The organism is Phenylobacterium sp. (genome assembly GCF_041919955.1).
GTDB lineage: Bacteria > Pseudomonadota > Alphaproteobacteria > Caulobacterales > Caulobacteraceae > Phenylobacterium.
The window spans coordinates 164,624-220,519 of record NZ_JAYRSU010000003.1; the positions used below are offsets into that span (position 1 = coordinate 164,624).

Here is a 55,896-nt window from a genome sequence, read left to right on the forward strand (position 1 = left end):
CTATGCAGCCCCGACATGCTTGAAAAGACCTTCGACCCCAAGTCCGCCGAACCGCGCCTCTACGCCGCCTGGGAATCCTCGGGCGCCTTCGCGCCGTCGTCCGACCCGGCCGCCGAGACGTTCTCGATCGTCATCCCGCCGCCGAACGTGACCGGTTCGCTGCATATCGGCCACGCCCTGAACAACACGCTTCAGGACGTGCTGACCCGCTTCGAGCGGATGCGCGGCAAGGCGGCCCTGTGGCTGCCCGGCACCGACCACGCCGGCATCGCAACCCAGATGGTGGTCGAGCGGCAGCTCGCCGCCGCCGGCAACATCGGCCGGCGCGACATGGGCCGCGACGAGTTCATCGCCAAGGTCTGGGAATGGAAGGCGCAGAGCGGCGGAACCATCACCAACCAGCTCCGCCGCCTCGGCGCCTCCTGCGACTGGAGCCGCGAGCGCTTCACCCTTGACGAGGGGCTGTCGGCGGCGGTCCGCAAAGTCTTTGTCACCCTGCACAAGCAGGGGCTGATCTATCGCGACAAGCGCCTGGTGAACTGGGACCCGCACTTCCAGACCGCGATCTCGGACATCGAGGTCGAGCAGAAGGAAGTCGATGGCGCCTTCTACCACTTCGCCTATCCGCTCGAGGACGGCTCCGGCGAGATCGTCGTCGCCACCACGCGGCCCGAGACCATGCTCGGCGACACCGCCGTTGCGGTCCATCCCAGCGACGAGCGCTACAAGCACCTGATCGGCAAGTGCGTGCGCCTGCCGATCGTGAACCGCCCGGTGCCGATCATCGCCGACGAATACGCTGACCCTGAAAAGGGCTCAGGTGCGGTGAAGATCACCCCGGCGCATGACTTCAACGACTATCAAGTCGGCAAGCGCAACAACCTGCCGATGATCAACATCTTCACCGAAGAGGCGAAGATCAACGAGAACGCTCCGGCCGAGTACCGCGGCCTGGACCGGTTCGAGGCCCGCAAGAAGGTGGTCGCCGCCTTCGAGGAACTGGGCCTGCTGCGCGAGATCGAGAAGACCCGCCACGCCGTCCCGCACGGCGACCGCTCGGGCTCGGTCATCGAGCCCTATCTGACCGACCAGTGGTACGTCGACGCCAAGGTCCTGGCCCAGCCGGCGATCAAGGCGGTCGAGGAAGGCCGCACGGTCTTCGAGCCGCGCCATTGGGAAAAGACCTATTTCGAGTGGATGCGGAACATCGAGCCCTGGTGCATCTCGCGCCAGCTCTGGTGGGGGCACCGCATCCCGGCCTGGTACGGGCCGGACGGCAAGATCTTCGTCGCCGAGAGCGAGGAGGGCGCCAAGGCCGCCGCGCTCGAACACTACGGCCACGAGGAACATCTGCGCCAGGACGAGGACGTCCTCGACACCTGGTTCTCTTCGGGCCTGTGGCCGTTCTCGACCCTCGGCTGGCCCGAGAAGACCGACGACCTGAAGCGCTTCTATCCGACCAGCACCCTGGTCACCGGCTTCGACATCATCTTCTTCTGGGTCGCCCGGATGATGATGATGGGCATCCATTTCATGGGCGAAGTCCCCTTCGACCGCGTCTTCATCAACGCCCTGGTCCGCGACGCCGAGGGCAAGAAGATGTCCAAGTCCAAGGGCAACGTCATGGACCCGCTGGAGCTGGTCGACGACTACGGCGCCGACGCTCTCCGTTTCACCCTGACCGCCATGTCGGGGCAGGCGCGCGACATCAAGCTCTCGCGCCAGCGGATCGAGGGCTACCGCAACTTCGGCACCAAGCTGTGGAACGCCGCCCGCTTCGCCCAGGTGAACGGCTGCGCCCGCGCCGAGGGCTTCGATCCGGCCGGGGTCAAGAACGTCCTCAACCGCTGGATCGTCGGCGAGACCGTCCGCACCGCCCATGCGGTGACCAAGGCGCTGGAAGACTGCGGTTTCGACGCCGCCACCACCGGCCTCTACCGGTTTATCTGGAACACGTTCTGCGACTGGTACGTCGAGCTTTCCAAGCCGATCCTCAACGGCGCCGACGAGGCGGCCAAGGCCGAGACCCAGGCCACCGCCGCCTGGGCCCTGGACGTGATCCTCAAGCTGCTGCACCCGGTCATGCCCTACCTGACCGAGGAACTGTGGGCCCAGACCGCCGACCTCGGCGCGCCGCGCGGGGAGGGGATGCTGATCACCGCCCGATGGCCGAAGCTCGCCGACAGCCTGATCGATCCGGACGCCGACGCCGAGATCGGCCTGATCGTCGCGGCGGTCAGCGAAGGGCGCTCGGTGAAGGCCGAACTGAACGTGCCGCACTCGGCCCGCCCGCCGCTGCTGGTGGTCGAGGCGAGTGCGGCTCAGCGGGAAGTCTTCAAGGCCAACGCCGCGGTCATCGCCCAGACCCTGCGCGTGGCGGACGTCCAGTTCGTCGACCAGGCGCCGCAGGGCGCGATCCCCTACGTGGTCAACGGCGCGACCCTGGCCCTGCCGGTGGCCGAGTTCATCGACCTGACCGCCGAGCGCGCGCGCCTGGCCAAGGAGATCGCCGGCCACGCCTCCGATATCGCGCACGTGATGAAGAAGCTCGGCAATCCGGCCTTCGTCGCCAACGCCAAGGAAGAGGTGGTCGAGGAGAACCGCGAGCGCCTGGCCGAGTCCGAAACCGCCAAGGCCAAGCTCGAGCACGCGCTTTCCCTGCTCGAAGCGGTAGTCTGAGATACGGACGACGCGGCGGATTCCATACCGCCGCGTCAAACGTCCGTTTGCCTCTGACGCTAGGTTATGCTTGTTCACCTATGACGATGCGGGCGCGTTAATGCCCGTGCGAGCATTAGGAGAACGCCCATGTCCGAGCCCGTGCTGCCCGCCGGTTGGCCTGCCATGTCCATCGCCCAGGCCCACGCGCTGATCACGCAGCCTGGCTCCCCCGCAGAAGTCGAAACCGTCGACATTCGCGGCGTTCCCACCAAGGTGTGGAAGAACCTGCCGCCGTCGCTGCGCGCCGTGGTCGAGGCGTCTCGCGCCCATGGCCAGCGCGACTTCCTGGTCTACGAGGACGAGCGCGTCACCTTCGAGGCCTTCTATCGCGCCGTCTCGGCCTTCGCCCGCCGCCTGCAGGAGGACGGGGTCGGCAAGGGTGATCGCGTGGCGGTCATCATGCGCAACCTGCCCGAATGGGTGGTGTCCTTCTATGCGGCCTCGTCGTTGGGCGCGATCGTCACCCCGCTGAACGCCTGGTGGACCGGGCCGGAGCTGGAATACGGCCTGACCGATTCCGGGACCAAGGTCGCGATCATGGACGCCGAGCGCTACCAGCGCATGGTCGAGCACTTCCCCAACTGCCCGGACCTGTCGCGCGTCTATGTCAGCCGCGAGGCCGACGAGATCGCCCATCCGTGGGTGACCAAGCTCGAGGACGTTCTCGGCGTGGCCGCCGACTGGGCGAGCCTGCCGGACCAGCCGCTGCCGTCCGCCGACATCGGCCCAGAAGACGATGCGACGATCTTCTACACCTCGGGCACGACCGGAAAGCCCAAGGGGGCGCTGGCGACCCAGCGCGCGGTCAACTCCAACATCATCACTGCGGCCGCGGCCGGCGCGCGCATCTTCCTGCGCCGCGGCGAGGCCCCGCCCGCGCCCGATCCGACCGCGCCCCAGCGTTCGTCGCTGATCTCGATCCCGTTCTTCCACGTCACCGGCTGTATGGCGGTGCTGAACCCCAGCCTGTTCGCCGGCGCGAAGCTGGTGATGATGCACAAGTGGGACGTGATCCGCGCCTTCGAGCTGATCCAGCGCGAGAAAATCCAGTCGGCCGGCGGCGTGCCGACCATCGCCTGGCAGTTGATCGAGCATCCGCTGCGCGAGAAGTACGACCTCTCGTCGCTGGAGAGCGTCTCCTACGGCGGCGCTCCCTCGGCGCCCGAACTGGTCCGCCGCCTGCGCGAGGTGTTTCCGAAGTCGCAGCCCGGCCAGGGCTGGGGCATGACCGAGACCTGCGCGACGGTCACCTCCAACGGCGGCGAGGACTATGTGAACCGCCCCGACAGCTGCGGCCCGGCCGCCGCCGTCTGCGAGCTGCAGATCCGCGATCCCGGCGACGGCGTCACCGTGCTGCCGGCCGGCGAGGTGGGCGAGCTCTGGTCCTTCGGGCCGATGAACTGCAAGCTCTACTGGAACAAGCCCGAGGCCACCGCCCAGACCTTCGTGAACGGCTGGGTGCGGACAGGCGACCTCGCCAAGCTCGATGAGGACGGCTTCTGCTTCATCATCGACCGGGCCAAGGACATGCTGATCCGCGGCGGCGAGAACATCTACTGCGTCGAGGTCGAGAACGTTCTTTACGACCACCCCGCCGTCATGGACGCTGCCATCGTCGGCATTCCCCACCGCACCCTCGGCGAGGAGCCGGCTGCGGTCGTCACCCTGAAGCCGGGGGCCGAGGCTTCCGAGGAAGAGCTGCGCGCCCACGTCGCCGAGCACCTGGCCGCCTTCAAGGTGCCGGTGACGGTGAAGTTCTGGCACGAGACCTTGCCTCGAAACCCGAACGGCAAGATTCTCAAGAACGAGCTGAAGAAGCTCTTTGTCGAGGAGCAGGCCTAACCCGCCTGAGGCAGGCTTGGGCAAGAAACGCGCGGATGTCGTCCTGGTCGAACAGGGCCTGTTCGACAGCCGCGCCAAGGCCCGCGCCGCCATCGAGGCGGGCGGGGTGAGCGTCGACGGGCGCACCCTCTCCAAGCCCTCCGACATGATCGACGGGGGTGCGTCCATCGAGGCGGTCGCCGCCCATCCCTATGTCGGCCGCGGGGCCCTGAAGCTGGTCCGCGCCCTCGACCTGTGGCCGGTGGCGCTGGAGGGGCGCACGGTGCTGGACGTCGGCGCCTCGACCGGCGGGTTCACCCAGGTCTGCCTGGAGCGCGGCGCGGCCCGGGTCTACGCCGTCGACGTCGGCCGCGGCCAGCTGCATCCCAGCCTGGCCGGCGATCCACGGGTGGTCTCGTTGGAGGGCGTCGACGCCCGCAGTCTGACCTCCGCCCTGATACCCGATGCGCCGGACCTGATCGTCACCGACGTCAGCTTCATCGGCCTGGCCAAGGCGCTGCCGGCTGCTCTCGGCCTGGCCCGCGGAGGGGCCGAGCTGGTCGCCCTGGTCAAGCCGCAGTTCGAGGTCGGGCCCGAGGCGGTCGGGAAGGGCGGTCTGGTCAAGGACGACGCCGCGCGGGCCAGGGCCCTGGACGAGGTCTCGGCGTTCCTGCGCGCGTCGGGGTGGATCGTCCAGGCCAACGCCGACAGTCCGATCGCGGGCGGGGACGGCAATCGCGAATACCTGCTCTGGGCCCGAAAGGCCTGAGACGGCGCACGAAAAAGGCCGCCTCGCGTCTCCGCGAAGCGGCCTTCCTCATTCCCAGCGGACTAGAGAGACGTCGTTTAGTCGACGACTTGATAGTTGCCGTTGGCGTCCGGGCAGACGCGCACGAAGCGCTTCTGGGTCCGGCCGTCGGGCAGGTAGATCGGGCTTTCGGCCAGGGTGCAGCCGTCGGTGGCGGCCGGGCGCTCGACCACGCGATAGGGCTCGCTGCGGTCGTAGTAATGGCGATCGTCGTACGAGCGCGAGTAGTAGCCGTCGCTGTACTGCGGCTGGCCGTAGCTGTTGTCGTAGTAGCTGGTCCGCGGCTGGCGATAGGTGGAGCCGCAGGCGGCCGAGTTCTTGCCGACCGCCGCGCCGCCCAGGGCGCCCAGGGCGCCGCCCAGCAGCGCGCCTTCGGTGCGCGCGTTGCGGGCCGCCGCGTTCGAGCCGATGGCCGCGCCCAGCGCCCCGCCCAGCAGGGCGCCCATGGTGCCGCGGTTGGTCGATTCGCGACGGCACGGGTCGTAATAGCTGTCGCCGTAGTAGCCGGCGCTCTGCGCGGCGGCGAAGGTCGGGACGCTCATCGCGCCGCCGAGGGCCATGACGCCGGCCACGCTGGCCAGGGCGCTCTTGGCGATGGTCGAACGGAAGTTCATCGGAATTCCCCTCTGGGACTTGAACCAGTGACTTGAGATTTGGAGTTAGCCGCGCGGACGCCAGACGCCGTCGCGATCACGGCACACCTGGAAGCTCTGGGTGCGGCCGTTGTAGCTGTCCTTCACCCAGCGGCAGTTGCTCGAGCCCGAGTAGCTGCTGCGCTGGTAGTTGTTGTCGCGATAGGCCGCGCGCGGCGCCGGACGATACCGGTCGCACTTGGCGTTGCGCTTGCCGATCTCGTGACCGGCCACCGCGCCGACCGCGCCGCCAAGCAGGGCGCCTTCGGTCTTCGCGCCCTTGGCCGCAACGCCGCCGCCCGCCAGGGCGCCGACCAGGCCGCCGACGATGGTGCCCTTGTTGGCTTGCTGGCGGACCTGTTCGCGGCAGGGATCGTAAGACTGGGCCGACGCCACGCCCGGCAGCGCGACCGTAGCGGGGACGGTCAGGGCCATCATCCCGGCGGCGGCGAAAGCAAGAGCACGTTGCATCGGTTGTCTCCTTCGTACATTGCGTAGGCGGCGCCGGAGCACCCCCTGCGCCATGAAACTTGGCTGAACGAACCTGAACGGTGCTTGAGCGGGTCGTTCATCTTCGTTCATCTTCCTTGACGCCTTGTCCCGTTAGGAAAGGCGGTGTCCCCAAGACGAGCCTGACCATGCGACGCCACCGGCCTCAACGGGCCCGCCCCACCGATGTTCCCGCCGGCCCGGCGGTCGAGACGCTGATCGAAGCCGTAGGGGGCGAAGGCGACGGGATTGCGGCGGGGCCGCTCTATGCGCCCTTCACCCTGCCGGGCGAGCGCGTGAGGCTTGCGGCTGGCCCGCAGCGGCGCGAGGTCGAGGCTATTCTGGAGCCGAGCTCCCAGCGTGTGACCCCGCCGTGCCCGCATTTCGGTGTCTGCGGCGGCTGCGCGCTGCAGCACTGGGAGCAGGGGGCCTATCTCGCCTGGAAGGTCGAGCGCCTAGTCCGCACCCTGGCGCGCGAGCGGATCGAGACCGAAATCCTGCCGGCCTTCGCCGCCGCGCCCGGGTCGCGCCGGCGCCTGGCCCTGCACGCGCGCCAGGGCCGCAAGGACGCCGCACGCCTGGGCTTCAAGACCCGCAAGTCCTGGGACGTGGTCGATATCACCGCCTGTCCGATCGCCGACCCGGCGCTGGAGGCGGCCCTGCCGGCTCTGCGCCGCCTGGCCGCGCCGCTGTTCGAGCACCCGAAGTCCGCCCCGACCCTGCATGTCACCCTGACCCCGACCGGGATCGACGTCGACATCAGCGGGGTGGAGCGCAAGAGCGGGGGGCTCTCTGCCGATGCGCGGATGCGCTTGGCCGAAACGGCCGCTGAGGCTGATTTCGCCCGCGTCACTCTGGACGGCGAGATCGCCTATCTGGCCCGGCAGCCGACCGTACGCTTCGGAACCGCCACCGTGGCCCTGCCGGCCGGCTCGTTCCTCCAGGCCGTGCCCGAGGCGGAGGCCGTGATGACCGCCATGGCCGCCGACGCCGCGGCCGGGGCCGAACGCATAGCCGACCTCTTCTGCGGCGCCGGCGCCTTCACCTTCCGCCTGGCCCAGGTCGCCCCGGTCCTCGCCGCCGACGGGGCCGCCGACGCCATCCGCGCCCTGCAGGCGGCGATCTCGACCGCGCCGGGCCTGCACGGGATCACTGCCGAGGCCCGCGACCTGGTGCGCCGCCCGGTCCTGGCCGAGGAGATGAAGCGCATCGACACCGTGGTCTTCGACCCGCCCCGCGCCGGAGCGGCCGAGCAGGCCGCCGAGATCGCCCGCTCGAACGTCGCGCGCGCCATCGGCGTCTCCTGCAACGCCGCGACCTTCGTGCGCGACGCCCGCACCCTGATCGACGCCGGCTTCCGCCTCGAGCGCGTCAAGCCGGTCGACCAGTTCCTCTGGTCGCCCCATGTCGAACTGGTGGGCGTGTTCAGCCGCTAGCGGGAGCGTTCGACGGCCCCCGCTGCGTCCTGCCGGCCCTAGCCGCTGAAAATCCAGCCGGCCGGCAGCGCCGCCTGCTGCACGCCGACCAGGATCATCTTGTCGCCGCTGCTCAGGCTGATCACAGTGTCAGCCCCGACCTGGCTGAGGGTGTAGGCGGTCGAATCTTCGATCCGCACCCGGTCGCCGGCGCCGAAGTCCTCGATCCGGTCCACGCCCGCGCCCGAGAAGATGACGAAGATGTCCGAGCCCGCGCCGCCATAGATCGTGTCGTCGCCACGGTCGCCGAAGATCATGTCGTCGCCGTCTTCGCCGCGCAGGATGTCGTTGTTCTGGCCGCCGCGCATGGTGTCGTTTCCGGCCCCGCCGTAGCAGGTGTCGTCGCCCATGTTGCCGAACACCAGGTCCGCGCCGCCATTGCCGTACAGGTGGTCGTTGTTCTGCCCGCCCGACAGCCAGTCGACGTCCGACCCGCCCTGCAGGGTGTCGCTGCCCTTGTTGCCGTTCACGTCGTGGAAGCCCGACGTCCAGCTGATCTGGTCGTCGCCGTCGCCGCCCCAGAGGCGGGCCGAACCGGTGGTGTCGATGATCACGTCGTTGCCCGCGCCGCCCTCGACGGTGTCGTTCCCGGCGCCGACTTCCAGCCGGTCACTGCCGTCGCCGCCATAGACCACGTCGTCGCCGTCGCCGGCATAGATCCGGTCGTCGCCCGCCGCGCCGTCGATGGTGTCGCTTCCGCTCAGGCCGTCCAGCCGGTCGCCCTGCGTCGAGCCCAAGATCGAGTCGGCGCCGCTGAGCAGGCTGTCCATCATCCGGCTCGCGCCGCCGACGCCGAGCCAGGTCAGGGCGGTACTGACCGGCACACGGAAATTCGTCACGTTGAACACCGTCTGCCCGAAATAGGTCTCCTGCAGCCCGGTGATCCAGCCGCCCGACAGCTGGCCGCCGCTGTACTGGAACTGCTCGCCCAGCAGCGTGTCGGTGGTCTCGCCGTCCGTTGTGGTGAACCGGGTCGAGGTGGCGGCGGTCACCGTGCCGGCCACCAGCGATTCAACGTCCAGGGTCGAGAAGTCCAGGCCGTAGCCAGCGCCGACGATCGTGGTCATGTCTTGCTCTCCGCTTATGGTCGAGCTCGTTAGGCCAGCTCGCATTGATTGTCTATCGGCCCAGATAACGACGATAGCGTGTATATCGTCAGCCGAGATCGAACAGATCGCCCTGGTCGCCGGCCTTCGGAGGGACCTTGAACTGCGACAGATCGAGACCGCTGAACCGCGCCTCCAGGCCGAACCGCTTCTTGGCCGCGGCGAACCGCTGGCTCAGCAACTGGGCGATCGGGCCCTCGCCGCGCATGCGCGTGCGCCATTCGAAGTCATAGTCCGCGCCGCCGCGCATCTGGCGCACCAGCGACATCACCCGCGCCGCGCGGTCGGGGTGATCGGTGGCCAGCCATTCTCGGAACAGGTCCTTGATCTCGCGCGGCAGGCGCAGAACCACATAGCCGGCGCCGCTGGCCCCGGCCTCTGCGGCCCGCTCCAGCACCGCCTCCAGCTCATGGTCGTTCAGCGCAGGAATGACGGGCGCGAACATCACGCTGACCGGCACGCCGGCCGAACTCAGGGCCTTGATGGCGCCGATCCGCCGTTCGGGCGTCGCGGCCCGGGGCTCCATGCTGCGCGCCAGCCTGCGGTCCAGGCTGGTCACCGAGATCGCCACCCGCACCAGGTTGCGCGCGCCCAGCCGCGCCAGCACGTCCAAATCGCGCAGGATCAGCGCCGACTTGGTGATGATCGAGCAGGGATGGCCGAACCGCTCCATCACCTCCAGCACGCTGCGCGTGATCCGCGTTTCACGCTCCACCGGCTGATAGGGGTCGGTGTTGCCGCCGATATGGATGAATTCGGGCCGGTAGCGCGGGGCCGAGAGCTCCTTCTCCAGCAGCTTGGCCGCCTCGGGCTTGAAGAACAGCTGGCTCTCGAAGTCGAGCCCCGGCGACAGGCCCATATAGGCGTGGGCCGGGCGCGCATAGCAGTAGATGCAGCCGTGTTCGCAGCCGCGATAGGGGTTGATGGAGCGCGAGAACCCGACATCGGGGCTGTCGTTCTTGGCGATGATGGTGCGGGCCTTTTCGGCCGTCAGGGTCGTGCGCAGCTGGGCGGGCTGCGGATCCTCCAGCGTCCAGCCGTCGTCGAACGCCTCGCGGGTCTGGCTTTCGAAGCGCCCGCTGGCGTTGGACCGCGCGCCGCGGCCCCTGACGGTGATCTGTTGGGTGAAGCTGCTCACCCGCCGAGCATACGGCGCCGATAGAACAAAACAAGAACTGATTGACGCGCGGCGGCAGGCGCGGCCTGTGGGGCGCATGATCTCGGTCGTCGTCCCGTCCGCCCAGTCCGCCCGCGACCTCGCAGGCCTGCTGCCCGTCCTGGTGCCGGCCGCCGTCGATGGTCTGGTGCGCGAGGTGATTGTCGCCGAGGCCCGGCCCGACGCGGCGATCCTGGCCATCTGCGAGGACGCCGGGGCCGATCTCGCAGCCGATCTCGCGGCGGCGGCGGGCCGGGCGAGGGGAGAGCTGATCCTGGCCCTGCCGGTCCATCTGCGCCTTCGTCCCGGCTGGGAAGAGAGCGTGCGCCGGCATCTGGAGCAGGGCGGCGGACCGGCCCTGGTCTGCACTGGCCCGCCCACCCTGGTCGAGCGCCTGGCCGGCCCGCGCCTGGCGGGCGTGCTGGTCCGGGCCGAGGCGGCGCGAAGCATCAATCCGAAGGATATCGCCGACCTGCGCCGTCGGCTCGGCCGCGCGGCGCTGCTGAACTAGCGGTCCAGCCGCGCGTCGACGAAGGCCGCGCCCTGGGCCACCGCGTCGAGCGTCTTGGTGTCGAGCCCGAACTTCTTGCGATAGGTCCAGTAGCCCGCCATCACCTTCTCGACGTAGTTGCGGGTCTCGGCGCTGGGCAGGCACTCGATCAGCATCAGGCTGTCGGCCTCTTCGCCCACCATCTTGGCGGTCTTCAGCAGCGTGCCTGGCCCGCCGTTATAGGCCGCAACCGTGCGCAGGATGTCGTAGCCGACCCCGCGCTCCATCAGCCAGGTGACGTAGTCCTGCCCGACCCGCAGGTTGAAGGCCGGGTCGAACATGGGGCTCATGTCAGCTTTCAGCTTGTCGTCGCCGGCCGCGCGGGCGGCGGCTTCCGGCATCACCTGCATCAGCCCCACCGCGCCTGCGGCCGAGACTGCGGCCGGGTTGAAGCGGCTCTCCTGGCGCACGATGGCGTAGACCAGGGCCCGGTCGATGGTGAAGCCGGACTTCGGCGCCAGTTCCGGGGTCGGATAGTCGATCTCGGTCGTGGCTCGGCCCTGGGGCAGGGCGCTGGTCACGTCGGCGTCCGAGGTCAGCGGGGCGTTCAGCGCCAGGATCAGCGACATCCACTGCGAACGCTCGGCTTCGGTCTTCGCCAGGGTCAGGCCCGCGCGCAGTTCCAGGCCGGCTTCGACCGGCAGGCCGATCTGGGCCAGGGCCGTGGCCCGGTGGGCGCGGGCGTCCTGGCGGATGAACGGCGTCAGGTGCGCGCTCGGCGCATTGGCCGAGGAGAAGGCGGCGGGTGTGAACTCGCCGGTCGGCGCGCCCTGCGCCTTGTCCAGAGCCTCGAGCCGAACGCGCCGCTCGGCGATCATGCCGTAGAAGGTGGCGGGGAAGCGCGCGGCCAGCTTCAGGAAGCCCTGGGCGCGGGTCGGATCGCCAGCCTGCTCCAGGGCGCGTGCGGCCCAGTAGGCCGCGCCGGCGCGCAGCCACTGGTCCTCGGTCTCGTCACGCGCCACCTGGCTGAAGAAACTCTGGGCGAGGTCGAAATTCTTGAGTCGATAGGCCGCCAGCCCGGCGATCCACCGCTCGCCGACCCCCGGGGCCAGGTCCAGCGCCCGCTTGGCGTCGCCGGAATAGAAGGCCTCGCGCGCCGCGCGGGTGCGGTCGGCGGGGGCCTTGCCGGAAATGCCCTGGGCGGTCACCTCCACTCGCCGCCAGTCCGCGCCGGCCAGCACGGGGACGGTCAATGTGGCGGTCGCGCTGGGCGGGCGGCGCTTCACCGCCAGGGTGTAGATGCGCTCGGCGCCGGGCAGGTCGCTATATTGGGACAGCCATTTGGCGAGGTCGTCGTACGAGGCTTGGCCACCCGGCCGCATCAGTTGGCGAAACGCCAGGTGCCCGGCCAGGGAACGATCCTTGATCTCGGACGTCTGCATCTCGGCGTCGATGAAGTCGCCGCGGTCCACCGCGTCGAAGGCGGCGGCGTAGCGTTGCGCGTCCCACGGGCTCAGCGCCATGGGAGCAGCTTTGGTCGTTCCGGCTACGGCCGCGCAGATCATGGTCAAGACCGCGATCCGCATGCCTTTGCGTCCCCGCATGCGATCCCCACGTCGGCCGCCTCTGCGCGCGGTCTGGACGTGGCCCTCAGTTCTCGTGACGCGGGAGTTTTATGCGCCCCGGTCCGGGCGATCAAGTCGCTCGGTCAGGGTCAGAAGGTCGCTCCACGCCTTCTTCTTCGCTCCGGGTTGCCGCAGAAGGAATGCGGGATGCAGGGTCGGCATGGCCGGCAGTTCGAGATTTCCCGCCTCGGAACGCCATTCGAACCAGCGGCCGCGCAGCGAGAGAATCCCTTCCTCGCGCTTCAGCATCGACTTGGCCGACGGCGCGCCCACCAGCAGCAGCATCTTGGGCGAAACCAGTTCGATGGCGCGCTCCAGGAACGGCAGGCAGGTCGCCTGTTCCTGCGGCGAGGGGGTTCTGTTCCCTGGCGGGCGCCAGAAAACCGTATTGGTGATGAACACCCGGTCCTTCAGGCCGGCCGCGCCCAGCATCTTGTCCAGCAGTTGGCCCGCCCGGCCGACAAAGGGCTCGCCGCGGGCGTCTTCCTCCGCGCCTGGGCCTTCGCCGATCACCATCAAGGGGGCGTCGGCCGCCCCGCGACAGAACACCGACTGGCGCGCGCCCTCGAATTTGAGCGGACAGCCGTCGAATCCGGCGATAGCCGCCTTCAGGGCTTCCAGGTCCTTGGCCTCTGCGGCCAGTCGCCGCGCCTCGATCACCGCCGCGGCGATGTCGCCGCCAGGGCCGGCGCGCACCTGGCCCGCGGGCGGCGGGGGCGGGGGCTTCTTGTCGACCGGCTTTGGCGCGACGAACTTCCCGGCCTCGATCCGATCCAGCGGCTCGTCCAGCAGCATGGCGTCGATCCCGGCCTCGGCCCAGAAGGCGAGCAGGCTCTCGGCGACGCGGTCGAAGGGGGCGGCAGGGGTCATTCGTACTCTTAAAGGAGGTCTATGGCGGAGTTCGCGCTTGACCGCCCTAATGCAAGCTTCGGATAAGTCGCCCAACGGATCAACGCCGCGAGTAACAAGGGGTGGGGGAAATCCCCGGCGCGGCATACTGGGAGTTAGGGGATCATGAGCGACGCCATCGAGACTGTCGAACGCGAGGCGATGGAATACGACGTCGTGATCGTCGGCGCCGGCCCGTCGGGCCTGGCCGCGGCCATCCGTCTGAAGCAGCTGGCCGAAGCGGCCGGGACGGAGATCTCGGTCGCTGTCCTGGAAAAGGGTTCGGAAGTCGGCGCCCACATCCTGTCGGGCGCGGTGATCGATCCCAAGGGCATCGACGAGCTGCTGCCCAACTGGAAGGAACTCGGCATTCCGCTCGAGACCAAGGTCACGCGCGACAAGTTCGTGATCCTGGGGCCGAACGGCGACCTGGACATCTCCTGGCTGCCCTTCCCGAAGTGGATGCTGAACCACGGCAACTACATCGCCTCGCTCGGCAACGTCTGCCGCTCGCTGGCCCAGCACGCCGAGGCGCTCGGCGTCGAGATCTATCCCGGCATGGCCGCCTCCGAGGTCGTCTACAACGCCGACGGCTCGGTGAAGGGCGTCGTCGCCGGGGTGTTCGGCATCGACAAGGACGGCAATCAGACCGCCGACTACCAGCCGGGCATCGAACTGCACGCCAAGTACACCTTCATCGGCGAGGGCGTGCGCGGCTCGCTGGCCAAGCAGCTCCAGGCCCGCTTCGGCCTGACCAATGACCGCGATCCGCAGAAGTTCGGCATCGGCATCAAGGAGCTGTGGCAGGTCCCGGACGAGAACTTCGAGCCCGGCCTCACCCAGCACACCTTCGGCTGGCCGCTGGACAACGCCACCGGCGGCGGCTCGTTCATGTACCACTTCGGCGACAACTACGTGGCCATCGGCTTCGTGGTGCACCTCAACTACAAGAACCCCTGGCTCTCGCCGTTCGACGAGTTCCAGCGCTTCAAGACCCATCCCTCGATCAGCTGCTACCTCGAAGGCGGCAAGCGCATCGCCTACGGCGCGCGCGCCATCACCGAAGGCGGCTCGCAGTCGCTGCCCCAGCTCTACTTCCCGGGCGGCGTGCTGCTGGGTTGCTCGGCAGGCATGGTCAACGTCCCGCGCATCAAGGGCAGCCACAACGCGGTGAAGAGCGGCATGATGGCCGCCGAGGCCGCTTTCGAGGCGATCTCCGCCGGCCGTTCCAGCGACGAGCTGGTCGCCTACGAAGCCGCCTACAAGAAGTCGTGGGTCCACAAGGAGCTGTGGGCCGTCCGCAACTTCAAGCCGCTGTGGTCGAAGTTCGGCACCATCCCCGGCATTGTGCTCGGCGGCGTCGACGCGATGATCGCCAACATCTTCGGCGGCTGGTCGCCCTGGGGCACGCTGAAGCACGGCAAGTCGGACGCGGAATCGACGGGCCTGGCCAAGGACTACAAGCCGATCGTCTATCCGAAGCCGGACAACGTCTTCTCGTTCGACAAGCTCAGCTCGGTCTTCCTGTCCTCGACCAACCACGACGAGAACCAGCCGGCCCACCTGAAGCTCAAGGACCCCAAGGTTCCGATCGAGGTGAACCTGCCGCGCTATGGCGAGCCGGCCCGCCTGTTCTGCCCGGCCGGGGTCTACGAGGTGCTCTACGACGCCGAGGGGAACAACCCGAAGTTCCAGATCAACTTCCAGAACTGCGTCCACTGCAAGACCTGCGACATCAAGGACCCGTCGCAGAACATCAACTGGACCACGCCCCAGGGCGGCGACGGCCCCAACTATCCGAACATGTGACGATCACGGCGCCTCCCTTCGGGGAGGCGTTTTTCGTTGGGCGCCCGGCTTGGGCCTTGGCCTTGGGAACCGCCCGACCGCCTCGTCGATTGCTGGCTCTCGAAGGAGAGCCACATGACCCAGCAAGGCCCGGAGGCGGGACGCGGCGATACGACCGCCCGCAAGCAGCGCGACATCCAGGAGCGGGCCGAACGGGCCGAGGAGCGCTCCTTCGCTCCGTCCGGGGACGGCGAAGGCGCGATGCAGGCCGGCGCGCGCGCCTACCCGGTCCCGCCGTTTCCCGCCCAGCACCAGGCCAAGCCGGGTGTCGAGGCGAAATTGGACCCCGCGCCGATGTACGATGCGCCCTTCTACAAGGGCTCCGGCAAGCTGCAGGACAAGGTGGCGCTGATCTCCGGGGCCGATTCCGGCATCGGCCGCGCCGTGGCTGTGCTGTTCGCGCGGGAGGGCGCGGACATCGTCGTCGCATACCTGTGCGAAGATGCGGACGCCGAAGAGACCCGAGCTGCGGTCGAGCGGGAAGGGCGCCGCGCGATCCTCGCGCCCGGCGACGTCTCCGACCCGAAAGCCGCCGCTGCGACGGTCGCGCGGGCGGTGGAGGCCTTCGGCCGCATCGATGTTCTGGTCAACAACGCCGCCTTCCAGGAGCACGTCGCCCGCTTCGAGGACCTGACCGAGGAGCAGTTCGACCACACCCTGAAGACCAACCTCTATGGCTATTTCCACCTGGCCAAGGCGGCCGTGCCGCATATGAAGCCCGGCTCGGCCATCGTCATGACCGGCTCGGTCACCGGCATCGACGGCAGCAAGGAGCTGCTGGACTATTCGATGACCAAGGGCGGCATCCACGCCTTCGCCCGCTCCCTGTCCGGCCATCTGATTCCGCGCGGCATCCGCGTCAACGCGGTCGCGCCTGGCCCGGTCTGGACGCCGCTCAACCCCGCCGACCGCCAGGCCCCGGACGTCAGCAAGTTCGGCGCTCAGACCAAGATGAAACGCCCGGCCCAGCCGGAGGAGATCGCGCCGGCCTATGTCTTCCTGGCCTCGCCCCAGTGCTCCAGCTTCATCACCGGCGAGATCCTGCCGATCGTCGGCGGCTATTGAGGCTGCGCTTTCGTCGTTGCCGCCTTGAACTCGCCGCGGAAAGCCGCGAGGGTCGGCCCATGCGTCGTCTGCTTGTCGCCATCGCCCCGCTCGTCATGCTCTCCGCCTGCGCCAGCGCGCCGCGACAGGAGCTCTCCGCCTGGACCCCGCCCCTGCAGGCGGGCATGGGCGGGTCGGCCTACGGCGCCTTCCTGGCCGGGCAGGGCGCGCTGAATGACGGCGCCGGGGCGGAGGCCGCCGCCTATTTCGCCCGCGCCGAGAGCGAGGGCGGGGCCAGCGACATGCTGCGCGACCGCGCCTTCACGGCCGCGGTCCTGGCCGGCGACATTCCCAAGGCCGCCGAACTCGCCCCCAACGGGCCCGAGGCGTCCGAGGCGACAAAGCGCCTGGGCCAGGTCGTCAAGGCGGTCGAGCTGATGTCCAGCGGCAAGGGCAAGGACGCCCAGGCCCTGCTGGCCGGCGACAGCATCGGCTTTCCGCATCGCGGGGTCGCGGCCCTGCTGGCCCCCTGGGCCGCGGCCATGGCCGGCGACGCCGAGGGCGCGCTGGTGCGGCCCGAGATGCGCGGCGACCGCATCGTCGACTATTTCGGCCAGCTCGGTCAGGCCTATCTCTATGAGCGCGCCCGCCGCTACGACGAGGCCGAGACCGATTTCAAGGCCCTGACCGGCGGCGACACCCCCGGCGACATCGCGGTCCTGGCCTATGGCGGGTTCCTGGAGCGCCGCGGACGCCGCATCGACGCCGTCGCCCTCTACGACCGCGCCCTGCGCAGCCAGCCGGCCAACGAGGGCCTCGCCATCGCCAAGGCCCGCGCCGCCGCGGGCAAGGCGCCGCCCCCGGCTCCGAGCCTGCGCCAGGGGGCGGCGCAGGTGCTGGTCGCGCCGGCCGCGGCCATGCTGGCGGCCAAGCAGCAGCAGCTCGGCCTCGCCTATCTGCGCCTGGCCCTGCGGCTGGACCCCGGCCGCAACGAGGCTTGGCTGATGGTCGGCGACATCATGGAGGCGGCTGGCGACGTCGAGGGCGCGCGCGAGGCCTATCTGAAGCCCAAGCCCGGTTCCCCGGAATACAGCCCCGCCCACACCAAGCTGGCCTGGAGCTACCAGAACGCCAAGCAGCCGGAGATCGCCCTGAAGATGTCGCAGGAGGCTGCGGCCACCGGCGAGCGCGAGGCGCGCATCACCTACGCCGACCTGCTGCGGGCCAACGACCGCTACGCCGAGTCCGCCGAGGTCATGAGCGGTCTGATCGGAGAGACCGCCAATCCCGACTGGCGCCTGCTCTACATGCGCGGCATCGCCTACGAGCGGGCCGGCCGCTGGCCCGACGCCGAGGCCGACCTCCAGGCCGCGCTCAAGCTGCGTCCAGACGAGCCGGAACTGCTGAACTATCTCGGCTACACCTGGATCGACCGTGGCGAGCGCCTCGCCGAGGCGCTGGGCATGGTCGAGCGCGCCGTCGCGGCCAATCCGCAGTCCGGCGCCATGGTCGATTCCCTCGGCTGGGCCCACTACCGGCTCGGCGACTACAAGAAGGCGGTCCAGTTGCTCGAGCAGGCCGTCGAACTCGAGGCCGGCGACCCGGAGATCAACAACCACCTCGGCGACGCCTATTGGCGGGTCGGGCGGCGGATCGAGGCCGAGTATCAGTGGAAGCGCGTGCTGACGCTGGCTCCCGACGCCAAGATCAAGGCCGACGTCGACGCCAAGCTGGCCTTCGGTCAGGGGCCGAAGGGGCCGGCGGCCGCCCCCAAGGTGGCGGGGAACTAGCGCCCCCATGCGCCTGTCCGCCTTCGCGCCGGCGAAGATCAACCTATTCCTGCATGTCGGCGCGCCGGGCGCCGACGGCTACCACCCGCTGTGCAGCCTGATGGTCTTCGCCGACGTCGGCGATCGCCTGGCGTTGCAGGACGCCGACGTGCTGTCGGTGCGCGTCCATGGCGCCTTTGCCGACAAGCTGGCGGGGGAGGGCGACAACCTCGTCCTGCGCGCCGCTCGCGCGCTGCTGGCCCAGGCCCGAGGACCCCAGCCGCCGGTCGGGATCCTGCTCGACAAAGCCCTGCCGGTCGCCGCCGGCCTCGGCGGCGGGTCCAGCGACGCGGGCGCGGCCCTGCGCCTGGTGCGCGACGCCCTGCATCTGCCGCTGGACGAGGCGGCGCTGGAGGAGGTCGCCGCCTCGCTCGGCGCCGACGGCGCGGCCTGTTTCCGCGCCACGCCCGTCCTGGCCCAGGGCCGGGGCGAGAGGCTGTCGCCCGCGCCTGCCCTGCCGCCGATCGAGGCGGTGTTGGTCAATCCACGGGTGGAGGTCTCCACCCCGGCCGTCTACCGCGCCTTCGACGGCGCCGGGGCCTTCGGCGAGGTCGATCCGCCGCCCATGCCCGACGCCTTCGAGAGCATCGAGGAACTGGCCGCCTGGCTGGGCTTCACCCGCAACGACCTGGAGGCGCCCGCCGTCGGCCTTGCGCCTCAGATCGGCGACGTGCTCGAAACTCTGCGCGAGGAGCGCGAGACCCTGTTCGCCCGCATGTCCGGCTCGGGCGCGACCTGCTTCGCCCTCTGTCCCGGCGACCTGGAGGCCGACGCTCTGGCCGCGCGGATTTCGGCGCTGCGCCCCGACTGGTGGGTCGTCCGCTGCCGCCTCGGCGGGCCCTGGCCCGACGCCTGAGGGCGCCGGAGCACGACCGCCGTATTCACGTGCATTGCTGAGATCGAGTTCTTGGCGGGGAAAATAAGATTGCGGCTCCGCAAATAATTTCAAGCGCTACAACGAATCTCGGTCGACAGATGTTCGAATGAAGCGCACGGTAAATTATCGCGAATGAGGGGTTTCCCGGCGTTTCGCGACTGGAAGATTTGGGCCTTGGCCTTCGCGCTCCCGCCGAAATGGGAGCGAATTCATGGCGATTTACGCGCTTTATCCGACGCGCGCCGACGGCATCTCGACCACGCTCGCCGTCGATGAATTCGACAACGACACCGAAGCCCTGTTTGCGGCGGTCGCCTTGCTGGAACAGCACGACAGCGCCGCCTCGGTGGTCATATGGGAGGGCAAACGCAGGGTCCTCCAGTGTATCCGCGCCGAGCGCGACGAAGGCCCTCGAAGCGCGGTCCTCCGGGCGGCGCGATCCAGGACCCGGCCATAGCTCTATGAGGGGGGAAGCTCGGCCCTCTTCGGCGTCCCCCCTGAGGGGGGGAACGGCGGCGCCCTCGGATGTGGGGTCAAATCCGAGGGCGTTGTCGCCATATCTGTCCGTTCCACAACCACCGCTGGAACGCATTTGCGTCCTAACCGCTCTCTGATCATGCAGTTTCGGCCCACCGCCATAGAGCGCGCCTTCCAACTGGCCCGAGCGGGCGACCATCCGTCGGTCTCTGATATCCTCAAGCAGCTCAAGGCCGAGGGATTGAGCGTCGCCCAGATCGAGGGCGAAAGCCTCCGCCGCCAGCTCCGGGAGCTCTGCAAGGCTTCGGCGAAGGATCGACCGGCGCCCTGACGCTTGGCTTCAACGAAAGCGGGGGCCCCGAAGGACCCCCGCTTGGACGTTTCCTATTTTGGAAGCAGAGGGCGGAAGCCTTCCCCCGAAGGCCTCCGCCCGTCCCCCGACGCGCCTTACGAGTGGTAGGCGCGCTCCCCGTGCTCGGTGATGTCCAGGCCTTCTTCCTCGCTCTCGACCGGCGGACGCAGGCCGATGGTGAACTTGATGACGGTGAAGACGATGGTCGACATCACGGCCGACCAGCCGATGGCCACCAGCACCGCCTTCACCTGGGCCAGGACCTGGGTGCCCATCACGTAGGCGGCCGTGTCGCAGGTGGAGATGTCGCCGTCGAGCGCGCAGGTCGTGTAGTCGACCACGCCCGCGCCGCCCCAGGCCGGATTGACCAGCAGGCCGGTGGCGATGGCGCCGACGATGCCGCCGACCGCGTGGATGCCGAAGGCGTCCAGGCTGTCGTCGTACTTCAGCGCGTTCTTGATCTTCGAGCAGAAGAACACGCAGATCGGCGAGACCACGAAGCCCAGCATCATCGCGCCCACCGGACCGGCGAAGCCGGCGGCCGGGGTGACGGCGACCAGTCCGGCGACGATGCCGGAGGCCAGGCCCAGCATGCTGGCCTTCTTGTGGGTGATGTACTCGACCACGACCCACGAGACGCCCGCCGCGGCGGTGGCGACCAGGGTGTTGATCATGGCGAGCGCCGCGTAGCCGTTGGCTTCCAGGTTGGAGCCGGCGTTGAAGCCGAACCAGCCGACCCACAGCAGGCCCGCGCCCGTCAGGGTCAGTGTCAGGGAGTGCGGCGGCATGGCTTCGCTCCCGAAGCCCTTGCGCGGGCCGACGATCAGGGCGCCGACCAGGGCCGCGACACCGGCGTTGATGTGCACCACGGTGCCGCCGGCGAAGTCCAGGGCGCCGAAGCCCCACAGCAGGCCCGAACGGATCGCGTCCTTGGGGGCGTTGGCGATGGCGTCAGGGCCCGGCCACCACCAGACCATGTGGGCCATCGGATAGTAGGAGAGGATCGGCCACAGGACGGCGAAGGCGACCACCGCGGCGAACTTCATCCGCTCGGCCACCCCGCCGAGGACCAGGGCGGCGGTGATGCAGGCGAAGGTCATCTGGAAGCAGATGAACACCAGTTCGGGAATGGCGATGCCGGTCGAGAAGGTCGCCACCGTGCTGGCCGGCGTCACGTCCTTCAGGAATAGCCGCCCGAAGCCGCCGACGAAGCTGTCGAGCGCTCCGCCGTCGGTGAAGGCCAGGCTGTAGCCATAGAGCAGCCAGGCGACCATGCCGATGACGGTCACGGTCGAGACCTGCATCAGCATCGACAGCATGTTCTTCTGGCGCACCAGGCCGCCGTAGAACAGGGCCAGGCCCGGGATGATCATCAGCAGGACCAGGACGGTCGAGACCAGCATCCAGGTCGTATCGCCCTTGTCGACGGTCGGCGCGGCCGGCGCGGCGGCCGGGGCGGGAGCGGCCTCGGCGACGGGCGCCGGCGTCGCGGCCGGGGCGGTTGCAGCGGGTGCGGCGGCCTCAGCCGCGGCCGGCGCAGGCGGCGGCGCAGCATCCTGCGCGAAGGCCGCCGGGGCCAGCGCGCCGCCGGCGAGCGCGGCGGCGAGCGCAAGGCCCGTCAGCTCTTTGAATGGCGTTTTCATCTGTCGTAATCCCCTTGTCCCGCGGCGCGTCACAGCGCGGCCGAGCCGGACTCTCCGGTCCGAATTCGCACAGCGTCCTCGACGTTGAGGACGAAGATCTTGCCGTCGCCGATCTTGCCGGTGGCGGCGGCGCCCTTGATGGCCTCGACGGCTTTGCCGGCGGCGGCGTCGTCGACCACGGCTTCCAGCTTCACCTTCGGTACGAAGTTCACCTGGTATTCCGCGCCCCGGTAAATCTCGGTCTGGCCCTTCTGGCGGCCGTAGCCTTTGACTTCCGAGACCGTCAGCCCCTCGATGCCGGCCGCTACGAGCGCTTCGCGCACGTCGTCCAGCTTGAAGGGTTTGACGACCGCTATGATTAGTTTCATCGCCTGCTCCCGCGCGCCCCAGGCCAAGGCGCGCCCAACAATTGGTCCGCATCCGCCGGAAGATGCGGCTGACATCCCCCCTCCGACGGCAAGCTGACGCTATGGGGGCGGGGGCGCGCGGCGGGGCGTTCGGTAAGTTTTGATCAAGGAAAAGGCGCTGGCGGCGCAAAGCGTGGGCAGATCGGACCTCCGGCGCCCAAAAAACGGGCGTAACGGCGCTCCAGCACTCGGCTAGCGGGCGCCGGAGGTGGGGAACCAAGCGGGGCCTCGGGCGCTTGCAATGTCACGCAGCCTGGTTGCGGGGGATCCGGGCCGCCTCACGATTGAGACGAGGACGAAGATGATCAGGACCCTGCTCACCGCCGCCGCGGCGACCGCCTTGCTCGCCGGCGCGGCCTATGCCCAAGACACCACCGCTCAAGGCGCCGCCAAGGACCAGGCCCCAGCCACCGAACCGAAGGGCGACATGGCGACCCCGCCGGCCGCGCCGGACACCGCCGTCAACCCGCCGGCCGGCGACGCCGCGGCCATGCCGGCTCCGCCTGCGACCACCAGCTCGACCACGACCTCGGCCGCGGCCAGCCCCGATGCGACGGCGGCCGGCGTGCCCGCCTCGGCGACCGTGACCAGCAGCACCGTGACTAATGGTCCCGTCGCCGACACCCCTGAGAACCGGGCCAAGTACACGCCCCTGTCTCGCGCAGGGAAACGCACCAAGGCCGCCGGCAACTAGGGCAGGCCATTCCGCCTTGAAGCGAAGGTCGGCGGGCCCTATGGTCCGCCGACTTTTTTTGCGCCTGCGAAAACCAGCTCGATGCCAGCCGACAAGCCGCTTTCGTTTCAGGGTCTTATCCTGAAACTTCATGACTATTGGAGCCGCCAGGGCTGCGTGATTCTGCAGCCTCACGACGTCGAGGTGGGGGCCGGTACGCTTCATCCGGCCACGGTGCTTCGCGCGCTCGGTCCGAAGCCGTGGCGCGCGGCCTATGTGCAGCCCTCGCGCCGTCCGGGCGACGGCCGCTATGGCGAGAACCCCAACCGGCTGCAGCACTATTACCAGTATCAGGTGATCCTGAAGCCGAACCCGGAGAACCTGCAGGAGCTCTATCTGGGCAGCCTGGAGGCGATCGGCCTCGACACCCGCCTGCATGACATCCGGTTCGTGGAAGACGACTGGGAAAACCCGACGGTCGGGGCCTGGGGCCTCGGTTGGGAGGTCTGGTGCGATGGGATGGAAGTCACCCAGTACACCTACTTCCAGCAGGTGGGCGGCCTGGACGTCTCGCCGGTGGCCGGCGAGCTGACCTACGGGCTCGAGCGTCTGGCCATGTACATCCAGAACGTGGACCACTTCACGCAGCTGGCCTTCAACGACCCGGACGGTCCGGCGCCCATGACCTATGGCGACGTGTTCCTGGAGAACGAGCGCCAGCAGTCGGAAGCCAACTTCCATCTCTACGACGTCGAGGTGCTGAAGCGGCAGTTCGAGGACATGGAGCGCCAGGTGCCGCGGATCCTGGAGGGCAGGGGGCCGCAGGGCCAGCGCACCGTGCTGCCGGCCTATGACCACGTGCTGAAGGCCAGCCACCTGTTCAACCTGATGGACGCCCGCGGCGCGATCGCCGTGGCCGAGCGGCAGAGCTATATCGGCCGCATCCGCGACCTGACCAAGATGTGCGCCGAGGCCTGGGTGGAGAACGAGGGCGGCAACGCCGCGCCCACCACGGCGGCGAAGGCCTGACCATGCCCCAGCTTCTGATCGAATTGTTCTCCGAAGAGATTCCCGCGCGCATGCAGGCCCAGGCCGCGCGCGACTTCGACCGCATGGTGCGCGAGCGCCTGGCCGAGCAGGGTCTGCTGCCCGAGGGCCTCAAGACCTTCGCCGGCCCGCGTCGCCTGACCCTGGTGGCCGAGGGGTTGCCGGCCGCGCAGGGCGACCGCCACGAGGAGCGCAAGGGCCCGCGCGTCGGCGCGCCCGACGCCGCCATCGACGGCTTCCTGCGCTCGACCGGCCTGACCCGCGACCAGCTGGTCGAAAAGGATGGCGTCTGGTTCGCCCATATCCATCGCAAGGGCCGCCCGACCGCCGAGATCGTGGCCGAGATCCTCGACCACGTGATCCGCAACTTCCCCTGGCCCAAGTCGATGACCTGGGGAACCGGGACCCTGCGCTGGGTGCGTCCGCTGAAGCGGATCGTCTTCCTGTTCGACGGCGCGGTGGTGCCGCTGAACGTGGACGGGATCGAAGCCGGCGACGTGACCGAGGGCCACCGCTTCATGGGCTCGGGCAAGCCCTTCAAGGTCAAGGATTTCGACAGCTACCGCGACAAGCTGGCGTCCCACTTCGTCATCCTCGACGTCGAGGAGCGCAAGGACCGCATCATGGACGGCGCGCGCACCCTGTGCTTCGCGCGCAATCTCGAGCTGGTCGACGACGACGGCCTGCTGGACGAGGTGGCGGGCCTCGCCGAATGGCCGACCCCGGTCATGGGCGACATGGACCCCGCGTTCCTAGACCTGCCGCCGGAGGTGATCCGCACCTCGATGCGCACGCACCAGAAGTACTTCGCCGTGCGTCCGGCCGGCGAGAACGGCGGCAAGCTCGCCCCGCACTTCATCACCGTCGCCAACATCGAGGCGGCCGATGGCGGCAAGGAGATCGCCCGCGGCAACGCCAAGGTGCTCTCGGCCCGTCTGAACGACGCCCGCTTCTTCTGGGACGAGGATCGCAAGATCACCCTGGAGCAGCGCCTCGCGAAGCTGACCGGCGTCACCTTCCACGCCAGGCTCGGCACCCTGGCCGAACGCGTCGAGCGGCTTGAGCTGATCGCCAAGGCCATCGCCCCTCGGGTCGGCGCCGATCCGGCCAAGGCGGTGCTGGCCGCGCATCTCTGCAAGGCCGACCTGGCCACCGGCATGGTCGGCGAATTCCCCGAGCTCCAGGGCCTGATGGGCGGCTACTACGCCCGCGAGGAAAAGATCAGCCCGGTCGTGGCCGACGCCATCCGCGATCATTACAAGCCCGTCGGGGCCGGCGACGAAGCTCCCGACACCCCGGTCACGATGGCCGTGGCCATCGCCGAGAAGGTCGACACCCTGGTCGCCTTCTTCGCCATCGACGAGAAGCCGACGGGCTCGCGCGATCCCTACGCCCTGCGCCGCGCCGCGCTCGGCGTGATCCGCATCCTGCTGGGGGCCGAAGCCCGCGCCCCCATCCGCGAGCTGGTCGCCGACTGGTACCGTTCGTTGCGCTGCTACGTCGATCCGGGCCGCGCGCTCTATGTTTCGACCCGCCGCACCACCGGCTATCTGGGCCCGGCCTACCGCCAGCCCTCCGAGGTCTTCCAGACCTATGTCGAGGAGTTCGAGGACGCGTTGCTGGAAGGCGTCCCCTACGTCGTCTCGACCGACCAGGACTTCGACATCCGCTTCGACCGCTCGGCCGCGGCCGGCGAGGCGCCGGAAGGCGAGGTCCAGTACCAGTTCCGCCCCTATCCGGTGGTGGCCGACGAAGTGCTCGGCTTCATGGCCGACCGCCTGAAGGTCGCTCTGCGCGATCAGGGCAAGCGCCATGATCTGGTCGACGCCGTCTTCGCGCTCGGCGACGACGACCTGGTGCGCATCGTCGCCCGGGTCGAGGCGCTCGGCGGCTTCCTGACCGGCGCGGACGGCCAGAACCTGCTGGCCGGCTACAAGCGCGCCGGCAACATCCTCAAGGCCGAGGAAAAGAAGGGCGAGCTGCCCGCCGGCCCGGCCGTGCCCATGCCGGGCGCGCCGAGCGAGGAGGGGGCCCTGATCGCGGCCCTCGACGCGGCCGAGCCGGCCGTGGCTCAGGCGTTGCAGAAGGAAGACTTCGCCGGAGCCATGCGCGCCCTTTCGGGACTGCGCGGCCCCGTCGACGCCTTCTTCGAGGCGGTTTTGGTGAACTCTGAGAACGCGGCGGAACGTGATAACCGCCTGCGTCTTCTCGTGCAGGTGCGCGACCTCATGGAGCGGGTCGCGGACTTCTCGCAAGTGACGGGCTAAAGGAGGCCTAGAAGGATATGTCGACCGATACGCTGACCAAGTCGCGCTGGGTCTACGCCTTCGGGGGCGGCGGCGCCGACGGCGACGCTTCCATGAAGAACCTGCTGGGCGGCAAGGGGGCGAACCTCGCCGAGATGTCGTCCCTGGGCCTGCCTGTGCCGCCCGGCTTCACCATCACCACCGAGGCCTGCGTCCATTATTACTCGAACGACAAGCAGTACCCGGCCGAGCTGAAGGATCAGGTCGCCGCCGGCCTGGCCAAGGTCGAGGAGATCACCGGCAAGACCTTCGGCGATGCGTCCAACCCGCTGCTGGTCTCGGTCCGCTCCGGCGCCCGCGCCTCGATGCCGGGCATGATGGACACCGTCCTCAACCTCGGCCTCAACGACGAGACGGTCGCGGGGCTGGCCAAGCTCTCGGGCGACCGCCGCTTCGCCTTCGACAGCTATCGCCGCTTCATCCAGATGTACTCGAACGTGGTGCTCGACCTCGACCACCACATGTTCGAGGAGATCCTCGACGAGCATAAGGAGCGCCTCGACGTCACAGTCGACACCGCGCTCTCGGCCGAGGACTGGGAAAAGGTCGTCGCCGACTACAAGGCCGCCGTCGAGCAGGAGCTGGGCAAGCCGTTCCCGCAGGACCCGCACGCCCAGCTCTGGGGCGCGATCAGCGCCGTCTTCGCCAGCTGGATGAACGACCGCGCCAAGTTCTACCGGCGCATGCACGACATCCCGGAAAGCTGGGGCACGGCGGTCAACGTCCAGTCGATGGTGTTCGGCAATATGGGCGACAGCTCGGCGACGGGCGTGGCCTTCACCCGTAACCCGTCGACCGGCGATGCGCGCCTCTACGGCGAGTTCCTGATCAACGCCCAGGGCGAGGACGTCGTCGCCGGCATCCGCACCCCCCAGGCCCTGACCAAGATCGCCCGCGAGGAGATGGGCGAGAAGGCCCTCTCGATGGAAGAGGCGCTTCCCGAGGTCTTCGCCCAGTTCAAGTCCGTCGTCGAGAAGCTGGAAAAGCACTATCGCGACATGCAGGACATCGAGTTCACGGTCGAGCAGGGCCGGCTCTACATGCTCCAGACCCGCAACGGGAAGCGCACCGCCAAGGCCGCGCTGAAGATCGCGGTCGACCTGGCCAGCGAGGGGCTGATCACCCAGGAAGAGGCGATCATGCGGGTCGAGCCCGCCAGCCTCGACCAGTTGCTGCACCCGACCATCGACCCGTCCAGCCCGCGCGACATCGTCACCACCGGCCTGCCGGCCTCGCCCGGCGCGGCCACCGGCAAGATCGTCTTCAACTCCGACGAGGCCGAGCGTCTCGGCACGGCGGGCGAGGCGGTCATCCTGGTCCGAGACGAGACCAGCCCTGAAGACATCCACGGCATGCACGCGGCCCGCGGCATCGTCACCGCCCGCGGCGGCATGACCAGCCACGCGGCCGTGGTCGCGCGCGGCATGGGCCGTCCCTGCGTCTCCGGGGCCGGTGAAATGCAGATCGACGGCAAGAACGGCGAGTTCCGCGTCCGCGGCCGCACCTTCAAGGCCGGCGAGGTCATCACCATCGACGGTTCCAAGGGCGAGGTGCTCGCTGGCACGGTCAAGATGATCGAACCCGAGCTGACCGGCGACTTCGCCAACCTCATGGCCTGGGCCGACAAGGCTCGCCGCCTGAAGGTCCGCGCCAACGCCGAGACCCCGCTGGACGCGCGCACCGCCCGCCAGTTCGGCGCCGAGGGCATCGGCCTCTGCCGCACCGAGCACATGTTCTTCGACGACACCCGGATCGCCGCCGTGCGCGAGATGATCCTGGCCGACGACGAGGCCGGTCGCCGCGCCGCGCTCGCGAAGATCCTGCCGATGCAGCGCAACGACTTCGTCGAGCTCTTCACCATCATGGAAGGGCTGCCGGTCACCATCCGCCTGCTCGATCCGCCGCTGCACGAGTTCCTGCCGCACACCGAGGCCGACCTCCAGGCCGTCGCCGACGCCACGGGCGTCGACGCGGCCAAGCTGATGCGCCGCGCCAAGGAGCTGCACGAGACCAATCCCATGCTCGGCCACCGCGGTTGCCGCCTGGCGGTCTCCTATCCCGAGATCTACGAGATGCAGGTCCGCGCCATCTTCGAGGCGGCTTGCGAGATCGCCGAAAGCGGCAAGGCGGCGCCGATCCCCGAGATCATGCACCCGCTGGTCGCCAAGGGCGAAGAGATGCGCTACCTGCGCCAGCTGACCGACAAGACCGCCCAGGCGGTGCTCAAGGAACGCGGCCGCGAGATCGAGTATCAGGTCGGCACCATGGTCGAGCTGCCTCGCGCGGCCATCCGCGCCGGCGACCTGGCCCAGAACGCCGAATTCTTCTCGTTCGGCACCAACGACCTGACCCAGACCACCTTCGGCATCAGCCGCGACGACTCCGGCCGGTTCCTGGGCGCCTATCTGGAAAAGGGCATCTTCGAGAAGGACCCCTTCGTCAGCCTCGACCAGGACGGCGTCGGCGACCTGATCCGCATCGCCGCCGAGCGTGGCCGGGCCGAGCGCCCGAACGTGAAGCTCGGCATCTGCGGCGAGCATGGCGGCGACCCGGCCTCGATCGAGTTCTGCGAGAGCATCGGCCTCGACTATGTCAGCTGCTCGCCGTTCCGCGTGCCCATCGCCCGCCTCGCGGCCGCCCAGGCCGCGGTCGGCGGCATGGAAAAAGACCGCTAGGCGGTTATGACGGCTCCCCTCGGGGAGCCGTTTTTCTTTGGCTCGAGCGGCCGCCGCTAACGCAGGACGGTCGCGATGAAGTTGTCGATGAAGCGGCCGACCGCCCGCTCGACCTCGACGCGTTCGGGCATGTCGGGCGCGGCGGCGAAATGCTCGCGCCGGATCTGGGTCAGGCCGGCGGCGAACATCCGGGCCGTCTCGCGCGGGTCCGGGGCGATCATGCCGTGGGCCTGTGCGAAATGTCCGCAATAGCCGGCCAGCAGGTCGATCTCCTGGTGGAACAGCGCCTCGTGGAACCTCGCCCGCCCGGGTCCGTCGGGTCCTTCGCGGTTCACCATCGCCATCAACTGGTGCTCGCGCGGGTTCATCCAGCGCTCGACCAGATGGCGGCCGCAGATGTGGAAGAACTCGGCCGGCGCATCGGCCAGGGCGCGGTATTCGGCGCTCCTCAGCCGCTCGACGAACTCGGCCGGCCCCCATTGCCCCAGCACCGCCTGGTACAGATCGTCCTTGCCGGCGAAGTGGTTGTAGAGGCTGCTCTCGCGCAGGCCCGCGGCCCGCGCCAGCATCCGCATCGAGGTCCCGGCGAAGCCGTGCCGGGCGAACAGCTCGAGGCCCGCGTCCAGGATCCGCCGTCGCGTCGTTCCGTCCTCGGCCGGCTGCGGCACTGGCGCTGGTCTCCCGCTGATCGCCTCCGCTCGTACGACGAACGATCGACCGTCACAATCGCTTGCTTGCGGCGCCCGCCGCGCTATCTGCCTGTCATGAGCGATCTCCTCGAACGCCCCGTGTGGTCGGCCCTGACCGGCCGCCAGTCGCCGCTCTCGCTGACGGAAGGCGCGGCCGTGCGCTTCGCTCCGCCGTACGGCCTGTTCGCCGCGGTTCCCGACTATTCGCCGGGTAATCTCTCCGACCTGGCGGCCCTTGTCCGCAGCCATGGCGACGTCGCCCTGGTGGAAGCCGAACCGCCGCCGGCCATCCCGGGACTGGCCGTCCGCTCCCAGGCGCTCTGCTGGCAGATGGTCGCCGAGATCCCGAGCCCGGTCGGCGAGCCGGCCTTCGAGATGACGCCCTTGGGCGAGGCCGACGCCGCCGAGATGCTGGCCCTGGCCACCCTGACCGCGCCTGGGCCGTTCTTCTCGCGCACCCACGAGTTGGGCGCCTTCATCGGCGTGCGCCAGGGCGGAGCGCTGATCGCCATGGCCGGTGAGCGTATGCAGCCGGCCGGCTTCACCGAAGTCAGCGGCGTCTGCACCCATCCCGACCATCGCGGCCGCGGTTATGCGGCCGGCCTGATCCTGGCGGTGGCCGCCCGCGTGCGCGCCCGCGGCGAGATCCCATTCCTGCACTCCTACGCCGCCAACCGCGGGGCCATCGCCCTCTACGAAGCGCTCGGCTTCGAGTTCGCCCGCGAGCTGACCATGACGACCCTGACGGCGGGCTGATGACACTCGGCGTTTCGGCGGAGTAGGCTGTCGCCGGATAAGGAGCAGGCCATGCCGATTGCGTTGCGGACCCGTCGCGAACCAGCCGTGCGCGTGGAGGCGCCCGCCCGCCGCGCTCGTGGGCAGTCGATCATCGTCGCCCCGCGCGCTACGCCGGCCGGCGCGATCGGACTGGGCGCCATGGGCAGCGTCGCGCTCGGCGCCATCGCCTTCGGAGCTTTCGCGGTAGGGGCGCTGGCGGTCGGGCGTCTGGCCATCGGCCGGGTCGGTGTCGGTCGCGCGCGCATCCGCAGCCTGGAGATCGACGAGCTGACCGTGCGCCGCCTCACCATCCTCGACGACGGCGAGCCGCGTCGATAAGCGCGAGGCCGCCGGTTTCGGCGCCCGTCGTGCGTTCTTGTCGAAACTAGAGCCCCACTCGGCGTTTTGGGTGTTTCCACCAGAGGCTAAGGGGCTCTAACGTCCGGGCAAACGCCGCCGGGGAGGCGGCTTCTCGGAGCTAAACCACAGACATGCGTAGGTTCGTTGCGCCGCTGATCGCGGCCCTTTGCCTGCCCGCCGCGGCCATGGCCGCGGCTCCCATCGCCAATGACGGCCTGGCCCGTATCCAGATGCAGGTTGAAACCGGCTTCCTCAGCGGCGAGGAGCGCCAGGTCGTCAATCTGCTGATTCAGGCGGCTAACGAGATGACCGCCATATACAAGCGCCAGGAAGCGGGCGAGGGGCCGGGTCACGGCTTCTATCCGCCCGGCATGACCAAGGCGCAGCTCGACGCCTACATCGCCGCCCATCCAGACCAGAAAGCCGCCCTCATGGATGGCTACACGGTGGTGAAGCGCCAGGGCGACAAGCTGGTCACCGTTCCCTACAACGTCGAGTACAAGGCCGAGCTCGACCGCGCCGCCGCCTTGCTTGACAAGGCCGCCGCCATCACCACCAACCCCAGCCTCAAGCGGTTCCTGACCCTGCGGGCCAAGTCGTTCCGCACCAACGACTACTTCGAATCCGAAATGGCCTGGATGGACCTGACGGGCACGCCGATCGAGGTCGCCATCGGCCCCTACGAGACCTACACCGACGAGCTCTACGGCCAGAAGACCGCCTTCGAGGCGTTCGTGACCCTCAAGGACCCCAAGGAATCCAGCGCCCTCGACAAGTACAAGGGCTACCTGCGGGCCATGGAGGAGAATCTCCCGGTCGACAATCGCTATAAGAACTTCCAGCGCGGCGGCGAATCCCCGATCGCGGTGGCCGAACAGGTGCGCGGTGGCGGCGACAACACCCAGGGGCCGCAGACCATCGCCTTCAACCTGCCCAACGACGAGCGCGTGCGCGAGGCCAAGGGCGCCAAGAAGGTCGTCCTCTCCAATGTGCTGGGCGCCAAGTACGAGCGCATCCTCAAGCCGATGGGCGACCGCGTCCTGGTCGCGGACCAGGCCTCGCTGGTCGCCAAGAAGTACATGACGCTGGAGACGCTGTTCCACGAGCTGTCGCACAGCCTGGGCCCGGGTTCGATCACCGTCGATGGGCGCGCCACCACCGTCACCGCCGAGCTGAAGGAGATCGGCGGCACGGCCGAGGAGGCCAAGGCCGACGTCATGGGCGTCTACAACATCCTCTTCATGATGGATAAGGGCGAACTGCCCAAGGCCGAGCGCTCGCAGCTCTTCGCCACCTACATGGCCGGCATCTTCCGCGCCGTCCGCTGGGGCGCGGGCGAGGCCCACGGCCGCGGCGCGGCCCTCCAGTACGGCTATCTGAAGGAAAAGGGCGCCTTCACCTGGGATGCGGCCGCCAAGCGCTACCGCGTCAACGACGACGCCATGCAGGCCGGGATCACCGCCCTGGTCGCCGACCTCGTCAAGCTGCAGGGGAACGGCGACTATGCGGGCATGGTCGCGTTCTTCGACAGGTACGCCAAGCTCGACCCGGAGGCCGAGAGCGTGATCGCCACGCTGAAGGACATCCCGGTCGACATCGCCCCGATCTACCCGGACAAGATCTGAGCATGGAGCGAGAGATCTCCGCCGATTTCAGGTCGCTGGCCAATCTCGAGCTTGTCCAGCTGGGCAAGACCTCGATCACGCTCGGTTCCCTGGCGGCGGCGATCCTCATCGTGGCGGCGGCGATGGTCGCCGCCCGTCTGGCCGCCGGCGCGATCCGACGCATCCGCGGCCGGGCGGGGGCCGAGGCTGGGCCTTCGATCTACATCTTCGAGAAGCTCAGCACCTACGGCCTGATCATCTTCGGGGTGATCGCCGCGTTCTCGACGCTCGGTCTGGACCTCTCCTCTCTCACCCTGTTCGCCGGGGCCCTCGGCGTCGGCCTCGGCTTCGGCATGCAGGGCATCGTCAAGGAGTTCATCTCCGGCCTGGTGCTGCTGTTCGACAAGCTGATCCGCATCGGCGACTACATCGAGTTGCAGACCGGCGAGCGCGGGATCGTCGCCGAGATCGGCCCGCGCGCCACTCGCATCCGCAACAACGACGACCTAGACGTCCTGATCCCGAACTCGCGGCTGATCGAGGCGCCGGTCACCAACTGGACCCATCAGAACGGTGCGCGGCGGATGCACATCCCCTTCCGCGTGGCCTACGGCGCCGACAAGGAGAAAGTGCGCGAGGCGGTGCTGCGCGCGGCCCACGCCGTGCCCTTCACCCTCAAGGACACCTCCGCGCGCCGCACCCAGGTCTGGCTGGTCGGCTTCGGCGACAGCGGCATGTCGTTCGAACTGGTGGTCTGGCCGGCGCTGGAGGCGGTCAAGCGCCCCAACGCCACCCATGCGGCCTACACCTGGGCCATCGAGGACGCCCTGCGCAATGGCGGCTTCGAGATCCCGCTGCCTCAGCGCGAGTTGCGGGTCCGCGCCGTCTTCGGCGAGGAGGGCGACGACGCCCGCGAGATGCTGGGCCTCAAGGGTCATGCCGCCGCCACGGTGCGCGAGACCGCCCCCAGCACCAACGACGCGGCCGAGGACCTGGCCCGCGGCGCCGAGCAGGACGCCGCCGAGCGCGCCGCCGCCGAACAGAACCGCTCCCCGGCGCGTTAGGCCGTCATGACGCGGCCCCTCGCCACCATCGGTTACGAAGCCCGCACCCAGGCCGCGCTGATCGAGGCGTTGCAGGCGGCCAAGGTCGAGGTTCTGATCGACGTGCGCGCGATCGCCGCCTCCCGCCGGGCGGGTTTCTCCAAGACCCTGCTCGCCGCCAGTCTGGCCGAGGCCGGCGTCGACTATCTGCACCTGCGCGAGCTGGGCACGCCCAAGCCCGGCCGCGACGCCGCTCGCAAGGGCCGCATCGCCGAGATGACGCAGATCTTCGAGGCGCACCTGGCCGAGCCGTCCGCCCAGCTCCAGCTCGCCCAGGCCAAGGAGGTCGTCGCCCGCCGCCGCGCCGCCCTGCTGTGCTTCGAGGCCGACGCCGCCGGCTGTCACCGCAAGATCCTCGCCGATCACATCTGCGCCGACCTCGGCTGCGCCATCCGCCACCTCTAGCCTTGCCGACAATTCACCTGACAAGGGCCGCCAGCTCTGGCCTCCTGGCGTTCGAGGACAGGGGAGGGGCGAGATGGCCCAGGGATTCGATCCGGCCGCGGCGACCGCGGCCTATCTGGCGCAGTTGCCGCCGGAGGCCCACGCCAAGGCGACCGCCTATACGCAAGGCGGTCACTGGCTGCTGCTCTGGGGCGCGCTGATCGCCGTCGCGGCGGCCTTGATCGTTCTTCGCTCCGGAGTGCTGGTGCGGCTGCGCGCGGCCATCGAAAGCCGCAAGGCGCGGCCCTGGCTGGCGGCGGTCCTGGTGCTCGGCCTGGACGCCGTGCTCGAGACCCTGCTGGGCCTGCCCTGGAACATCTACACCGACTGGTGGCGCGAAAAGTTCTACGGCCTGACCAGCCGATCCCTGGGCGGCTTCCTGGGCGAGTTCGCGATCACCGGGACCATCTCGGTGGTCGTCACCGTGGGGCTGCTCTGCCTGCTCTATGCCCTGATCCGCAGGACGCCGCGCACCTGGTGGCTGTGGGGCGGCGGCGTGGTCGCGGTGTTCTTCGTGGTCATGCTGGTGCTGGCGCCGGTCTTTGTGGAGCCGCTGCTCAACACCTACAAGCCGGCGCCGTCAGGCCCGGTCCGCGACGCCATCGTGCAGATGGCGGAGGCGAACGGCGTGCCGCACGACAAGATCTACGTCTATGACGGCTCCAAGCAGTCGAACCGCTACACCGCGAACGTCTCGGGCCTGTTCGGCACCGCGCGCATCGCCCTCAGCGACGTGATGTTCGCCAAGGGCGCCGATCTTTCCGAGATTAAGGCCGTGGTCGGCCACGAGATGGGCCACTATGTCGAGGGCCACGCCCTGCGCATGGCGGCGAAGTTCGGCCTGCTGGCCCTGGCCGGCTTCTTCCTGGTCGACCGCCTGTTCGCCCCGGTCGCGCGGCTGCTCGGCGCACGCGGCGTCCAGGGCCTGGCCGATCCGGCCGGTTTCCCGGTGGTGGGGATCATCCTGGCGGTTCTCGGCCTGCTCGCCACGCCGATCTACATGACCATCGTCCGCCAGGGCGAGGTCGCGGCCGACCGCTATTCCCTGGTTCACGTCAACGAACCGGATGGACTGGCCAAGGCGTTGGTCAAGACCATCGAGTACCGCGCCGCGACGCCCTCGAAGCTCGAGGAGACCTTGTTCTACGACCACCCCGCGGTCGGCAATCGCGTGCGCATGGCCATGGACTGGAAGGCCGCCCAGATGAAGGTCGACGCGGTCCGCTAGGCGATCCCGACCAGGAAGGCGCTGGCCGCCAGCATCGCCCCGAAGAAGGCGGCGCCCGCTCCGGCCGGCGCCGTCCGCTTCGGCCGATAGGTGACGCCCAGCGAGGCCGCCGCGGCGCCGGCCGTGATCGCCCAGGCCCATTCGACCGGCCCGAACTTCCAGCCCGTGGACCAGACCGCACATGCGAAGGCCGCGGCCAGGCCCGCCGCGCCCGCCGCGCGCAATCGCGGCTTCAGGCGCGGCTCCAGCCGCCTGCCGAACAACTCGCCCTGGTGCTTGTCCATCGAGGCGCAGATCGCCACGAACCCGGCGAAGGCGAAAAGCAGCGTGGCCAGGTGGATCATGCGGCCTGCTCCATCGGCTTGGCGGCGGATCGCTTGGCCTTCACCGCCGGCCTGTAGCGCGCGGCCTTCCAGCCGCAGTAGGCGACGCCTGCGCCCAGCACCGGGAGGGTCAGGTCGAAGGCGACCATCGCCCAGTCCCCGCGCAGGGCGTTGGCGACGAGATTGCGGTGCGGGGTGGTGATCGCGCTGACCAGCGGCAGGGCGGCGATCATGAAGCCGGCCGCGCCCAGCGCCTCGGCCCAGGCCTTCTTGGCCGGCCGCAGGCAGGCGTAGACGATCATGCCGCCCCAGGTGATGAAGACGCTCTGCACCTCCCAGTCCGACCGTTCCGCCATGCCGGCGGGCAGCAGGCGGTTGGCCCACAGCATCGCCGCCATCCCGGCCGGCACGCCGGCGATCGTGCCGATGTTCAGCCGCTCGACGAGGCGGAAGCCGAAGTGGGGCCGTTCGGGATCGGGCAGTTGCTGGCGGCGCTTGACCGTCCACAGGATCAGCCCTGTCGCCACCATGGCGCAGCCGGTCAGGCCGCAGAGGAAATAGAGCCAGCGCAGCGCCGGCTGGGCGAACCGGCCCATGTGCAGGCCGTACATGGCGCCTTGCGTCACGTCCGCCGCTCCAGCCTGGGGCGAGCCGCCGACCCGCCTGCCGGCGTGGTCGAAGGTCAGCTGTCCGCCGCGATAGCTCAGCTTGTCGCCGGAATGGCGCGTGACCTCGATGCGCGCGGCGGCGTCGCCCGGATTGCTGATGTTCACGATCCAGGGTCGTCCGCCGCCCCAGGCCCGGCTGGCCTCGCCCAGCACCTGGGGCAGGGGGGCGAGCGGGGCGGCCACGCCGCTGCGCTCGACCTCCTCGGCCTGCGGGAACATCGCCTGGAAGAAGGTGTCCTCGCTCTTGTAGTTCGCGACCACGCCCCAGGGCATGTAGAGGCTCATCAGCGTGACCAGACCGGTGTAGGTGATCATCGCGTGGAACGGCAGGGCCAGGACCGCGGTCATGTTGTGCGCGTCCAGCCACGAGCGCTGCGCGGCCTTGGCGGGCCGGAACGTGAAGAAGTCCTTGAAGATGCGCTTGTGGGTGATCACGCCCGAGACGATCGCCACCAGCATGAACATGGCGCAGAACCCCGCCACCCAGCGGCCGAAGATCACCGGCATGTAGTGCATCTGGAAATGGAAGCGGTAGAACAGCTCCCCGCCGCGGGTTTCGCGCGGCTTGACGACCTCGCCGGTCGCGCTGTCCAGCACCGCCTGGTTCTCGCTGCGGCCGCGGCGGCGTGGGCGGTCCTCCTCGCCGGGGGCGGGCTGCGGCCGCCAGAAGACGCGAACCGTCGCTTCGCGCTCGTCGGGCAGGGTGATGGACCAGCTCCTGGCGTCGGGCGCGACCTTCTGGAGATAGGCGACGGCGGCCGCCGCCGCGCGGTCCGACCCGCCCGGGACGCCCGTCTCGGGCTGCATCCAGCGGGTGATCTCGGGCCGGAAATAGGTGGCCGTGCCGGTGCAGAACATGGCCAGCAGCACCCAGCCGACCAGCAGGCCGGTCCAGGTATGCAGCCACGACATCGATTGGCGGAACGAGCCGTTCACAGCCGCGGCTCCACCAGCAGCGAGATCCACAGCAGCGACGCCAGGCTCGCGCAGCCGCCCGCCAGGCCCAGCCACACGCGCCAGGTCTTCGGATCGCCGAAGCACCAGACCGCGACGGCCGCATAGACCGCGAACGACAGGGTGGTGGCCGCTATGGTCGCCTCGACGGGCGAGCCGGGCAGCACCCGCGCCAGCACCGCCGTGACCAGCGCGGCCAGCAGATAGCCGACGAAGATCGCGGCCACGGCGCGAGCGGCGACGTCCGCCCGCGCCATCCAGGTCGGCCCGGCCTTGCGGCGGGCGGTGGGAGTTGCGCCCATGGGTCAGAACCCGGCCCGCAGCGTCACCGTCACCTTGCGCGGTTCGCCGAAATAGCCGCCGTTGTAGAAGCCGACGCGGCGGTAATAGGTCTTGTCGAACAGGTTATCGACGTTGACCGTCAGGCTCAGCCGCTCGTTCCAGCGATAGCGCGCCATCAGGTTGGCCAGCACGTACGAGCCCTGGCTGACGTTGCGCCGCACGGTGGCGGTGTTCGAGGTCGGGACGGTGGCCAGCGTGTAGATCTCGCTCTGCCAGTTCAGCCCGCCGCCGACGGTCAGGCCTTGCAGCGGCCCGGTCAGGTCGTAGGTGGTGTAGATGCGGGCGATGTTGCGCGGATTCAGGGTGTTGATGCGCACCTTCGCCGCGTTCTCGGTGTAGGCGTAGGTATAGCCGCCGGCCACGCGCCAGCGCTCGGTGATCTGGCCGGTGACCTCGGCCTCGACCCCGCGGGTCTCGGCCCCGCTCACCGCGCGATAGGCCGAACTGCCGTCCGGCAGCAGGAAGCCGTCGGGTACGGTCGGGTCGATTTCGGCCAGGTTGTCCTGCTTGACGTAGAAGCCGACCAGGGAGCCCAGCAGCCGCCCGTTCAGGAACTCGCCTTTCAGTCCGCCCTCGTAGTTGGCCCCGATCACCGGCGCCAGCAGTTCGTTGAATTTGTTCCTGTTGCTCTGCGGCTTGAACAGGTCCGAATAGCTGACATAGGCCGAGACTTGCGGGGTGATGTCGAACACCGCGCCGAAATAGGGGGTGATCCGGTCGGCCGAGTAGGCCCCGGTGGTGTTGGTGTAGCCGCCGGCCAGGTTGTAGCGGTCCGTCTTGGTCTCCCACTCGCTGCTGCGCACCCCCACGATGACCTTCAGCCGGTCGATCGGGTTGAAGCGCAGCGCGCCGTAGACGCCGGATTCCTTGGTGCGCGCGATCTGGTTCGGCGTCCCCAGGTTGACCACATAGGGTTCGGGAATGCGCCCGTCCCAGGTGCGGATGTCCGGGATGGTCATCGGGTAGGGGCGGGGCCGGCTGGTGTCGATGGCGGCGTTCATCGTCGTGCCGTCGCGCTCGTAGCCGTTCACCCCGACCACCAGCTCGTGCTTGCGGCCGAACAGCTCGAAAGGACCGGTCGCATAGACGTCGTAGCCGGTCTCTTCTTCCTCGTAGATGTTGAAGTAGTCGGCGACGATCAGCCCGCCTCCGGTCTGCCGGTCGGGATAGCCGCCATAGCCGTAATAAAGCTTGGCCGTGGACTCGCTCTGGCGTCTGTTCAGGGCCACGCGCACAAGCCAGTCGCCCGGCAGCTTCTGCTCGATCGCGCCATATAGGTTGCTGGTGTTGCGGTCCCAGCTGCTCCAGCGCGCCGCGGCGTTGTAGGACGGCGAATAGCTGGTCGGCGTCCCGTCGCGATAGAACATCGGCGAGGTGCCCCAGGTCGTACCCCGGGGCGTCACCTCCAGATAGTCGTAGCCGATCCGCGCGAGTGTGGTGTCGGTCAGGTCGGCCTCGATCACGGCCAGAGCGACCTTCTTTTTCTCTTCCAGGAAGTCGATGTACGACTCCTTGTCCTCGAAGGCGCCGGCCACCCGCGCGCGCACCCGGCCGGCGGCGAAGATCGGGCCCGACAGGTCCGCCTCGACCCGGCCGCGGTTCCAGCTCCCGGCCACCAGCCCGACCGAACCCTTGAGATCCAGGGTCGGCGCCTTGCGGATCAGGTTGACCGTGGCCGACGGATCGCCCGAGCCGGTGACCAGCCCCGTCGCCCCGCGCACCACCTCGACCCGCTCGTAGATCAAGGTGTCGCCCATGGTGCTGTTACCCGACGAGTAGGTGGTCGGCACGCCGTCGAGCTGGAAGTTGGCGATCGCGAACCCGCGCGAGGTGAAGTTCACCCGGCTGGAATCGTTCTCCTGCACCGTGATCCCGGTGGTCTGCTCCAGGACGTTGGCGATGGTCATCAGCCCGAAGTCGTCCATCCGCTCGCGGGTGATCACCGTCACCGACTGCGGGGTCTCCTTCAGCGACATCTTCAGCTTGGCCGCCGATTCCGTGACCTTGGCCGCGTAACCGTCGCGCGATCCGGTCACCACCACGCCTTCGACCGTGCCTTCGGCCTCCGCCTCGTCCGCCAGGGCGGGGGAGGCCAGCGCCGTGCTGGCGAGGAGCACGGCCAGCAGCAAGCCGGCGGGACGGGACGGAACGGAACTCGGACGACGCAACGGACAAACCCCCAATGACGGAACCAGCGCGCAAGGCGCGACCGGGGGTTTAGCGTCGCCTGATCTTTTTGCAAACGATGCTTAGAAGCAATCGCATAGAGCGCCATCGCGACGGCGCCGGCCGCCCCTGTGAGGCGCGCTCAGAGCAGGCGGATAATGACGCCCTCAAGAGCGTAGCGCGCATAGAGGAAGTCGTGCACGCGGCTGACCTGGCCGCCCTCGAAGTCGAGGACCACGAAATAGGCCGGCGCCTCCATGGACACGGCGCGCTCGTAGACCAGCATGGCGGGGTGGCCCTCGACCGCGCCGGCGGCGTAGGCCCAGCGCTCGCGCGCCGCGTCGTAGGCGCCGTAGTACAGGCTCACCTCGCCCTTGCCGCGCTTATGCAGGGTGGCGACCAGGTCCAACTGCACGTCGTCGGCCAGCATCGCCCGCACGGCGTCGAAGTCGCCGGCCTTGAAGCCCTCGACATAGGCGGTCAGCCGGCTCCGCATCGCATCGGGCAGAGCCGGGGGTCCGGCGTCCTGCGGCTCGGCCGCCAGGTCGCGCAGGCGCACGCGGCCCCGCTGCAGGGCCGACTTCACCGCCGGCTCGGTCGCCTCGGTGATGGCCGCGATCTCGCTCAGCGAATGGCCGAGCACGTCCTTCAGGATCACTGCGCCGCGCTGAAGGGCCGGCAGCCGCAGGAAGGTGGCCAGGCTGGCGGCGGCGATGTCTGGATCGGGTGTCTCGGGGGCGGCGACCATGGCCAGCTCCTCCTCGGTTCCCAGCTGGGCGGCCCGCTGCCGGCGGCGCAGGAAGTCCAGGGCGCAGTTGTGGGCGATGCGGAACAGCCACCCCTGCGGATTGTCCAGCGGCCCGGCGGCCTCGCGCCCGGCGAAGGCCTTGAGCATCGTCTCCTGCACCACGTCCTCACCGTCGATGGTCGAACCCGTCATGCGCGCGCAATAGCGGTGCAACGCCGGCCGCATCGCCGCCAGCAGGCTGTCGAAGTCGCGCGCGGTCATAGGCAGGTCCTCTTGCAGGTCAGGCTTGGTAGCGCGATCAGGCCTGACGCGCATAGGCAAGCGAGCCGGCGGTGGAGTCGAAGGCGGCCAGCGCCGCGATCTTCGGGAAATAGGCCTGCATGCGCGCGTCGGCCTGCATCGCGCTGACCGCGGCGGCGTCGCGCCACTGCGAGATGATGATCACCCGCGTCCCGTCCGTCGCGGCGATGAGGCTGGTGGCGCGCCAGCCGTCCAGGGTGACGATCACCGTGTCGACGTTCTCGCGCAGCAGGTCGAGCAGGGCGGACTGGTTCGCAGGCTCGCAGGCCAGCACGTTGACAAGGGTCGTCGCGGCGGGCGTGAGGGTGATGGCGTTCATACTGGCGTCTCCGGGCCGGGCGAGCGCCGGAATTGGCCTCGCTGATGGGGAGACGACACAGGGGAGTGAAACGGATCGGTCTGGTGGAAATAATTCTTCGGAGCCGCGCTCCGCTCGCCGATCCCGGCGAATCCGCGAACGCTCGCCACCCTCGAAGGAGCTCCCCCATGGCCAATGACCGCACCCGGCTGATCGCCCGGCGGACCCCGGAATCGGCGGCGATGACCGCGAACGTCCGGCGCGCGGCGCAGATCATGCCGCGGCTCAACCGCCTGACCTTCAACGACGCTGACGAGGTCCGCGCCCTGTTCGCCGAACTGACGGGGCGGCCGGTGGACGAGAGCTTCCTGCTGGTCCCGCCGTTCTACACCACGGGCGGAACCGAGATCCGGGTCGGGCGGGGCGTCTTCGTCAATCAGAACTGCACCTTCTACGATCTCGGCGGCATCGATATCGGCGACGAGGTGATGATCGGGCCCAATGTCAGCCTGATCACGTCCGGCCATCCCATCGAGCCCTCGAGGCGCCGCGACGGCGTCACCGCCGCCCCGATCGTGATCGGCCGGAATGTCTGGCTGGCGGCCGGCGTCACCGTCATCGGCGGGGTCACGATCGGCGAGAACTCCGTGGTCGCGGCCGGCGCGGTGGTGACCAGGGACGTCCCGCCGAACACCCTGGTCGGCGGCAATCCCGCTCAAGTGATCCGCTCCATCGTCGAGTAGGGCTGTCTGCGGGCGGCGCAGCCGCTAGGCTTGGCCATGGTCACGCCGCTTCCCACAGTCCTGCTCGACCTCGACGGCACGCTGGTCGATTCCGAGCCCGGCATTCTCTCGTCGGTCCGCGCCGCGCTCCAGGCTCTCGGCCACGCGCCCGACCCGTCGCTGGACATCTCGGGGATCATCGGCCCGCCCATCGAGGATATCATGGGCCTGCTGCTGGCCCGCTACGGCGACGACAGGACCAGTGAGGCGGTGGCGGCCTACCGCGACGACTACGGTCGCCAGGGCCTGTTCGGCAGTCGGCCCTACGATGGCGTGCCCGAGGCGCTGGCCGCCCTGCGTGACGCCGGCGCCCAGCTGATCCTGGCCACGTCCAAGCGCCGCACGTTCGCACAGAAGATCCTCGCCCATATCGGCCTGGAGGGATTGTTCGCCGCCGTCTATGGCTCGGAGCCCGGCGGCGCCCTGGATCACAAGCCTGAGCTGATCGCCCATATCCTTGAGCGTCACGGCCTGGCCGCCGACCGCTGCGTGATGGTCGGCGACCGCCGCTACGACATCGCCGGGGCCCATGCGAACCGGATGCGCGCGCTCGGCGTGCTTTGGGGCTACGGGGAGCGCGAGGAGCTGCAGAGCGCCGGCGCCGACGACCTCGTGGCCGATCCGTCGGACTTGCCCGTCGCGGCGCTCGCCATGCTCCAGGCGCGCGCCCGATGAGCGCGCCGCTCCCCGGACTGCCGCACGGCAAGGTCTTTCTCGCCCCGCATGACGTGCGCTGGCGCGGGCTCTTCGAGGCCGAGGCCGCGCGCATCGCCGCCGCCCTGGGCGGCGCGCCCCTCGCGATCGAGCACTATGGCAGCACATCGATCCCGGGCATCGACGCCAAGCCGGTGATCGATCTGCTGGTCGGCCTGCGCACCCTCGACGAGGCGCTGACCTACGTCCCGGCCATGGAGGCTCTAGGCTATGACTTCGCGCCCCATGCGGGCGTCCCGGGCCACCACGTGTTCGGCAAGGGCGCGGCGCGCACCCACCTGGCGCACTTCGTCGAGCATGGCGGGGTCCAGTGGCGCGCGTGCCTGGCCTTCCGCGACGCTCTGCGCGCCGACCCGGCCAGGGCGGGGGCCTACCAGGCGCTCAAGCGCGAGCTGGCCGCCCGCCATCCCGACGACCGCGCCGCCTACACCGCCGGCAAGGGCGCGTTTGTCGCGACGGTCCTTCGGGATGCTACCGCTTCCTGACGAAGACCGTGCCGGCCGAGTAGCCCGCGCCGAACGAGCAGATCAGCCCGGTCTCGCCGCTGGCGAAGTCCTCGCTGGCCTTGTGAAAGGCGATGATCGAACCGGCCGACGAGGTGTTGGCGTACTCGTCAAGGATAATGACGTTCTCGCCCGGCGCCGGCTCGCGGCCCAGCACGCGTTTGCCGATCAGTTCGTTCATGTTGATGTTGGCCTGGTGCAGCCACATGCGCTTGAGGCTCGTGGGGTCGAGGCCCAGGTCGCCGGCGTGCTCGACGATCATCTCGGCCACCATCGGCACCACCTCGCGGAACACCTTGCGTCCTTCCTGAACGAACAGCTTGTCGGCCTTGCCGACGCCCTCGGGCGCGGCGCGGTTCAGGAAGCCGAAGTTGTTGCGGATGTTGTTCGAGAACTGGGTCTTCAGCCGCGTGCCCAGGATCTCCCAGCCGCCCTTGGCGTCCTCGGCCCGCTCGACGATCACCGCCGTCGCCACGTCGCCGAAGATGAAGTGGCTGTCGCGGTCGCGGAAGTTCAGGTGTCCCGAGCAGATCTCGGGATTGACCATCAGCACCGCCCGCGCCGACCCGGTGGAGACGAAGTCGGCCGCGGTCTTGATACCGAAGGTCGCCGACGAACAGGCGACGTTCATGTCGAAGGCGAAGCCCTCCAGGCCCAGCGCCTGCTGCACCTCGATGGCCATGGCCGGATAGGCCCGCTGCATGTTCGAGGCTGCGCAGATCACCGCGTCGATGCGGGCGGGATCTCCGCCCCATCGGGCGATGGCGTCCTTCGCCGCCGCCACGGCGATCTCCGCCAGGACCGAGATCTCCTCGTTAGGACGCTCGGGCAGGACCGGAGCCATGACCTCGGGGTCGACCAGGCCGCTTTTGTTCATGACGAAGCGCGACTTGATCCCCGACGCCTTCTCGATGAATTCGGCGGAGGAGGGGGTGAGGGCGGCGACCTCGCCGGCCTCTATGGCGTCGGCGTTGGCGGCGTTGAACCGCTCGACATAGGCGTTGAAGGTCTCGACCAGCTCGGCGTTCGAGAGGCTGTGCGGCGGGGTGAAGAGGCCCGTGGCCGCGATCACGGCTTGATGCAAAACGCGTTCTCCGATCGTCGCTCCTCTACGCCCGGGAATCCTCCCGGCCGGGAGCTTTGCGCCTAGTGATACCACGTCCGTTTACGCCGTCAGCCTGCCGACGATCTGCGGGCACGGCGCTGGTTCAAATCCGGCGATCTGAGGCTGAAAATGCCCTGTTGCCGATATGACACAGCCACAATTCGTCTCGGTATGGCCCGTGAACCGGCCCTTTCTCGCCGCGTTTGGGAGCGACCTACACGGGCGGCTGGGGATGGCCAAGCTTGAGTAAGGAGTAACCATAATGAACAAGAACATGTCTCTCGTCGCCGTTGTCGCCGCCGCCACGCTCGCCGTCCCGGCGATCGCCAGCGCGCAGGATTCCGGCATTACCGGCTACGGCTCCGTCGGCTACAGCCACCACGATCTCGAAGGCGCCGACGTCGGTGCGATCCAGGGCCGCCTCGGCGCCCGCTTCAACCCCTACCTCGGCGTCGAGGGCGAACTCGGCTTCGGCGTGCGCAAGGACGACATCGACGTCGCCGGCGTGAAGGGCAAGGCCGAGCTGAAGAACCAGATGGCGATCTATGGCGTCGGCTTCCTGCCGGTCGCCCCGAACGCCGACCTCTTCGCCCGCATCGGCTACGGCAAGACCGAAGGCAAGGTGTCGGTGCCCGGCGCCAGCGCCAAGGCCGACGGCGAGAGCTGGAACTACGGCGTCGGCGGCCAGTACTTCTTCGACGACAAGAACGGCGTGCGCGCCGACTACACCTACCACGACTTTAAGGACGACGGCGGCAAGGCCAACGTCTGGTCGGTGGGTTACGTCCGCAAGTTCTAAGGCTTAACGCCCGAACTTGAGACAATTTGGGGCCGCCTCTGCACAGGAGGCGGCCCCTTTTGCTTCCGGGCCCCGGAGGGGTGGGCCTAGAAGCTGTAGCGAAGGGTGAAGCGCACGCTGCGCGGTGACTGGTAGCTGCGCGGCTTGCCGTAGGTCGCCACCGGGACGCCCGGCAGGTCGCGGGTCTCGCCGGCTTCGACCACCCGCGTCACCGCCTGCTCGTTGAACAGGTTGAACACGTCCAGCGCCGCGCTCACCGAACCGAAGCCCTCACGCTCTCGGATGAGGTCGTAGGTGATGTTGAGGTCGGTGTTCGTCACCCAGTCGGTTCGCCCGCTGGCGCCGCGCGGGGTGCGCACGCTGTGGCCGTTCACCGGGCAGTACCAGGCCGAGGGCTCGCCGCCGGCCGACGGATCCTCCTCGTTGTAGCCCAGGCAGCCGTATGGGCGGCCCGACTGGGCGTAGAAGTTGGCGCCGACCCGCAGGGCGTCGGTGACCTGATAGGCGCCGAACAGCTTGAAGGTGTGCCGGTGATCGTTGGGCAGGTAGCCATAGGCGCCGTCGGCCAGGAAATTGGCGTCGAAGTCCTGGGTGATCGAGGTGTCGGTCTGGCCGACGTCCGACTTCACCGCCCCCTCGTAGTTGCCCCGCGACCTGGCCAGCACGTACGAGCCTTGCAGCGCCCAGCGGCCGTCGAACGGGCGCTCGAAGGTCAGCTCCAGGGCGTCGTACCTGCGCTTCACCTGCGGCAGTTCGAGGTCCTCGGCGGTCAGGTCGACCCGGGTCAGGTTGGTCCCGCCGGGCCCGTGGCCGAGGTCCAGCATCACGTTCGCCGCCTTGCCGGGGTTCAGCATGATGTAATGGCCGGTGAACAGGTCGTTGGAGCTGTCCTCGTCCTCCGATCCGGCCACGCACAGCGGGTTCTTGGTCCGCGCGCAGTAGCGGTCGATCACCCCGCCGCGGCCCAGGTCCGTGTCCTCGATGGTCGAGGCCAGGTTGCGGTGGACGTAGCGGACCCCGCCGCGCCAGCCGTCCAGCAGCCCGCCCTCGAACTCGTGCTCGTAGCCGAGGATGAACTCTTCCTCGAACATCGCCTCGATGTTGCTGGCCACCACCTCGCGCGGATTGGGCGCGACGGGCCGGGCGAAGATCGCGTCGGGCCGCAGCCGCTCGCCCAGCACCGGCACGCCGGCCGCATCGCGCACGATGCTTCCGTCCGGGTTCACCGTGATGGCGCGGTATTCCTGGTGATAATCCTCGCCCGAGACCTCGCGGATCGAGGTGTTGGTCGCGATCGGCAGATAGTAGCGGCCGAACGAGCCGTAGACCTTGTCGCGGCCCTCGCCGCGCGGGTCCCAGGTGAAGCCCAGCCGCGGGGCGAACTGGTCGTCCATCTGGATGTAGCTCTGGCCGGCGCGGTTCTTGTAGTCGTACTGGTCGAGCCGCAGCCCTGCCTGGATGGTCAGGTTCGGCGTGACGTCCCAGGAATCCTGCGCATAGATCGCCGTCTGCTCGGCCGAATACTCGCCGCCCGAACCCAGCACCGTCTTCAGCGCATAGGGCTGGGCCGGCAGGTTGGTGCCGGTCGGGACCCGGTTGAACACGTCCAGGAAGTAGCCGCCGTTATAGGCGTGCACGTCGCTGGAGCGCAGCTCCTCCTTGTCGTAGCCGACCCGGATGTGATGGTCGCCCAGCAGGCCGCGCACGTAGAAATCGGCGTCGATACGATAGGTTGTGCGCGTATCCTCACCCACCGGCTGTAACGGTACGACGGTGTTGGCGGCGGTCAGGAACGAGGTCGTGGTCGTGCGCCGGTCGCGGATCCGCGGCACGCCGACCAGCGGCCCGGTATCCTCCTGGCTGGACTCCTGCTTGCCGTACAGCGCCGAGAGGGTGAACCAGTCGGTGAAGGCGCCGGTATACTTATAGATCTGGTTGAAGCCGCCGGCGTTCTCCGTATAGCCCAGGCCCTGGCCGGTGATCCCCGTGCGCGCGTCGCGGTTCAGGAACACCTGCTGGGTCTCCGACTTGTCGGAGAACAGCGTGGCCTCCAGCCGTTGGGTGTCGGTAATGTTGAGGTCCAGCTTGGCCAGCCAGCGCGGGCTGGTGGTCTTGTTGTAGGTCTGCACGCCCGTATGCAGGTTGTTGCCGCTCAGGCCCTGCGAGGCCATGGCGAAGTACTCCTTGGTCGAGCGCGGATTGACCAGGGCGAAGAAGAACAATCGGTCCTTCAGGATCGGGCCGCTCAGATAGACCGAGGTGTCGAGGGTCTCCAGGCTGGCCATGCGGTTGTAGATCGTCGCGCCTGACACGCCCGAGCCGCCGGCCGAGAACGCCTGCGGCGCGTGGCTGCGCAGCACTTCGGGCGCATAGGTCAGGGTCGCCCCGCCGTGCCACGCGTTGGAGCCCGACTTGGTCACCATGTTGACCACCCCGCCCGTCGCGCGGCCGAACTCGGCCTGATAGCCGCCGGTCTTCACGTCGATGGTGGCGATGGCGTCGAACGGCAGGTCGGCGTAACCGAGCAGGTTGCGCAGGTCGGTGACGTTCAGGCCGTTGATGTAATAGACGCTCTCGGCCGCCGAGGTGCCGCTGACCACCAGGGTGCTCTGGTTGCGGCGCGAGCTGGCGTTGATCGTCGCGTCGGGCCGCGAGACGCCGGGCGTCAGCAGGGCCACTCCCGCGATGCTGCGCGCCAGCGGCACGCGCTCGGCCATCTCCTCGACGTTCACCGCCAGCCCGGTGTCGGTGCGGGTGAAGTCGCGGGTCTGACGCACCCCGGTGACCACGAACTCGCTGACCGTGCCCTGGGTGAGGGTGAAGACGAACGACGAACCCCCTGACGAGACGGAGATCTTCTGGTTTTCGATGGCGTTGTAGTCGCCGGCCGAGACGTCGACGTCATAGGCGCCGAACGGCAGGGCGTTGATCTGATAGCGGCCGTCGGCGTCGGTGGTCGCCGTCCGCGCCACGCCCTGGCCGGACCGCAGGTTCACCTTGGCGCCGGCGATGGGCTTGCCGGCCTCGTCCTGCACCCGTCCGGTCAGGTTGGCGGAGGTGTAGTCCTGCGCCACGGCGGTGGCCGGGACGGCCAGCATGGCGCCGGCCCCGAGCGCGGCGGCCGCGCCCAGCAGGGTGGAGGCGAGCAGGCGCCCCCGGATCGTCGAAATGGTCACGTCAGTTCGCTCCAGTCTTCGGAGCGGGCCCCGGCCCGCCGGGCGTGTGGCGGACGCCGACACGCGAGAAGGGCGAGAAACGGCGAGGGGCGGAGTCGCGAAACGGCCCTGCGATCAAACGCGACGGTTCGGCGACAAAGCGACGAAGGCGCCGCAATGGCGCGCCCAGCAGGCGGCCGCAGCGGCGGAAGGGATGGAGCCGTGGGCAGGGCGCGGAACGTCCAGGCGCGCTTGATGCCGGCGCACGGCTCGGGCAGCCTGTTGCGCCTTGGCCGTGGGTGTGCGCAAGCAGGCTCACCTCAATGGACGGCCGGACGGGGCGACATGACTGCCAGCGCGACTTCCGACCTGCGTCACGCCAGCCGCAGCCCGCACTGGAAACTCGCGATAGGCGCCGTCGGCGTGGTGTTCGGCGACATCGGCACCAGCCCGCTCTATGCGTTTCGCGACGCCCTGGCCGAAGCGGCCAAGGACGGCCTGGTGCGACCCGAGATCATGGGCGTGCTCTCCCTGGCGCTCTGGGCCCTGATCCTGGTGGTGACGGTCAAGTACGTCCTCTTCCTGATGCGCGCCGACAACAACGGGGAGGGCGGGGTGCTCTCGCTGATGGCGCTCGCCCAGCGCGCGCTGCAGGGGCGCACGCGCCTGATCTTCGCGCTCGGGGCCATCGGGGCCGCGCTGTTCTACGGCGACGGCATCATCACTCCGGCGATCTCGGTGCTGTCGGCGGTGGAGGGCCTGCGCTCGGTCGAAGGGTTCGCGCATTGGTTCAGGACCGAGGAGGTGATCATCGTCAGCCTCGTCATCCTGACCGCGCTGTTCGCCTTCCAGAGCAAGGGCACCGCCAAGGTCGCGGGCCTGTTCGGTCCGGTCATGGTCGTCTGGTTCCTGGTGCTGGGCGCCCTGGGCCTCTGGCGGCTGCTGGAGAACCCCTCGGTGCTGACGGCGATCTCTCCGACCTACGCCATCTACTTCCTGACCCACCACGGCATGGTCGGATTCCTGGTGCTGGGCGCGGTGTTCCTGACCGTCACCGGGGCCGAGGCGCTGACCGCCGACATGGGCCATTTCGGCCGCGGCCCGATCCAGGTCTCGTGGTTCAGCCTGGTTCTGCCGATGCTGGCCCTCAACTATTTCGGCCAGGCGGCGCTCGCCTCGGAAGCCTTGGCGGCGGCCGAAGCCGCCGGCCGCGTGCTGCCCAACGCCGACTGGTTCTTCCTACTGGCGCCGTCGGAATGGCGCCTGGGCCTGGTCTTGTTCTCGGCCGTGGCGACGGTGATCGCCAGCCAGGCGGTGATCACAGGGGCGTTCTCCCTGACCCAGCAGGCGATCCAGCTCGGCCTGCTGCCGCGGATGGAGATCAAGATCACCTCGGCGACGGAGGCGGGTCAGGTCTATGTCGCGGTGATCAACTGGTTGCTGTTCGTCGGGGTGGTGCTGCTGGTGCTGTCCTTCCGCTCGTCCAGCGCCCTGGCCCACGCCTATGGGATCTCGGTCACCGGCACGATGGTGGTCACCACCTGCCTGGCCTTCGTCGTGGTGCGGCACATGTGGCGATGGAGCCTGCCGCTCTCCCTGGCCCTGATCGCGCCGCTGCTGGTCCTGGACCTGACGTTCTTCATCGCCAACCTCCTGAAGGTGCTGACCGGCGGCTGGGTGCCGCTGACCCTGGGTTTCGGGCTCTGCATGCTGATGGCCACCTTCGTCGCGGCCAGCGAGCGCCTGCGCGCCAAGGTCAGCCGGGAAGGCGTGCCCCTGGACGACTTCCGCGGCCTGCTGGCGCAGCGCCAGACCAACCTCACGCCCGGCACGGCGGTCTTCCTGACCTCGGATGCGGCGACCACGCCGCCTGCCCTCATGCACAGCCTGAAGCACTTCAAGGTGCTGCACGAACGCAACGTCATCCTGACCGTCGTCAACGAGCCCCTGCCGTTCGTCGACCAGGCCGAGCGGGTCAGCGCCCGCCAGCTCGACGACCGGTTCTGGGAGGTGTCGGTCCGCTATGGCTACATGGAGGCCCCCAACGTGCCGCTGGCCCTGGCCCAGGCGCGCCGCTTCGGGCTGAAGTTCGACATCATGGCCACGTCGTTCTTCGTCAGCCGCCGCACCATCGTCGCCTCGCCGCCGGGCGCCGGCATGGCCGGCTGGCGGCGCAAGCTCTACACGTTCCTGGCCAAGAACGCCGCCGATCCGACCACCTTCTTCCACCTGCCGCCGGGCCGCGTGGTGGAGCTGGGGACCCAGGTCAGCCTTTAGAAGGCGGCCGCCTGCGGGCGGTGCACGAAACGGCCGGCGAGGTCGCCGTTGCGCAGATAGATGCTCACCTCGGCCGGATTGCCGGCGCGGGCGTAGCGGTCGGCCAGGGCGCGCGCGGCGGCTTCCGCGCGGCCGCCGGCCTCGAAGAGGAGTTCGTTGTCGAAGGCTTCGGAACGAACGGCCCAGCCGTCACCGGCGGGCGAGACAAGAATTTGTAGAGCCATGACTCAGCTCCCTTTTACTCGGTACTTGATGTCGGAGGTCCGTGACGCCCCGGTTCGAGGAGCCTCACGATCGAGCGTGCGGACGGCCATCGCATGGCGCCCGCAAGGCGGTGTCAGGTCGGCATTCGGCCGCGTTTAAGGAGACATCGACACATTTGCGTCGCTCGCTCTGCTCTTGCTCTCGATGTTCGGACAGATAGGCGCAGCTTGCGCTTTCGCCACCCCAGAAACGCAGAAAGTCGCGTGAAGTTTCTCTGACGCTGCTACGCGCCCGGCCCGACGCGGGTCGGGCCCGACAGGATCGCGCCGGTGCCGAAGTCCTGCACATAGACCTCGATAACGCCTTCGCCTTCGTCGTCCTCGCCGCGATAGGCCTTGGGCGCGACGCGCGCGGCCCGCCAGCGGATGACATCGAACTGCAGCCGCGCCAGCTTCACGTCGTCGTGGGTGGCGGACTGGGCGATCTCCCAGGCTCGGTCGGCCAGCAGGTCGGCCTGCATCCGCCGCGCCTGGCGGTACATCCTCGCGAAGTCGTCGTGGGCCCGCAGCCACTCATAGACCGTGCCGGTCGCCGGCATGCCGTCCACGGCGCAGACCTCCAGCAGGCTCATCCCGCCGGCCAGGGCCCGGCAGATGGTCTCGCCGACCTGCGGGCGATAGGCGTCGGGTCGGCCCCACGGACGCTGGCGCTTCCAGGCGCGGTCGGCTCGCGCCCGGCGATGGACGTCCTCGCGATCCACGCGGGCGGCCCGCTGGGCCTCGTCCAGCCTGCGCCGGAAGTCGGGGCGCAGGGCGGCCCATCTGTGCACCGTGGCCGCGCCCGGCATCTCACGGGGACGGCAGATGGCCCGCAGGCTCTCGCCGGCCGACACACGGGCGCAGATTTCCCGCGCCAGGTCCTCGGAAAAGGGGATGACGGGGCGGGGTGTTTCGGTCGCTGCGGTCACGCTTGGATCGTACCAAAACGGGTCGAACAAATCAAGAACAAATGACGCTCGGTCCATCTTCTGATGCATTGCAGCAACAGGCGCGAAAACTCGTGGGCTGCGGCCTTGCAGCCCCTCGCTTAGCGACCCGTAGAGGCCCATATGCGGGGCCTCCCCATGGACGCCGCCCTACAGAGTCTCGCTGATTTTATCGCCCGCCACAGCGCCTGGGCCGGCGTTGTGCTGGGTTTCGTGACTCTGCTCGAATCCCTGGTGCTGATCGGCGCCTTCATCCCCGCCACCGCGCTGATGGTGATGGCCGGCGGCCTGATCGCCGCGGGCGTGCTCGATCCGGTGCAGGTGGTGTTCTGGTGCGTGGCCGGGGCCGTGGTCGGCGATGCGGTCTCCTTCGAGCTCGGCCGCCGCCTCGGCCCGCGCGCGCTGCGCCATCCGGCCTTCCGGCCGCACCGTCGCAAGGTGGCGCGGACGCGGCTCTTCAACCGCCGTTACGGCTCGGCCTCGATCTTCATCGGTCGCTTCTTCGGCCCGTTGCGCGCCTTCGTGCCGCTGATGGCCGGCCTGCTGCAGATGCGCCGCCGCACCTTCCAGATCGCCAACGCCCTGTCGGCGGCGGTGTGGGTGCTGGCGATCCTCGCGCCCGGCTATTTCGCCGCCAAGGGCCTGGCCGAGCTGGAAGCCTTGGGCGAGGCCCATTGGGCGACCATCGCGGCGATCACTGTGGCGGGCTTGGCGCTGGTCGCCTGGGTGGCGCGCGAAATCCTGCGCCGCCGGGCCCGCGCCGCCGGCGTGCTGGCGGTCCAGCGCAGCCGCGGCGTCTAGCGTCGCCGAGCGGCCTTGACGCCCGGCTGCGGGCGGCCGACGCTCCCCACGGGGAGGAAGAAAAGTGTCACAAGCCTTCTTCGTGCAGTTCGCGGCCTCGTTGGCGGCCGTGGCGGCGCTCGTCGCCCTGGCGGCCTGGGCCAAGATCGCCAAGCCGATGCCGCCGCTGACCGACGCCCGCGCCCGCGCCCTGCTGGAGCAGGAGTTCCCTGGCCGCACGCTGGACCGCATCTGGACCGCGGTCGACGGCCGCGGCGCCCTGGCGCGCTCGGGCGCAGCGGCGCTGGTGCTGTGCGAGGTCGGCGACGGCTATGTGGCGCGCCACATCCCCTGGGCTCAGGCGGTGTCTTCCAGCTTCCGCGACGGGGTGCTGCGCCTCGATCTCTCAGACGTCGCCGCCCCGGCCGCGCGTCTGGCGCTGATGAACTGGCCGCCGTCGCCCGGCCCTGACGCGAGAGCGGCGTGAAGCTCGACCCCGTCACCCTCGCCACGCCGTTCTTCATTCTGGCGATCATTCTGGAAATCGTCCTGGCCCGCCTGGGCCGGGCGAAGGCGAACTACGAGACCCGCGACACCGCCGCCTCGCTGCTGATGGGCCTGGGCAGCACCGTGGCCGGGCTGGTCACGGCCGGCGCGGTCTTCGCCGCCACGCTCTTCGTCTATCAGCATCGGCTGTTCGACATCCCCATGACGGCCGTCTGGTCCTGGGCCGTCCTCTTCCTGCTGGAAGACCTGACCTATTACTGGTTCCACCGGCTCAGCCACGAACGGCGGTTCTGGTGGGCCGCCCACGTCAATCACCATTCGTCCCAGCACTACAATCTCTCGACCGCCCTGCGGCAGACCTGGACCGGCGGCGTGGCCGGGACCTGGGCGCTGTGGCTGCCGCTGGCCTTCCTCGGCTTCCCGCCGGCCATGATCGCCATCCAGAAGGGGATCAGCCTCGTCTACCAGTTCTGGATTCATACCGAGGCCATCGGGCGCATGCCCCGGTGGTTCGAGGCGGTGTTCAACACCCCCTCGCACCACCGCGTCCACCATGCCCGCAACCCCCGTTACCTCGACCGCAATTACGCGGGCGTCCTGATCGTCTGGGACCGGGTGTTCGGCACCTTCCAGCCCGAACTGGACGAGGAGCCGTGCCGTTATGGCATCGTGAAGAACCTCGGTGACTTCAACCTGTTGCGCGTGGCTTTTCACGAATGGGCCGGCATGGTTCGCGATGTCCTGACCCACCCGCGCCACGCGCTTGGCTACGTCTTCGGCCGCCCGGGCTGGAGCCATGACGGCAGCCGCGAAACCAGCGAGAGCCTGCGCGCCGACTGGGCGGCGCGCCACCCGGCCGGGCGCGGCGGCGGGGGCTGATCGCAACCTTCCGCCCCCTGCAGCGCTTATCCCGCACTGTTTTGTGAACCGGGAGAGATAGACATGCGTACGCTCATCGCCATTTCCGCCGCGGCCGCCGCCCTCAGCCTGGCGGCCTGCAACAGCCCGCAGGACAAGGCCGCCGAGAAACAGGCCGACGCCCTCGAGGCCCAGGCCGCGGCCACGCCGAACGAGGCCAAGGAAACCCAGCTGAACGCCCAGGCCGACGCCATCGAACAGCAGGCCGGCAACGCCGACGGCGGCGCGACCACCGCCAATACGCCGGACACCAGCCCGTCCAAATAGACGGCTCCTGCGGACGGGTCGGCCCTGGCCGGCCCGTCCTGCGTGGGCCGGCCGGGGGCCCGAGCGCAGAATTTTCTCCTTCAGCGCGAACTCTCTTCCAGAATGACGCCACCTGAAGTAGGCGGACTGGTCCGCGCGCTTGCCTAAGTGGCGCGCATGTTGCTTGAGGACGGCCTGTCGAACCGTCGCTGTCCGATTCTGGAGCTGAAATGAAACGCCTCGCCGCCATCGCCGTCGCCGCTGTCGCCATCGCCTCGGCCGCCCCTGCCTGGGCCGCCAAGACCTTCGTGCTCGACGGCGTCACCCTGCAAGGCGGCGGTACGCTGACGGGGACCTTCACCACCGACGACGCCCTGACCTCGCTGGTGGGCATCGACATCACCGCCTCGGCGGGAACCTGGGGCCCGGGCGTGTTCTCGGCCTTCACCTACAACAACGCCAGCCTGGCGGACTGGGTCTCGCTGCCCACGCAAGGCTTCCGCATCTCGACCGCGGGCTACGCCCAGCAACTGCGCCTGGACTTCTTCCCGCTGACTGGGACCGGCGCGAACCTGCTGAACACCTCCTATGAATACCAGTCGACCGGCGGCCCGCGCGCCGTGACCGGCGGCCGCGCCGTCCTGCAGGTCTCGGCCGTGCCGGAACCGGCCACCTGGGCGATGATGATCACCGGCTTCGGGCTGGTCGGCGCCATGGTGCGCCGTGCGCGCAAGGGCGTCCTCGCGACCGCCTGATTGACCTGGTCTCGCAGCGATCCAAGGGGGCCGGCGCGCAAGCGCCGGCCTTTTTCGTGGCTCCCTGTCACAATCGTCAGCTTGCCTCAGGATCGCCGCCTCCTAGGCTCATCGTCCGATCCGGAGGATGGCCATGAGCGCAGCCGACGCCGCATTCGACCACCCGCCCGCCGCACCGGAGGGCGCGGCCTTCCGGCCCGCCCGGATCGACTATCTGAGCCCCGCCGGCGACCGCGGCCTCTACGGGCCCGACAGCGTCGCCTGGCGCGTCCACGCCAATCCGATCGCGCTCGGCGTCGGCGGAATCTGCGCGGTCATCTTGGAACTGGCCGAGCCGCGCGTGCGCACCGGCGTCTGGGAACATTCGATCTTCGCCCGTCAGCCGCTGCTGCGCATGCAGCGCACGGGCGAGGCGACCATGATCACCACCTACGGCTCGACCGCCGACGCGCTGAAGCGCATCGCCATGGTCACGCGCATGCATGAGAAGGTCGCCGGAACCACGCCCGAGGGCCAGGCCTTCCACGCCCTCGACGGCGATCTGATGACCTGGGTGCACGCCACCGCCGGATTCGGCTTCCTGAACGCCTATCTGAGCTATGTCGCGCCGTTGTCCGCCGCCGACCAGGACCGCTACTACGCCGAGGGCGCGGCCGTCGGCCTGGCGTTCGGCGCGCCCGGCCCGCCGGGCTCGGTCGCCGGAGTGGAGGCGCTGTTCAGGGCCATGACGCCGAATCTCGCGCCCCATCGGATCATCGACGAGTTCCTCGGCATCGTCCGCCGCACCGGTCCCTTCGGCCTGGCCGGCCGCGCGCTCCAGCCGCTGGTGGTCGAGGCGGCGATCGACCTCGTTCCCGCCGACATCCGCGCGCGCCTCGGCCTGTCCGTCAGTCCTGCGCGCCTGGCGCTCGCCCGTCCGATGCTGCGCGCCATGGCCGCCGCCGCCCGCAAGGCGCCCGGGCCGGTCGTCCGCGACGCCTACGCCCGCATGGGCCGCAAGGCGTTCGGCTAGAGGTCGGCCAGCGTCACCCCCGCCGCGGCGAACGCCGCCAGCGTCGCCGCCGCCGAGCCGTCCAGGTCGATGGCCCGGCAGGCGGCGGGGATCACCACCGATCCGAACCCCTCGCGCACCGCGTCGAGGGCCGAGTAGCGGACGCAGAAATCCAGCGCCAGGCCGACGAACACGCAGCGCGTCAGCCCTCGCTCGCGCAGATAGCCGGCCAGGCCCGTGGCCGTGGCCCGGTCGTTCTCGAAGAAGGCCGAATAGCTGTCGACCTGCGGCCGGAACCCCTTGCGCAGGATCAGTTCCGCTTGCGGCAGGTCCAGGCCGGGGTGGAAGGCGGCGCCCGCCGAGCCCTGCAGGCAGTGGTCAGGCCAAAGGGTCTGGGGACCATAGGCGACCTCGATGGTCTCGAACGGTCGGCGGCCCGGATGGTTGGACGCGAAAGAGATCTGGTCGGGCGTGTGCCAGTCCTGGGTGACCGCCACGTGCGCGAACCGCCGGGCCAGCGCGTTGATCGGCGCCATCACCTCGTCGCCCCCCGCCACCGCCAGCGCGCCGCCGGGACAGAAGTCGACCTGCGGATCGATCACCACCAGCACGTCGCTCTCGCCGACGCTCAACGCTTCGAATGGAATGCTCATGTCCCCGAAGGGAGCACTCCGCGGCCGCGTAGGGAAGGGGGCCGCGAATTTCGCCCCGCCCACGCGGCCGTGGGCGGGGGCTTGCAAGCTGCGCTTCCTCTTCGGCCTGCACCCTGCGAGAGTGCGCCG

The 55,896-nt window shown here is 69.2% G+C and carries 51 protein-coding genes and 1 pseudogene; 32 read left to right on the plus strand and 20 right to left on the minus strand.

From position 1 onward, the window contains the following. Positions 1-15: 15 nt before the first annotated feature. The 3 genes from ACE3T2_RS04120 to ACE3T2_RS04130 all read left to right on the plus strand — a co-directional run bounded on the left by ACE3T2_RS04120 (position 16) and on the right by ACE3T2_RS04130 (position 5,311). Positions 16-2,679 carry a valine--tRNA ligase gene (locus tag ACE3T2_RS04120; protein ID WP_374654991.1) on the plus strand — a complete coding sequence of 888 codons (2,664 nt, stop codon included), beginning with the start codon at positions 16-18 and terminating at the stop codon, positions 2,677-2,679. 129 nt (positions 2,680-2,808) lie between these two features. After that, positions 2,809-4,563: a class I adenylate-forming enzyme family protein gene (locus ACE3T2_RS04125; protein WP_374654993.1), complete on the plus strand. Its 1,755-nt coding sequence runs from the start codon at positions 2,809-2,811 to the stop codon at positions 4,561-4,563. A 16-nt stretch (positions 4,564-4,579) separates the two neighbouring features. Continuing rightward, positions 4,580-5,311 carry a TlyA family RNA methyltransferase gene (locus ACE3T2_RS04130; protein ID WP_374654995.1) on the plus strand — a complete coding sequence of 244 codons (732 nt, stop codon included), beginning with the start codon at positions 4,580-4,582 and terminating at the stop codon, positions 5,309-5,311. A 77-nt stretch (positions 5,312-5,388) separates the two neighbouring features. Here the strand turns inward: ACE3T2_RS04130 and ACE3T2_RS04135 are convergent, their stop codons facing one another. Further along, on the minus strand, positions 5,389-5,964 hold the full coding sequence (locus tag ACE3T2_RS04135) for a glycine zipper 2TM domain-containing protein (protein WP_374654997.1): 576 nt from the start codon (positions 5,962-5,964) through the stop codon (positions 5,389-5,391). A gap of 45 nt (positions 5,965-6,009) precedes the next feature. Next, on the minus strand, positions 6,010-6,453 hold the full coding sequence (locus ACE3T2_RS04140; protein WP_374654999.1) for a glycine zipper 2TM domain-containing protein: 444 nt from the start codon (positions 6,451-6,453) through the stop codon (positions 6,010-6,012). A 167-nt stretch (positions 6,454-6,620) separates the two neighbouring features. Here ACE3T2_RS04140 and ACE3T2_RS04145 point away from each other — a divergent pair, with 167 nt between their 5' ends. Then, positions 6,621-7,907 (plus strand): class I SAM-dependent RNA methyltransferase, encoded by a 1,287-nt coding sequence (locus tag ACE3T2_RS04145; RefSeq protein ID WP_374655001.1) that lies wholly within the window; start codon positions 6,621-6,623, stop codon positions 7,905-7,907. A gap of 38 nt (positions 7,908-7,945) precedes the next feature. Here ACE3T2_RS04145 and ACE3T2_RS04150 read toward each other — a convergent pair whose 3' ends face one another. Next, the gene (locus tag ACE3T2_RS04150) at positions 7,946-9,013 is read right to left on the minus strand and encodes a calcium-binding protein (protein ID WP_374655003.1); all 1,068 of its coding nucleotides are present in this window, start codon (positions 9,011-9,013) and stop codon (positions 7,946-7,948) included. Positions 9,014-9,101: 88 nt separating this feature from the next. Then, entirely contained in the window at positions 9,102-10,190 is a 1,089-nt protein-coding gene (locus ACE3T2_RS04155; protein WP_374655005.1) for a PA0069 family radical SAM protein, read from the minus strand. A gap of 76 nt (positions 10,191-10,266) precedes the next feature. On the opposite strand from ACE3T2_RS04155, the gene ACE3T2_RS04160 reads away from it, so the two are divergent. Beyond that, on the plus strand, positions 10,267-10,719 hold the full coding sequence (locus tag ACE3T2_RS04160; protein WP_374655007.1) for a cell wall biosynthesis glycosyltransferase: 453 nt from the start codon (positions 10,267-10,269) through the stop codon (positions 10,717-10,719). Here the strand turns inward: ACE3T2_RS04160 and ACE3T2_RS04165 are convergent. Together ACE3T2_RS04165 and ACE3T2_RS04170 are read right to left on the minus strand one after the other, a co-directional pair. Next, positions 10,716-12,302: a transglycosylase SLT domain-containing protein gene (locus ACE3T2_RS04165; RefSeq protein WP_374655009.1), complete on the minus strand. Its 1,587-nt coding sequence runs from the start codon at positions 12,300-12,302 to the stop codon at positions 10,716-10,718. The genes ACE3T2_RS04160 and ACE3T2_RS04165 overlap by 4 nt on opposite strands. Positions 12,303-12,371: 69 nt before the next feature. Further along, complete coding sequence (locus ACE3T2_RS04170) at positions 12,372-13,193, minus strand: uracil-DNA glycosylase family protein (protein ID WP_374655011.1); 822 nt, start codon at positions 13,191-13,193, stop codon at positions 12,372-12,374. Positions 13,194-13,337: 144 nt separating this feature from the next. Between ACE3T2_RS04170 and ACE3T2_RS04175 the strand changes: the two genes are divergently transcribed. The 6 genes from ACE3T2_RS04175 (at position 13,338) to ACE3T2_RS04200 (ending at position 19,617) form a co-directional block, all read left to right on the plus strand. Beyond that, positions 13,338-15,020, plus strand: a complete 1,683-nt coding sequence (locus ACE3T2_RS04175; RefSeq protein WP_374655013.1) for an electron transfer flavoprotein-ubiquinone oxidoreductase — start codon at positions 13,338-13,340, stop codon at positions 15,018-15,020. Between the two features lie 114 nt (positions 15,021-15,134). Continuing rightward, on the plus strand, positions 15,135-16,124 hold the full coding sequence (locus ACE3T2_RS04180; RefSeq protein ID WP_374655015.1) for an SDR family oxidoreductase: 990 nt from the start codon (positions 15,135-15,137) through the stop codon (positions 16,122-16,124). Positions 16,125-16,183: 59 nt separating this feature from the next. Then, positions 16,184-17,893 (plus strand): tetratricopeptide repeat protein, encoded by a 1,710-nt coding sequence (locus ACE3T2_RS04185; RefSeq protein WP_374655017.1) that lies wholly within the window; start codon positions 16,184-16,186, stop codon positions 17,891-17,893. A 7-nt stretch (positions 17,894-17,900) separates the two neighbouring features. Next, positions 17,901-18,788 (plus strand): 4-(cytidine 5'-diphospho)-2-C-methyl-D-erythritol kinase, encoded by an 888-nt coding sequence (locus ACE3T2_RS04190; protein ID WP_374655019.1) that lies wholly within the window; start codon positions 17,901-17,903, stop codon positions 18,786-18,788. A gap of 232 nt (positions 18,789-19,020) precedes the next feature. Then, on the plus strand, positions 19,021-19,266 hold the full coding sequence (locus tag ACE3T2_RS04195; RefSeq protein ID WP_374655021.1) for a hypothetical protein: 246 nt from the start codon (positions 19,021-19,023) through the stop codon (positions 19,264-19,266). A 159-nt stretch (positions 19,267-19,425) separates the two neighbouring features. Next, a complete protein-coding gene (locus ACE3T2_RS04200; RefSeq protein ID WP_374655023.1) occupies positions 19,426-19,617 on the plus strand; it encodes a hypothetical protein in 192 nt (63 codons plus the stop codon). A gap of 116 nt (positions 19,618-19,733) precedes the next feature. On the opposite strand, the gene ACE3T2_RS04205 is transcribed toward ACE3T2_RS04200, so the two are convergent. Then, positions 19,734-21,281 (minus strand): ammonium transporter, encoded by a 1,548-nt coding sequence (locus ACE3T2_RS04205; RefSeq protein WP_374655025.1) that lies wholly within the window; start codon positions 21,279-21,281, stop codon positions 19,734-19,736. 29 nt (positions 21,282-21,310) lie between these two features. Beyond that, positions 21,311-21,649 carry a P-II family nitrogen regulator gene (locus ACE3T2_RS04210; RefSeq protein ID WP_374655027.1) on the minus strand — a complete coding sequence of 113 codons (339 nt, stop codon included), beginning with the start codon at positions 21,647-21,649 and terminating at the stop codon, positions 21,311-21,313. 340 nt (positions 21,650-21,989) lie between these two features. On the opposite strand from ACE3T2_RS04210, the gene ACE3T2_RS04215 reads away from it, so the two are divergent. From ACE3T2_RS04215 to ppdK, 4 genes are all read left to right on the plus strand, one after another. After that, the gene (locus ACE3T2_RS04215; protein ID WP_374655029.1) at positions 21,990-22,382 is read left to right on the plus strand and encodes a hypothetical protein; all 393 of its coding nucleotides are present in this window, start codon (positions 21,990-21,992) and stop codon (positions 22,380-22,382) included. Between the two features lie 81 nt (positions 22,383-22,463). Continuing rightward, positions 22,464-23,390, plus strand: coding sequence for a glycine--tRNA ligase subunit alpha (locus ACE3T2_RS04220; protein ID WP_374655031.1), 927 nt, complete (start codon positions 22,464-22,466; stop codon positions 23,388-23,390). A 2-nt stretch (positions 23,391-23,392) separates the two neighbouring features. After that, a complete protein-coding gene (gene glyS, locus ACE3T2_RS04225) occupies positions 23,393-25,675 on the plus strand; it encodes a glycine--tRNA ligase subunit beta (protein WP_374655033.1) in 2,283 nt (760 codons plus the stop codon). A 17-nt stretch (positions 25,676-25,692) separates the two neighbouring features. Beyond that, complete coding sequence (gene ppdK, locus ACE3T2_RS04230; protein WP_374655035.1) at positions 25,693-28,389, plus strand: pyruvate, phosphate dikinase; 2,697 nt, start codon at positions 25,693-25,695, stop codon at positions 28,387-28,389. A gap of 56 nt (positions 28,390-28,445) precedes the next feature. Here ppdK and ACE3T2_RS04235 read toward each other — a convergent pair whose 3' ends face one another. Continuing rightward, a complete protein-coding gene (locus ACE3T2_RS04235; RefSeq protein WP_374655039.1) occupies positions 28,446-29,057 on the minus strand; it encodes a TetR/AcrR family transcriptional regulator in 612 nt (203 codons plus the stop codon). Positions 29,058-29,153: 96 nt separating this feature from the next. Between ACE3T2_RS04235 and ACE3T2_RS04240 the strand changes: the two genes are divergently transcribed. The 6 genes from ACE3T2_RS04240 to ACE3T2_RS04265 all read left to right on the plus strand — a co-directional run bounded on the left by ACE3T2_RS04240 (position 29,154) and on the right by ACE3T2_RS04265 (position 34,594). Next, positions 29,154-29,834: a GNAT family N-acetyltransferase gene (locus ACE3T2_RS04240; protein WP_374655041.1), complete on the plus strand. Its 681-nt coding sequence runs from the start codon at positions 29,154-29,156 to the stop codon at positions 29,832-29,834. A 51-nt stretch (positions 29,835-29,885) separates the two neighbouring features. Then, the gene (locus ACE3T2_RS04245; RefSeq protein ID WP_374655043.1) at positions 29,886-30,194 is read left to right on the plus strand and encodes a hypothetical protein; all 309 of its coding nucleotides are present in this window, start codon (positions 29,886-29,888) and stop codon (positions 30,192-30,194) included. A 152-nt stretch (positions 30,195-30,346) separates the two neighbouring features. Continuing rightward, positions 30,347-31,840: a hypothetical protein gene (locus ACE3T2_RS04250; RefSeq protein ID WP_374655045.1), complete on the plus strand. Its 1,494-nt coding sequence runs from the start codon at positions 30,347-30,349 to the stop codon at positions 31,838-31,840. A gap of 2 nt (positions 31,841-31,842) precedes the next feature. After that, positions 31,843-32,883 (plus strand): mechanosensitive ion channel family protein, encoded by a 1,041-nt coding sequence (locus ACE3T2_RS04255; protein ID WP_374655047.1) that lies wholly within the window; start codon positions 31,843-31,845, stop codon positions 32,881-32,883. 6 nt (positions 32,884-32,889) lie between these two features. Further along, positions 32,890-33,327: a DUF488 family protein gene (locus ACE3T2_RS04260; RefSeq protein ID WP_374655049.1), complete on the plus strand. Its 438-nt coding sequence runs from the start codon at positions 32,890-32,892 to the stop codon at positions 33,325-33,327. Positions 33,328-33,400: 73 nt separating this feature from the next. Beyond that, positions 33,401-34,594: a M48 family metalloprotease gene (locus ACE3T2_RS04265; RefSeq protein WP_374655051.1), complete on the plus strand. Its 1,194-nt coding sequence runs from the start codon at positions 33,401-33,403 to the stop codon at positions 34,592-34,594. Here the strand turns inward: ACE3T2_RS04265 and ACE3T2_RS04270 are convergent. From ACE3T2_RS04270 to ACE3T2_RS04295, 6 genes are all read right to left on the minus strand, one after another. Further along, positions 34,591-34,938 (minus strand): DUF3325 domain-containing protein, encoded by a 348-nt coding sequence (locus ACE3T2_RS04270; RefSeq protein WP_374655053.1) that lies wholly within the window; start codon positions 34,936-34,938, stop codon positions 34,591-34,593. The genes ACE3T2_RS04265 and ACE3T2_RS04270 overlap by 4 nt on opposite strands. Then, the gene (locus ACE3T2_RS04275) at positions 34,935-36,521 is read right to left on the minus strand and encodes a PepSY-associated TM helix domain-containing protein (RefSeq protein WP_374655055.1); all 1,587 of its coding nucleotides are present in this window, start codon (positions 36,519-36,521) and stop codon (positions 34,935-34,937) included. Before ACE3T2_RS04275 ends, ACE3T2_RS04270 begins: the two co-directional genes overlap by 4 nt. Next, complete coding sequence (locus tag ACE3T2_RS04280) at positions 36,518-36,841, minus strand: hypothetical protein (protein ID WP_374655057.1); 324 nt, start codon at positions 36,839-36,841, stop codon at positions 36,518-36,520. Before ACE3T2_RS04280 ends, ACE3T2_RS04275 begins: the two co-directional genes overlap by 4 nt. A 3-nt stretch (positions 36,842-36,844) precedes the next feature. After that, on the minus strand, positions 36,845-39,049 hold the full coding sequence (locus tag ACE3T2_RS04285; protein ID WP_374655059.1) for a TonB-dependent siderophore receptor: 2,205 nt from the start codon (positions 39,047-39,049) through the stop codon (positions 36,845-36,847). Between the two features lie 140 nt (positions 39,050-39,189). Continuing rightward, positions 39,190-40,056 (minus strand): sigma-70 family RNA polymerase sigma factor, encoded by an 867-nt coding sequence (locus ACE3T2_RS04290; RefSeq protein ID WP_374655061.1) that lies wholly within the window; start codon positions 40,054-40,056, stop codon positions 39,190-39,192. A 37-nt stretch (positions 40,057-40,093) separates the two neighbouring features. Next, entirely contained in the window at positions 40,094-40,414 is a 321-nt protein-coding gene (locus ACE3T2_RS04295; RefSeq protein ID WP_374655063.1) for a putative quinol monooxygenase, read from the minus strand. 167 nt (positions 40,415-40,581) lie between these two features. Here ACE3T2_RS04295 and ACE3T2_RS04300 point away from each other — a divergent pair, with 167 nt between their 5' ends. From ACE3T2_RS04300 to ACE3T2_RS04310, 3 genes are read left to right on the plus strand one after another with little or no spacing between them, the layout of a single operon-like run. Next, on the plus strand, positions 40,582-41,136 hold the full coding sequence (locus ACE3T2_RS04300; RefSeq protein WP_374655065.1) for a sugar O-acetyltransferase: 555 nt from the start codon (positions 40,582-40,584) through the stop codon (positions 41,134-41,136). Between the two features lie 36 nt (positions 41,137-41,172). Beyond that, entirely contained in the window at positions 41,173-41,850 is a 678-nt protein-coding gene (locus ACE3T2_RS04305; RefSeq protein WP_374655067.1) for an HAD hydrolase-like protein, read from the plus strand. Then, the gene (locus ACE3T2_RS04310) at positions 41,847-42,374 is read left to right on the plus strand and encodes a GrpB family protein (protein ID WP_374655069.1); all 528 of its coding nucleotides are present in this window, start codon (positions 41,847-41,849) and stop codon (positions 42,372-42,374) included. Before ACE3T2_RS04305 ends, ACE3T2_RS04310 begins: the two co-directional genes overlap by 4 nt. Here ACE3T2_RS04310 and ACE3T2_RS04315 read toward each other — a convergent pair. Next, positions 42,361-43,476 (minus strand): beta-ketoacyl-ACP synthase III, encoded by a 1,116-nt coding sequence (locus ACE3T2_RS04315; protein ID WP_374655071.1) that lies wholly within the window; start codon positions 43,474-43,476, stop codon positions 42,361-42,363. The two genes, ACE3T2_RS04310 and ACE3T2_RS04315, sit on opposite strands and share 14 nt — an antisense overlap. Before the next feature lie 283 nt (positions 43,477-43,759). Here ACE3T2_RS04315 and ACE3T2_RS04320 point away from each other — a divergent pair, with 283 nt between their 5' ends. Further along, complete coding sequence (locus tag ACE3T2_RS04320) at positions 43,760-44,296, plus strand: porin family protein (RefSeq protein ID WP_374655073.1); 537 nt, start codon at positions 43,760-43,762, stop codon at positions 44,294-44,296. A gap of 86 nt (positions 44,297-44,382) precedes the next feature. Here ACE3T2_RS04320 and ACE3T2_RS04325 read toward each other — a convergent pair whose 3' ends face one another. Then, positions 44,383-47,472, minus strand: a complete 3,090-nt coding sequence (locus ACE3T2_RS04325; RefSeq protein WP_374655075.1) for a TonB-dependent receptor domain-containing protein — start codon at positions 47,470-47,472, stop codon at positions 44,383-44,385. A gap of 324 nt (positions 47,473-47,796) precedes the next feature. Between ACE3T2_RS04325 and ACE3T2_RS04330 the strand changes: the two genes are divergently transcribed. After that, positions 47,797-49,728 carry a potassium transporter Kup gene (locus ACE3T2_RS04330; protein WP_374655077.1) on the plus strand — a complete coding sequence of 644 codons (1,932 nt, stop codon included), beginning with the start codon at positions 47,797-47,799 and terminating at the stop codon, positions 49,726-49,728. Here the strand turns inward: ACE3T2_RS04330 and ACE3T2_RS04335 are convergent. Then, on the minus strand, positions 49,725-49,952 hold the full coding sequence (locus tag ACE3T2_RS04335; RefSeq protein WP_374655079.1) for a hypothetical protein: 228 nt from the start codon (positions 49,950-49,952) through the stop codon (positions 49,725-49,727). The genes ACE3T2_RS04330 and ACE3T2_RS04335 overlap by 4 nt on opposite strands. Before the next feature lie 263 nt (positions 49,953-50,215). Further along, the gene (locus ACE3T2_RS04340) at positions 50,216-50,899 is read right to left on the minus strand and encodes a hypothetical protein (RefSeq protein WP_374655081.1); all 684 of its coding nucleotides are present in this window, start codon (positions 50,897-50,899) and stop codon (positions 50,216-50,218) included. Between the two features lie 141 nt (positions 50,900-51,040). Between ACE3T2_RS04340 and ACE3T2_RS04345 the strand changes: the two genes are divergently transcribed. The 6 genes and pseudogenes from ACE3T2_RS04345 to ACE3T2_RS04370 all read left to right on the plus strand — a co-directional run bounded on the left by ACE3T2_RS04345 (position 51,041) and on the right by ACE3T2_RS04370 (position 55,135). Then, positions 51,041-51,718 (plus strand): DedA family protein, encoded by a 678-nt coding sequence (locus ACE3T2_RS04345; protein WP_374655083.1) that lies wholly within the window; start codon positions 51,041-51,043, stop codon positions 51,716-51,718. A gap of 64 nt (positions 51,719-51,782) precedes the next feature. Then, on the plus strand, positions 51,783-52,184 hold the full coding sequence (locus ACE3T2_RS04350; protein WP_374655085.1) for a hypothetical protein: 402 nt from the start codon (positions 51,783-51,785) through the stop codon (positions 52,182-52,184). Then, positions 52,181-53,083, plus strand: a complete 903-nt coding sequence (locus ACE3T2_RS04355) for a sterol desaturase family protein (RefSeq protein WP_374655087.1) — start codon at positions 52,181-52,183, stop codon at positions 53,081-53,083. The genes ACE3T2_RS04350 and ACE3T2_RS04355 overlap by 4 nt, the downstream gene beginning before the upstream one ends. A 63-nt stretch (positions 53,084-53,146) precedes the next feature. After that, on the plus strand, positions 53,147-53,389 hold the full coding sequence (locus ACE3T2_RS04360) for a hypothetical protein (protein ID WP_374655089.1): 243 nt from the start codon (positions 53,147-53,149) through the stop codon (positions 53,387-53,389). A gap of 629 nt (positions 53,390-54,018) precedes the next feature. Continuing rightward, positions 54,019-54,123 (plus strand): annotated as a pseudogene (locus ACE3T2_RS04365) (PEPxxWA-CTERM sorting domain-containing protein); the annotation flags it as partial. A 133-nt stretch (positions 54,124-54,256) separates the two neighbouring features. Next, a complete protein-coding gene (locus ACE3T2_RS04370) occupies positions 54,257-55,135 on the plus strand; it encodes an oxygenase MpaB family protein (RefSeq protein ID WP_374655091.1) in 879 nt (292 codons plus the stop codon). Here the strand turns inward: ACE3T2_RS04370 and pncA are convergent. Beyond that, positions 55,132-55,767 (minus strand): bifunctional nicotinamidase/pyrazinamidase, encoded by a 636-nt coding sequence (gene pncA / locus ACE3T2_RS04375; protein WP_374655093.1) that lies wholly within the window; start codon positions 55,765-55,767, stop codon positions 55,132-55,134. The two genes, ACE3T2_RS04370 and pncA, sit on opposite strands and share 4 nt — an antisense overlap. Positions 55,768-55,896: the final 129 nt, after the last annotated feature.

Bases quoted from the DNA above. Each gene is read 5' to 3' on its own strand.
- ACE3T2_RS04120 (WP_374654991.1), top strand. From the start codon at position 16: ATGCTTGAAAAGACCTTCGACCCCAAGTCCGCCGAACCGCGCCTCTAC.
- ACE3T2_RS04125 (WP_374654993.1), top strand. From the start codon at position 2,809: ATGTCCGAGCCCGTGCTGCCCGCCGGTTGGCCTGCCATGTCCATCGCC.
- ACE3T2_RS04135 (WP_374654997.1), bottom strand. From the start codon at position 5,964: ATGAACTTCCGTTCGACCATCGCCAAGAGCGCCCTGGCCAGCGTGGCC.
- ACE3T2_RS04140 (WP_374654999.1), bottom strand. From the start codon at position 6,453: ATGCAACGTGCTCTTGCTTTCGCCGCCGCCGGGATGATGGCCCTGACC.
- ACE3T2_RS04145 (WP_374655001.1), top strand. From the start codon at position 6,621: ATGCGACGCCACCGGCCTCAACGGGCCCGCCCCACCGATGTTCCCGCC.
- ACE3T2_RS04150 (WP_374655003.1), bottom strand. From the start codon at position 9,013: ATGACCACGATCGTCGGCGCTGGCTACGGCCTGGACTTCTCGACCCTG.
- ACE3T2_RS04160 (WP_374655007.1), top strand. From the start codon at position 10,267: ATGATCTCGGTCGTCGTCCCGTCCGCCCAGTCCGCCCGCGACCTCGCA.
- ACE3T2_RS04165 (WP_374655009.1), bottom strand. From the start codon at position 12,302: ATGCGGGGACGCAAAGGCATGCGGATCGCGGTCTTGACCATGATCTGC.
- ACE3T2_RS04170 (WP_374655011.1), bottom strand. From the start codon at position 13,193: ATGACCCCTGCCGCCCCCTTCGACCGCGTCGCCGAGAGCCTGCTCGCC.
- ACE3T2_RS04175 (WP_374655013.1), top strand. From the start codon at position 13,338: ATGAGCGACGCCATCGAGACTGTCGAACGCGAGGCGATGGAATACGAC.
- ACE3T2_RS04180 (WP_374655015.1), top strand. From the start codon at position 15,135: ATGACCCAGCAAGGCCCGGAGGCGGGACGCGGCGATACGACCGCCCGC.
- ACE3T2_RS04185 (WP_374655017.1), top strand. From the start codon at position 16,184: ATGCGTCGTCTGCTTGTCGCCATCGCCCCGCTCGTCATGCTCTCCGCC.
- ACE3T2_RS04190 (WP_374655019.1), top strand. From the start codon at position 17,901: ATGCGCCTGTCCGCCTTCGCGCCGGCGAAGATCAACCTATTCCTGCAT.
- ACE3T2_RS04195 (WP_374655021.1), top strand. From the start codon at position 19,021: ATGGCGATTTACGCGCTTTATCCGACGCGCGCCGACGGCATCTCGACC.
- ACE3T2_RS04200 (WP_374655023.1), top strand. From the start codon at position 19,426: ATGCAGTTTCGGCCCACCGCCATAGAGCGCGCCTTCCAACTGGCCCGA.
- ACE3T2_RS04205 (WP_374655025.1), bottom strand. From the start codon at position 21,281: ATGAAAACGCCATTCAAAGAGCTGACGGGCCTTGCGCTCGCCGCCGCG.
- ACE3T2_RS04210 (WP_374655027.1), bottom strand. From the start codon at position 21,649: ATGAAACTAATCATAGCGGTCGTCAAACCCTTCAAGCTGGACGACGTG.
- ACE3T2_RS04215 (WP_374655029.1), top strand. From the start codon at position 21,990: ATGATCAGGACCCTGCTCACCGCCGCCGCGGCGACCGCCTTGCTCGCC.
- ACE3T2_RS04220 (WP_374655031.1), top strand. From the start codon at position 22,464: ATGCCAGCCGACAAGCCGCTTTCGTTTCAGGGTCTTATCCTGAAACTT.
- glyS (WP_374655033.1), top strand. From the start codon at position 23,393: ATGCCCCAGCTTCTGATCGAATTGTTCTCCGAAGAGATTCCCGCGCGC.
- ppdK (WP_374655035.1), top strand. From the start codon at position 25,693: ATGTCGACCGATACGCTGACCAAGTCGCGCTGGGTCTACGCCTTCGGG.
- ACE3T2_RS04240 (WP_374655041.1), top strand. From the start codon at position 29,154: ATGAGCGATCTCCTCGAACGCCCCGTGTGGTCGGCCCTGACCGGCCGC.
- ACE3T2_RS04245 (WP_374655043.1), top strand. From the start codon at position 29,886: ATGCCGATTGCGTTGCGGACCCGTCGCGAACCAGCCGTGCGCGTGGAG.
- ACE3T2_RS04250 (WP_374655045.1), top strand. From the start codon at position 30,347: ATGCGTAGGTTCGTTGCGCCGCTGATCGCGGCCCTTTGCCTGCCCGCC.
- ACE3T2_RS04255 (WP_374655047.1), top strand. From the start codon at position 31,843: ATGGAGCGAGAGATCTCCGCCGATTTCAGGTCGCTGGCCAATCTCGAG.
- ACE3T2_RS04260 (WP_374655049.1), top strand. From the start codon at position 32,890: ATGACGCGGCCCCTCGCCACCATCGGTTACGAAGCCCGCACCCAGGCC.
- ACE3T2_RS04265 (WP_374655051.1), top strand. From the start codon at position 33,401: ATGGCCCAGGGATTCGATCCGGCCGCGGCGACCGCGGCCTATCTGGCG.
- ACE3T2_RS04270 (WP_374655053.1), bottom strand. From the start codon at position 34,938: ATGATCCACCTGGCCACGCTGCTTTTCGCCTTCGCCGGGTTCGTGGCG.
- ACE3T2_RS04280 (WP_374655057.1), bottom strand. From the start codon at position 36,841: ATGGGCGCAACTCCCACCGCCCGCCGCAAGGCCGGGCCGACCTGGATG.
- ACE3T2_RS04290 (WP_374655061.1), bottom strand. From the start codon at position 40,056: ATGACCGCGCGCGACTTCGACAGCCTGCTGGCGGCGATGCGGCCGGCG.
- ACE3T2_RS04295 (WP_374655063.1), bottom strand. From the start codon at position 40,414: ATGAACGCCATCACCCTCACGCCCGCCGCGACGACCCTTGTCAACGTG.
- ACE3T2_RS04300 (WP_374655065.1), top strand. From the start codon at position 40,582: ATGGCCAATGACCGCACCCGGCTGATCGCCCGGCGGACCCCGGAATCG.
- ACE3T2_RS04305 (WP_374655067.1), top strand. From the start codon at position 41,173: ATGGTCACGCCGCTTCCCACAGTCCTGCTCGACCTCGACGGCACGCTG.
- ACE3T2_RS04310 (WP_374655069.1), top strand. From the start codon at position 41,847: ATGAGCGCGCCGCTCCCCGGACTGCCGCACGGCAAGGTCTTTCTCGCC.
- ACE3T2_RS04320 (WP_374655073.1), top strand. From the start codon at position 43,760: ATGAACAAGAACATGTCTCTCGTCGCCGTTGTCGCCGCCGCCACGCTC.
- ACE3T2_RS04330 (WP_374655077.1), top strand. From the start codon at position 47,797: ATGACTGCCAGCGCGACTTCCGACCTGCGTCACGCCAGCCGCAGCCCG.
- ACE3T2_RS04335 (WP_374655079.1), bottom strand. From the start codon at position 49,952: ATGGCTCTACAAATTCTTGTCTCGCCCGCCGGTGACGGCTGGGCCGTT.
- ACE3T2_RS04345 (WP_374655083.1), top strand. From the start codon at position 51,041: ATGCGGGGCCTCCCCATGGACGCCGCCCTACAGAGTCTCGCTGATTTT.
- ACE3T2_RS04360 (WP_374655089.1), top strand. From the start codon at position 53,147: ATGCGTACGCTCATCGCCATTTCCGCCGCGGCCGCCGCCCTCAGCCTG.
- ACE3T2_RS04370 (WP_374655091.1), top strand. From the start codon at position 54,257: ATGAGCGCAGCCGACGCCGCATTCGACCACCCGCCCGCCGCACCGGAG.
- pncA (WP_374655093.1), bottom strand. From the start codon at position 55,767: ATGAGCATTCCATTCGAAGCGTTGAGCGTCGGCGAGAGCGACGTGCTG.